Raw genomic sequence first — 55793 nt, 5'->3', positions numbered from 1 at the left:
AGCGCGGCACGATCCGCGACAGGTCCTGCTTGACCGCGACCTTGTCCATGTGGCGCAGCTGGAACAGCACCTCGGACACGCCGAACATGCCGATCATGACGGCGATGAAGGAGATCCCGCTCCACAGCTGGACCATGCCGAAGGTGAAGCGTTCCTCGGCGGTCAGCGGGTCGAGCCCGACGGTGCCGATCAGCATCCCGAAGGCGCCGGCGACGACGCCCTTGGCCAGGCTTTCCCCGGCCAGCGAGCCGACCAGCAGGATGCCCAGGATCGCCAGCAGCATGAAGTCGCGGGGCTGGAAGCCAAGCGCGAAATCCGAGATCGAGGGCGCCGCCAGGGCCAGCGCCAGGATGCCCACGAAGCCGCCGACCACCGACATGACGGTCGAGAGGCCGATCGCCTCGCCCGCCTCGCCTCGCTGCGCCAGCGGATAGCCGTCCAGCGCCGTGGCGATCGAGGATGGCCCGCCGGGGATGTTCAGAAGGATCGCGGTTCGCGCGCCTCCGTAGACACCGCCGACGAAGATGCCGATCATCAGGCAGAGCGCGTCGTTGACCTGCCAGGAAAAGGTGAAGGAGATCAGGATCGACACCGCCATCGTGACCGACAGGCCGGGGATCGCGCCGATATAGATGCCCGCGAAGGTGCCCGCGGCCAGCAGGAAGACCAGCCAGGGATCCAGCCAGGAGATCAGGAAATACTGCAACGCCTCCATCAGCGCGCCCCTCCGAACAGGTTGCCGAGCGCCGCCATGATCTGGCGTTCGGGGATGACCCCCTCGGGCAGGATCACCTGGAAGATCAGCCGGAACACCACATAGATGATCGCCAGCGCCAGCAGCACGATGCCGAGCGTCTTCACGACCCCGCCGCGATAGAGCAGCATCATGCCCGCCATCAGGAACAGGAACGAGGACAGAAGGAAGCCGAGCGGCTCCAGCAGCAGGGCATAGGCCAGGATCAGCGCCATGAAGATCACCCCGGTCAGGGTGATGATCGGCATCCGGTCGCCGGTCGTCGTCGCCTGCCGGTTGCGGCGCACATTGTCGCGCACCACCAGCAGCGATCCCAGCACCATCACGGCCGAACAGGCCATCGGAAAGGAACCGGGCGAGCTGAGCGCCGAGAAGCCGGAAATTTCATATGATTGCCACAGCAGCACGATGCTGACCGCCAGCGTGGCGAGGCCGAAGATATCCTCGCCCGGCCGTTTGGACCGTGTCGTATGCATTCTGAAGGCCTCCTCCCACAGGTCGGTGACGAAGGCCCGGCCGGTCTGGCCGGGCCGTCCGGTTTCAGGGGCGCGCGATCCCGAAATCCTCGGGCGAGTTCTTCGCGACCCCGGCGTCATAGACCAGCCAGGACGTGACCGACTGGAACCGGGTCAGGAAGTCCTCGGCCTCCTCGCCGGTGATGTTCATGTGCACGAAGCCGCGGTCGTCCATCAGCTGGCGGAAGCCCTCCTGCTCGGCCGAGGTGCCGAAGGCCTCGCGCAGTTTCGCCACCGCCTCCTCGGGGGTGTCCTTGGCGACGAAGATGCCGAAGAACGGGCCCCAGGGCAGGAATTTCTCCAGCTCGGGATGGGTCTCGGTGACGGCCGGGACGTCGGGCAGCAGGTCGTTGCGCTGGTTGTCGATCAGCACGATGGGCTTCACGCGGCCGGCGCGGATGTTCTCGATCGCGGCGCCCATCACGGCGGGCAGGACCTGCACGGCGCCGCCCATCAGCGCGGTCTGCGCCGGGCCGTCGCCGTCATAGGGAACCGCGGTCATCGGCAGCTCGACCGCGCTTTCCAGCATCGCTGTCACCACCGAGGGCACGCCGCCCGGCCCGGTCGAGCCGACCCGGATCTGGCCCGGATTGGCCTGCACATATTCGATCATGCCGGCGAAATCGTCGAAGGGCGCGTCGGTGTTGGCGACGATCACCGGCACCCCGCGCGCCAGGATCGTGATCGGGGTGAAGTCGCTGTAATCCATGTCGCCCAGGCCCATGACCTTGTAGGTCTGCGGGTTCTCGGCGCCCATCAGCAGGGTATAGCCGTCGGCCCTCTGGCTGGCGACGAAGCGGGTCGCGATCGCGCCGGCGCCGCCGGTGCGGTTGGTCATGACGACGCTGCGGCCCAGGATCTCCTCGGCATGGGGCGTGACCGCCCGCATCACCACATCGGTCGAACCGCCTGCGCCCCATTGGATGATCCCCTGCAGGTCGCGCTCGGGGAATTCCGCGACTGCGGCGCCGGCGCTGACAACGACCGCGCTGACGACCGCGATGAACGTGGCTTTCATAGTGCCTCCCATGAGTTCCGGTCGATGCCCGCCATGGCATCGGCTCCTCCGAGTTGCCAGATTAATGACGGACGGCTTAACGTCAAAGATATGTTTGTCTCTGCAATTAACATGAAGTTAATCCTGATCGGTATGCGTGCCGAATCCTGCTGGTGATTCAAGGCCGGACGCCCGAAAGCCGGCGGGCGTTCATCCCGGCCGGTCGGGCGTCGGCAGCCCCGCGGCATGGCGGGCGATGCGCCAGCCGAAGACCAGCGCCGGGCCGATGGTGGTGCCGGGCCCCGGATAGGTGCCGCGGAAGATCGAGGCCAAGTCGTTGCCCACCGCATAGAGGCCCTCGATGGGCTGGCCGGCATGGTCCAGGACCCGGCCGTGAATATCGCCCGCCAGCCCGGCGCTGGCGGCAAGGTCGGCCGGCCGGACGGCCAGCGCGTAGAAGGGCGCGTCGCCGACCGGGCCCAGGCAGGGATTGGCGCCGCCCGCGTCCTTGTCGCCGTTGAAGCGGTTCATCGCGCTGCCGCCGCGCCCGAATTCCGCATCCTGCCCCGACGCGGCAAAGCGGTTGTAGTCCCGCACCGTCCCCTGCAGCGCCGCCGCGTCGACGCCGATCCTTCCGGCCAGCGCGGCAAGGTCGGGGGCCTGCACCAGGTATCCCGCCTTCAGCAGCCGCCTCAGCCCGCGCCCGCCCGGCAGGACCAGCCCCAGCCCATAGCGGCGGATGAACCCCGCGTCGCAGATCAGCCAGGCCGGGACCGAGGGCGCCTGCGCCCGGATCTGCCCCATGCTGAAATCGTGATAGCTGTCGCTTTCGTTCACGAAGCGCCGCCCCGCGGCATTCACCGCCAGCAGCCCCGGTTTCGCCCGGTCCAGCAGGATATGCGGCCAGACCGCCAGATGGCCGTCGGCGCGGCGATAGCTGGAACAGGGCATCCACAGCGCCGGGCTGTCGCCGCCATCGTCCAGCCGCGCGCCGATGCGCATCGCGGCCTCGGCGCCGTCGCCGCTGTTCGTGCTGGGCGCCAGCGACAGATCGCGCGCGGGTTCGGGAAACAGCCGCTGGCGCAGCGCCCGGTTCCAGCCGATCCCGCCGGTGGCCAGCACCACGCCGCGCCGGGCGCGGATGGTGCGTTCGCCCTGCGGGGTGCGCAGCCGGGCGCCGGTGACGCGGCCATCCTGGACCAGCAGGTCGGCCAGGGCGGTGTCGAACAGCAGCGGCACATTCCGCCGGCGCAGGCTGAACAGCAGGCGGGCGACCAGCGCATTGCCCATCAGCAGCCGCGTGCCGCGCGGGTGGCGCAGCCGGTCCTTCAGATAGTTCAGCACGATGCCGGTCCCCAGCCGGAAATTCGCCAGCGAGGCGAAAGGGTGCAGCAGCGCGTCGATCTCGGTCCGGCCGACCATCATCCCGCCCAGCCCCATGAATTCGGGCCGGGGCGGGCGGATGCGGCGGAAATCCGCGCCCAGCCTGCGGCCGTCGAAGGGCAGGGGGCCGATGGCCCGCCCGCCATGGGCGCTGCCCGGCCCGTCCAGATAGTCGGGATGGGCGGGTGACGCCGCGAATTGCACCTCGGTCCGCGATTGCAACTCGTCGATGGCCGCCCGGCCCGAGGCCAGGAAGGCCAGCCGCAGATCCTCGCCTCCGCGGTCGCCGACGACATGGCGCAGGAAGGCCGCCGCGTCGCGGGCGTCGTCGGGCGCGCCGACCGAGGCGCCAAGCGAATTGCCCGGCACCCAGGTGGTCCCGCCCGAGGTCGCGGTGATTCCCCCGACCTGGGCGGTCTTTTCGCAGATGACGACCGACAGGCCCTCCAGCGCGGCGACAAGCGCCGTGGTCATGCCCCCGGCGCCCGCGCCGCAGACCAGAAGGTCGACGGTTTCGGGCAGGGTGTCGTCATTGGTCTGCGTCATGCGGGGATCGTCCTTCCGTCAATGCGACATGAGAACCGGCAGCGGCGCCTCGGCCAGCATCAGGTTGGTGACGCCGCCCAGCAGGTCCTCGTGGAACTTGCTGTGCTCGTAGGCGCCGATGACCAGCAGCCCGGCGCCGAAATCCTGCGCGGCGTCCAGCAGCGCGCGGCCGGCGCCGCCGCGCTTCTCGGGCAGGATCTCGGGGCGCGCATTGACCCCGTGGCGCTGCATCAGGTTCAGGATCGTCGCGCCCTCGCGCTCGGGCGGGGGCTTGCCGATGCTGACCAGCAGCACCTCGGCCGCGGCGGTCAGGAAGGGCATCGCGTCCACGACCGCCCGCGCGGCATTGCGCTTGCCGTCCCAGCCGATCAGCACCCGCTGCGGCAGCTCGCCCGCCGCGTGGCGCGGCGGCGTCACGATCACCGGCCGGCCGGCGCGCAAGGCGACCACGTCGGGCCGCGCCGAGAAATGCGAGCGGTCGGGTTCCTCGGAATGCCGGCCCATGATCACCAGGTCGAAGCCGCGCGCGGTTTCCGCCAGCGAAAGGCTGCTGTCGCCCGCGACCGTCAGGAAATCGGCGCGGGCCGGATCGCCGCGCTCGGCCATCACGGCGTCGAACCGCTCGCGGATCTCGGCCACGGTGTCGGCATCGCGTTCGGCCAGGATCTCCTCGATGTCGCGCGGCAGGACCCCGCGCCAGTTGCGCTGCAGCGTGTTCAGCCCGTGCCAGGCCAGGCCGGTCACATGCAGCGGCCAGTGGCGTTGCAGGGTCAGCGCCATCTCGAGGCTGGCGCGGCCGTCCGCCTCGCCGGAATAGGCTGCCAGGATCGACTTGAACGTCATCTTCCTTCCTCCTCTTGCTGATTCGGGCCGGCAGGGATCCGCGCGGCCGCGTCCAGGATAGCGCGGGTCGTCCGGGCGGCGCGTTGAGCCGTGTCAAGTGGCGAAAGCCGGTTGGTCAGGTCCGCGACCTCGACCGAGATCATGCAGCCTTCGGGAATGGCGCGGGCAAGGCCGGTCAGGTCGATCGCGCCCTCGCCGGGCATCAGCCGCCCGCCGCGCGCCACCGCGATCAGCCCCTCGTCGCCGGGATCATAGGGGCGGGGGCCGTCGCAGAACTGCACATAGTTGATCAGCCCGGCGGGCAGGGCGCGGATCTCCTCCAGCGTGGTGGGGGCGCGGTCGAAATGCAGCGCGTCGATCAGGATCGCGCCGTTGGGCTGGGCGGCCGCCTCGACGATGCGCCGGGCGGTGGCCAGGTCGGGCACCGCCGTCCAGGGCATGAATTCCAGGTCGCCGCTGAGCCCGAAGCCCGCCGCCGCCTCGCAGAAGCGGGCATAGCTGCCGGTCAGCCGCGACAGGTCGCGGTCGTCGCCCGCGACCAGCACGTGGCGGGCCTGGAGGCGGGCGGCGCGTTCCAGGAAGGGCAGGCAGGATTCGGGGTCGAAACCGGCGTTCAGGCGGATGATCTCGACATCGGCCACGCCCAGCCCAGTATCGCGCAGCGCGGCAAGCGTGTCGGCCAGCACCCGGTCGTCGGTCAGCAGCGGGTAGGGACCCTCGCCCGACAGGGCGGCGGGCAGCAGGCGCAGGCCGACCGCCGCGAAACCCGCCCCGGCGGCCGCCTCGATCATCCGCGCGGGCGGGATGCCGGGAAGCGTCAGGAAGGCCAGTGACAGGGGATGCGGCATGTCGGTCTCCTTCATCGGGCAGTGTCAGGCTAGGGGCGAGCCGGCGGCGGGAATGGCGATCAGCGATTCCATCTCGGATTTCAGCCAGTCGGGGCCGCCCTTCGGCGGCCAGACGCCCGCCGCGACCGCATCGGCGCGCGCCTTGCCGCGGGCGGCAATGTCGGCATAGGGCCAGATATTGACGAAGCGCGGCGAGCCGTCCAGCGCCCGCATCGCGATCAGGCAGTCCGAGAAATCCCCGCGCGCCGGCAGCGCCTCCTGCCATTTCGCCACCGTCTGCGGATAGCCGCCACCAATGCGGAACGGATAGGTGCGGAATTCGTAGACCCCGCCATACCGGCCGGGCCGGACGGGTTTCATGAAGGGAAAGGGCTCGTAACTGTCCAGCGACAGGTCGGCCAGAACCTCGCCGCAGCCGAAGGGGCTGGTGCTTTCATGGGTGCGCCGGCGCTCGGCCAGCAGGCTTTCGGCATCGTCGAAGCCGCGCAAGACCAGCATCCGGTTCAGCCGGCCGATATCGACCATCCACATGCCCAGCAGCCGGCCCCGGCCCTCGGCGGCGAAGGCGGGCACGCCCTCCAGCGCGCGGGGTGCGCTGCCCATCGGCAGAAACAGCGTGGCAAGTTCGTAATATTTCACGGCAGGGTCTCCTGTTCAGGGGTTCTTGCAGGCAGGCCGGCCAGGTCGCGGCCGGCGATGAAGCCGAATGTCATGCCGGGGCCCAGGTTGATCCCGCCGGCGGGATAGGTGCCGCCCATGAGGCTGGCCGCGTCGGTGCCCACCGCATAGAGCCCCGCGATTGGCGCCCCCGCGCGGTCCAGCACGCGGGCGCGGGCATCCACGGCAAGTCCGGCGAAGGTGCCCAGGCTGCCCGGCACGACCTCGACCGCGTAGAAGGGGCCACTGCCGATCGGCGCGACGCAGGGATTGGGGCGCTGCGCGGGATCGCCGCCGGCACGGTTATAGGGCGTCTCGCCCCGGCCGAATTCCGGGTCGCGGCCATGGCGGGCATGGTCGTTCCAGGCCGCGACCGTCGCCTTGAGCCCCTCGGGGTTGATGCCGCAGGTCCGTGCCAGCTCGCGCAAGGTCCTGCCGCGCTTCAGATAGCCCGACCGCAGCGACGCGCGCAGCGGCACCGGTGCGGGCTTGGCATGGCCCAGCCCGTAGCGGCGGACGAAGCGGTGATCGGCGATCAGCCAGCAGACCGGCCGCTGCCCCGCGGGCGTCACCTCCAGCAGGCTGCCGATGAACTGGTGATAGCCGTCGGCCTCGTTGGCGAAGCGGCGCCCGTCGGCGGTCACGGCGATCAGGCCGGGCTTCGCCCGCTCGATCAGATGCGGGAAATGGCCTGGAGGGCCGTCGCGGCGGGGCACCAGCGAGACGGGCGCCCAGCTGGCCGGATGGGCCAGCCCGTTCGCGACATGGCCGCCGGCGGTCTCGCCAAGGCCGATGCCGTCGCCGGTATTCTGCGGGGTCGCGGCGGTCCAGTGTTCCCGCCCCGTGGGGCAATGCGGGAAGCTGGCCCTGCGCCGCGCGGGATCGGCGGGATAGCCGCCCGCCGCCAGCACCACGCCGCGCCGGGCATGGATGCGCCGCCCGTCGCCCGTCACCACGCCGCCGACGCGCCCGCCCTTCGCCAGCAGCGCCGCGACCGGGGCCAGCGTGCGGATATGAACCCCCTTGGCGAAGGCGATCTCGGCCAGCCGGGCGATCAGCGCGTTGCCGTTGACCAGATGCGTCCCGCGCCCGTGCCGCGCAAGGTCCCACAGGTGGCGCAGGACGCGGCGGGCCACATGGACGAAGGACCGGGCCGAGCGCGCGGCCTGCAGGAAATGGCCCAGATCCTGCCCCGAGGCGATGCCCATGCCGATGAACGCGGTCTCGGCCTTGGGATGGCGCAGCCGGTGCAGGTCGCGGCCCAGACGCCGCCCGTCGAAGGGCGCCACCGTGACCGAGCGCCCGCCGGTCCCCGCGCCGGGCAGATGGCCCAGCATGTCGGGAATGGCATTGCCGTCGCGCCACGCCATGCCCAGATCGCGCAGGAAGCCGACCATTTCCGGCCCCGCCGTCAGGAAGGCCTCGATCCGCGGGGCGTCGTAGCCATTGCCAAGCGCGACGCGCAGATAGGTGCGGATCCTGTCGGCGGGCTCGCGGATCCCGGCCTCGCGCGCCAGCGGGTTCAGCGGGATCCACAGCCAGCCGCCCGACCAGGCGCTGGTGCCGCCGAAACGGGCGTGCTTTTCCAGCACCAGGACCGACAGCCCGTGATGCGCCGCCGTCACCGCCGCCGCCAGCCCCGAGGCGCCGGAGCCGACCACGATCACGTCGACGGTTTCATCAAGGGGTGCTGCTGCGTTCATGACAGGGGCCTGTGGCTGGGGACGGCGATCGGGTCAGGGACGGGGGATGCCGAAATCCTCGGGCGAGTTCTTGGTGACGCCCGCGTCATGCAAGAGCCAGCTGGACACCGATTGCCAGTTCCGCAGGAAGGCATCGGCTTCCGCGCCCGAGATGTTCATCATCAGGTTGCCGCGATTCTCGACCAGCTTGCGGAAATCCTCGCTTTCGGCGGCGGCGGCAAAGGCCGCGACCAGCTTTTCGCGGGCCTCGTCGGGGGCGTCCCTGGCGACGAAGACCCCGTAGAACGGCCCCCAGGGCAGGAAGCGCGCCAGCTCGGGCAGGGTTTCCGTAACCGGGGGCACGCCGGGCAGCTGGTCCAGCGGCTCGGATTCGATCACTGCCAGCGCGCGGGCGCGGCCCGCGTCGATCATCGGCTTGGCGACCGACAGGCTGGTCGGGATGAAGTCCACCGCGCCGCCCAGCATGGCGGTGAAGCCGGGACCCTCGCCGTCGAAGGGCACCGCGTTCACCTGGAAGTCGGTCTCGGCGCTGATCATCGTCTCGACCACATGGGACAGGCTGCCCGGCCCCATGGTGCCCATGCGCAGCTTGCCGGGCTGGGCCTGGGCGGCGTCCAGAAGGTCCTGCAGGCCCTGATAGGGCGAGTCCGCCGGCACCGCGATCACCACCACGCCGCGCGCCGGGATATTGACCGGATAGAAATCGCCATAGTCGGAATCCGCCAGCCCCAGCACCTTGTAGAGCTGCGGGTTCTCGGCGCCGAACAGCAGCGTATAGCCATCGGCGCGCTGCGCCTGGGCGAAGCGCATCCCGATCACGCCGCTGCCGCCGCTGCGGTTGTTCATCACGATGCTGCGGCCGAGCATCTGATCCGCGACGGGTTTCAGCGCCCGGCTGACCGTGTCAGTCGCGCCGCCGACGCCCCACTGGATGATGCCGGTCAGGTCGCGGTCGGGATAGTCCTGCGCCAGCGGTGCGGTCGATGTGAAGGCCAGCGCCGTCGCGGCGCCAAGCATCAGCTTGCGGATCATCTGGGTTCCTCCTCCTTGTTGGTAATGGTCAGGCGGCGCCGGCTTGGCGGGTGAAGAACGCCACCATGCGCGCCGCCACGCCGTCGAACATGCCAAGCCCGGTCATCGTGGCGCAGCCGGCGGCCCGCGCACGGGCGATCAGCGGCGTCACCTCGGGCCGGGTGACGCAATCGGTGACGAACTGGCCGGGATGCAGGGCCCTTGGATCGACGGGGAAGGGATCGTCGGGACCCATCCCCAGGGGCGTGGCATTGGCGATGATGTCATGGCCGGCCGGGTCCGGGCCGCCGGCCTGCGCGCGGCCGGGAAAGCGCGCCGTCAGCCGCTGGACCAGATCGTCGCGGCGCGCGGCATCCGCGTCATGGATGGCGATCGAACCCGCCCCCTGGTCCAGGAATTCATAGGCGATGGCCGATCCCGCCCCGCCCGCGCCGACCAGCAGGACCGAGCGGCCCTCGATCCGCCCGCCCTCGGCCCGGATGCCCGCGACATAGCCCTGGCCGTCGCAGTGATCGCCCAGCCAGGCGCCATCCGCCTGCCGGCGCAGGACATTGGCCGCGCCCAGGAAATCCGCGCGATCGCTCAGCCGGTCGCAGATCGCCGCGGCCGCGAACTTGTGCGGGATGGTGACGATGAAACCGTCCAGATTGCCAATCCGCTTCAGGCCGTCGACGACCGCGGCGAAATCGCCGGGGCGGACATGGGCCGGCGGCACGATGGCGTTCAGCCCGGCCTCGGCCAGCCGACGGCCCAGCAGGGCGGGCGATTTCACCTGCGCGATCGGGTCGCCCAGAATCGGGATGAGCCGCGTTTCTCCGTCCAGTCGCATCGGGCAGAATCTCCTCCTGTTCCGGTGGGAACTTGCCAGAAATCAAATAACAGTCAATAGTTGAATTATGTTCCAATTTTAAGGCGAGCAGCTTCCGATCTCAAGTTCAAGGTCCAATGCACTGGTACAAAATGGAAATCTTCATGGCTTGCCCTGACAAAAAAACTGGAATACTGTTCCACTTCGGAACTGGCAGGTGTGTAAAATGCTGGCGGAGGTGGGATGAGTTCGTCGCTTGAACGTGGTCTGGCGCTTCTGGATCTGCTGTCGAAGCGGCCGGATGGCATGGCGGTGGGGCAGATCGCGTCGGAACTGGACCTGCCGCCAAGCGGGGTCCACCGGATGCTGAAGCAGCTGGTCGAATATGGCTATGTCCACCAGGAGGGCGCGAAGGGCGTCTATGTCCTGGGGATGAAGCTGCCCGCGCTTGGCCTGTCCTATCTGGCGCAAAGCGGGATCACCGATGTCGCGCAGCCGATCCTGGACCGCCTGGCCGCCGAGAGCCGCCACCTTGTCCGGCTGAGCGTCATCGACGGCGACAGCCTGGTCTGGGTCGCGGTGGCGCAGGGGGCGACGACCGGGCTGCGCTATGATCCGGGGCGCGAGCAGGGGGCGACGGCGCATCTGGCAAGCTCGGCCAGCGGGCTGGCCTGGCTGTCGACGATGAGCGACGAGGCCGCGCTGATGAAGGTCGCGCAGCAGGGGTTCACGCAGGAATTCTCGGGACCCGGCGCGCCGGGCTCGGCCGCGGCGCTGATCGCCCGGCTGGAGGAGACGCGCCGCAAGGGGTTCGCGATCACCACCGACAGCTTCATCCCCGGCATGGCGGCCATCGCCGCGCCGATCCTGCGCCGGGACGGCCGCGCGCTGGGGGCGGTCTCGATCGCGGGGCCGTCGATCCTGCTGGACGCGGCGCGGATGGAGGAGCTGGGCCCGCCGCTCCTCGCGGCGGTCGAGGAGATGTCGCACGCGGCGGGCGCCTCGATCTATTTCAGGCGCCGGATCGAGGAGATGGCCTAGGCCGCAGGCCCGCGCGGCGGGTTGTCCCAGCTCTCGCGGGCGATGGCGGCGGCCATTTCGCGGCGGAACCGCTCGATCGCATATTCGGCGAAGCTGGACAGCTGCCGGCCCTTCCGCGACACCACCCAGGCGGTGATGCCGGCGCTTTCGGCCAGCGGGCGCCGGGCGACGCCGGGCATGTAGACCTCGGCCACGGAGAATTCGTCGATGACCGCCACCCCCAGGCCGTGCCGCACCAGGCTGACCACGGTCTGCGCGAAGCGCCCGCGCATCGCATAGCGCAGCGGGATGCCCGCCTCCGCGAAGGGCTGGGCCAGGATCGCGCCATAGGGGTCCCTGGGGTCGACGCCCACGAAATCCTCGCGCGCCAAGTCATGAACCGAAATCGAGCTTTTCGCGGCAAGAGGATGATTTTCCGGCACGATGGCGACAAGACGGCCTCGGGCCAGCAGCACGTTGTCCAGGGCGGGATTGTCGATCGGCGAACTCATCACCACGAATTCGCCGCGGTCCAGCAGAAGGTAGTCGACCGTCTCCTCGATCTTCAGGATGTTCAGGTCGATGAACAGGTCGGGAAAGCGCTTGCGGACCCCGCGGATGGCGCGGGCGGCGATGAACTGCGCGATCGAGGGGGCCGAGGCGAAGGACAGCCGCACATCCTCGCCCTTCTTCAGCGCGGCGACGGCGGTGTTCAGGTTCTCCATCTGCCGATGGACCTGGTGGACGATCTCGAAGATCGTCTCGGCCTCCGAGGAGGGAACGAACAGCCCCGCCTTGCGTTCGAACAGGCGGATGCCAAGCGATTCCTCGGTATGCTTGACCAGCCGCGAAATGCCGGGGGCCGAGACGTTCAGAAGCTTCGCCGCACCCTGGATGGTCCCCGCCATCATCACGGCGCGGATCACTTCCACCTGGCGCAGCGTCAGTTCCTTCATTCCCGGATGGACGCAGAAGCCCCCGCCTGCGTCAAGCCCGCCCGAAAGGCATCGCGTAACTTTGTGTTAATCAAACGGACAACCATATACTTGCCGTTATTTCCGTTCCTGCCATGCTTGAGGGATACCCATCGTCACGGAGGATGCGATGAAAACCTCGATCGCCACGGTCTCGATCTCCGGCAGCTTCCGCGAGAAGCTGGCGGCCATTGCGCAGGCGGGTTTCGACGGGATCGAGATTTTCGAGCAGGATTTCCTGGCCTCGGACCATACGCCGCAAGAGGTCGGGCGGATGGTGCGCGATCACGGGCTGGAAATCACCCTGTTCCAGCCGTTCCGCGATTTCGAGGGCCTGCCCGAACCGCATCGCGGCCGCGCCTTCGCCCGTGCCGAGCGCAAGTTCCAGCTGATGAACGAACTGGGCACCGACCTGGTCCTGGTCTGCTCGACGTTGCATCCGCAGGCGATGGGCGGCATCGACCGCGCCGCCGCCGATTTCCGCGAGCTGGGCGAGCTGGCCGCGACATACGGCATCCGCGTCGGCTATGAGGCGCTGTGCTGGGGGCGCTATGTCAGCGACCACCGCGACGCCTGGGAGATCGTGCGCCGCGCCGATCACCCCAATGTCGGGCTGATCCTGGATAGTTTCCACACGCTGGCCCGCAAGACCGATCCCGACACGATCCGCAGCATTCCCGGCGACCGGATCTTCTTCGTCCAGCTGGCCGATGCGCCGGCGATCGAGATGGACCTGCTCTACTGGTCGCGCCATTTCCGCAACATGCCGGGCGAGGGCGACCTGGATGTCGGCGCCTTCACCCGCGCGGTCCTGGCGACCGGCTATGCGGGGCCGCTGAGCCTGGAGATCTTCAACGACCAGTTCCGGTCCGGCCTGCCCCGGCTGGTGGCGCAGGACGGCATCCGCAGCCTGATCGCGCTGGCCGACCAAGTGCGTCGCGACGAACCGGCGCTGACGCCCGACCTGCCCGACTTTCCCGCCCCGGCCCCGGTCGAGGATTGCGAATTCGTCGAATTCGCGACCAGCGCCGAGGACGCGCCCGCGCTGGAGGCGCTGCTGGCCTCGGCCGGGTTCGAACATGCGGGCCGGCATCGCTCGAAACAGGTCTCATTGTGGCGCCAGAACGGCGTCAACCTGCTGGTGAATGCGGAAACCGAGGGCTTCGCCCACAGCGCCTGGCTGACCCACGGCACCGGCGTGTCCGAGATCGCGCTGCGCGTTCCCGATGCGCAGGACAGCTATGACCGCGCCGTGGCCCTGCGCGCCTTGCCCCATGACCCGGCCCATCAGCCCGACGAGCTGGACATCCCCGGCATCCGCGGCGTCGGCGGCAGCGTCATCCGCTTCGTCGACGGCAAGTCCCGCCTGTCCCGGCTGTGGGAGGTCGATTTCGAGGTCAGCAATCCCGACCCGGCGGGGGCGGGGCTGGTGCGGATCGACCACCTGGCGCAGACCATGGCCTATGAGGAAATGCTGAGCTGGTCGCTGTTCTACACCACGCTGTTCAAGGCCGACAGGACGCCGATGGTCGATGTCGTGGACCCCGACGGGCTGGTGCGCAGCCAGGCGATCCGGGCGGGCGCGCTGCGGGTGACGCTGAACGGCGCCGAGGCCCGCCACACCCTTGCCGGGCGCTTCATCGAGGAGACCTTCGGCTCGGCCGTCCAGCATATCGCCTTCGCCAGCGACGACATCTTCGCGACGGCAAGGGCGATGGCGGCGCGCGGCTTTCCGGTGCTGAAGATCGGCGCCAATTACTTCGACGACATCGAGGCCCGGTTCGGGCTGGACCCCGCGCTGATGGCGCGGCTGCGCGCCCATGACATCATGTATGACGAGGATGGCGCGGGGCGGTTTTTCCAGTTCTATAGCCAGCCGCTGGCAGGCGGGCTGTTCTTCGAGATCGTGCAGCGCTGCGACGGCTATGACGGCTATGGCGCGCCCAATGCGCCCTTCCGCATCGCCGCGCAGAAACGCAGCATGCGCCCGGCCGGCCTGCCGCGCGTCAAGGGCTGAGGCGCCCCGGCGTCAGGCCCCGGCGGGGGCCCGACGAGTTTCAGGCTCAGGCCGCGCGGCGACGCTCGGCGGCGGTGGGCATGCCGGGCTGGTCCCAGTCGCGGCGGCGCCATTGCAACAGCCCGATCAGGCCGATCAGCAGCAGCGCCGGGACATACATCCATTCCGCGGTCATCCGGTCGGTATTGGGCAGCAGCACGCGGCTGACGTTCTGGCCGGCCTCCAGCCCCAGGCGGTCGGCTTGGCTGCGGAAGGCGACGTTCATCACCTGGACCTGGCCGCCGAACTCCATGATCTGGACGCCCGCGGCGTTCAGCCGCTCGGCCCCCGGCCGCCCGGCCTCGCCCATCGGCAGCTGCGCCAGCCGGGTATAGTCCTGGCCCGACAGGTCCATCCCCTCGACCTCGAAGCGCAGGAAGCCGCCCTGCGGCACGGCCTCGGCCAGCGCGACGATCTCGGCGGCGGGCTGGTCGGTATAGGGGTCCTCGATCCGGTCCATGAAGAAGCCGGGGCGGAACATCATGAAGCAGGCGAACAGCAGCACCGCCGATTCCCACAGCCGGCTGCGGGTCACGAAGATGCCCTGCGTGACCGAGACGAAGATCAGCATCCCGATCAGCGATCCGACCACCACGACCACCAGATGCAGCCAACTGCTGATGCCGATCAGCAGAAGCTGCTGGTTGTAGATGAAGATCAGCGGCAGGATCGCGGTGCGCATCTCGTAGCGGAAGGACTGCACCCCGGTCTTCAGCGGATCCGCGCGCGAGATCGCCGAGGCCGCGAAGGAGGCAAGCCCCACCGGCGGCGTCACATCGGCCATCAGCCCGAAATAGAAGACATAGAGGTGAACCGCCACCAGCGCGACCGCCAGGCCGTTCAGCGTGGCGACCTCGACGATGACCGGGGCCAGCAGCGTCGCCACGACGACATAGTTCGCTGTCGTCGGCATCCCCAGCCCGACCACCATGCAGATCAGCGCCGTCATCAGCAGCATGATCAGCAGGTTGCCGCCCGATGCGGTGATGACCAGTTCCGCCAGCACCAGCCCGATGCCGGTCAGCGCCACGGTGCCGACCACGATCCCGGCGGCGGCGGTGGCGATGCCGATGCCGATCATGTTGCGCGCGCCGGTGACCAGCCCCTCGACGACATCGACCGCCCCGGCCTTCAGCGGCGCGATCCAGTCGGCTTCGCCCCGGAACAGCGCGATCAGCGAATGCTGCGTCGCCACCAGGAACAGCAGCGCGCAGGTGCCGTAGAAGGCCGAGAGGCCGGGCGACAGTTCCTCGACCATCAGGCACCAGACCAGGATGAAGACCGGCAGCGCGTAATGGATGCCCGCCGGGGCGATCCTGGCCGCGTCGGGCAGGCCCTGGGCCAGCTTCTCGGGGTCGTCCTCCTCCAGGTCCGGGAAGCGGGCGCGCACCGCGATCAGCGCGACATAGATGGCCAGCGTGCCGATGGCGACGGCCCAGCTGGCGCTGGCGCCAAACAGGCTGCGCGTCCAGCCCAGCCCGTAATAGACCGCCGCGCTGAACAGGATGAAGCCGGAGATGGTCATGCCGCCGATGGCAAGGCTGACCGCCCCCGAGCGGTGCCGCACCCGCGGCAAGCCCGACAGGCGGTATTTGCGCGCCTCGATATCGACGACGTAGAACAGCGACAGATAGGTCAGCAGCGCCGGGATGATCGCGTGCTTGACCACCTCGGCATAGGCGATGCCGACATATTCGGCGATCAGGAAGGCGGCGGCGCCCATGACCGGCGGCAGGATCTGGCCGTTGACCGAGGCCGAGACCTCGATGGCGCCGGCCTTCACCGCCGGATAGCCGGTGCGCTTCATCAGCGGGATGGTGAAGGTGCCGGTGGTGACGACATTGGCCACCGAGGACCCCGAGATCAGTCCGGTCGCGGCCGAACCCAGCACGGCGGCCTTGGCCGGTCCGCCGCGCAGGTGGCCCAGCAGTCCGAAGGCCACCTTGATGAAATAGTTGCCCGCGCCGGCGCGCTCCAGCAGGGCGCCGAACAGCACGAACAGGAAGACGAAGCTGGTCGAGACGCCAAGGGCGACGCCGAAGACGCCCTCGGTCGTCAGCCAGTATTGCGAGGCCGCGCGCGACAGCGAGGCGCCGCGATGCGCCAGAAGCCCCGGCAGATGCGGCCCCAGGAAGGCATAGGCCAGAAACAGGCTGCCCACGATCGGCAGGGCGATCCCCAGCGACCGCCGCGCGGCCTCCAGCAGGAACAGCATCCCGGCCACCGCCACCACCAGGTCCATCGTCGTCGGCAGGCCGGGCCGGCGGGCAAGCTCGGTCTGGTAGAGATACAGGTATCCGGCGCAGAAGGCCCCGGCCAGCGCGAAGACCCAGTCCAGCACCGGGACCCGGTCGCGCGGCGAGCCGACGAAGGCGGGATAGGCCATGAACACCAGGAAGATCGCGAAGGCCAGGTGGATGGCCCGCGCCTCGGTCGCGTTGAAGACCCCGAAGCCAAGCTGGTAGGGCAGCGGCGAGGCATACCACAGCTGGAACAGCGACCAGGCCAGCGGCACCAGCAGCAGCAGAAGGCGCGTCGGGCGGTCGGCGGGGCTGCGCCCGCCGGTATCGGATTCCGCGACCATGCGGGCAAGCTCTTCGGCCTGCCGGTCCCTGTCGGTGCTTGCAGCATTCATGAGCCGGATTCTCCCTGCGGTTCTTGTTATCTTGTCGTGACCGGAGGCCGGGGCGGGCTTCTATCCGCCCCGGCCGGTTTCATGCGCGTCAGAGCCAGCCCTGCTCGCGGTAATAGCGTTCGGCGCCCGGATGCAGCGGCGCCGAGTTGCCATTCTGGACCATCTCCTCGGGCGTCAGGTTGGCGAAGGCCGGGTGCAGGCTGCGGAAGCTGTCGAAATTCTCGAAGACCGAGCGGACCAGGTTGTAGACCGCTTCCTCGGACACGTCGGTCGAGGCGACCAGCGTCGCCAGCACGCCATAGGTCGGGATGTCGTCCGGGTTGCCGGTATAGAGCCCGCCCGGAATGTTCACCTGCGCGTAATAGGGATTTTCCTCGACCAGCTGGTCGATCGCCTCGCCCTCCAGCGGCACGATCTTGGCGCCGCAGGTCGTGGTCGGGTCGGCGATATTGGCGGACGGGTGGCCGACGCCATAGAAGAAGGCGTCGATCTGGTTGTCGCACAGCGCCGGGCCGTGTTCGTCGGCGCGCAGTTCCGCCGCTAGCGAGAAGTCCGAGCGGCTCCAGCCGAGCGTCTCGATCAGCAGATCGGCCGAGGCTTGCGTCCCCGAGCCGGGGTTGCCGATATTGAAGCGCTTGCCGCGCAGGTCGTCGATCCCGGCGATTCCGGCATCGGGCCGGGCGACCACGGTGAAGGGCTCGGGATGGACCGAGAACACCGCGCGCAGGTCTTCCCAGGGGCCGGCATCCTCGAAGCTCGATGTGCCGTTCAGCGCGTGATACTGCCAGTCGGACTGGACCAGGCCCAGGTCGAATTCACCCTGGCGCATGGCGTTGAGGTTGAACACCGACCCGCCCGTCGCCTCGGCCGAGCAGCGGAAGCCGTGTTCCTCGCGCGTCTGGTTCATCAGCCGGCAGATCGCGCCGCCCGCGGCGTAATAGACGCCGGTGACGCCGCCGGTGCCGATGGTGACGAATTGCTGCTGCGCGCTGGCGGCACCCGCCCCCAGGCTGCCGGCCATTGCGGCGGCCAGACCAAGGCCGATCAGTTTCCGGGATGTCATTTCAACTCTCCTTCCATCATACCCCCTGTCGGGGCCGTTTCTTGCCTCTGCGCGCCCCCTCGGGCGCGCGCCTATCGGAGCGCGCGTCACGCGACCGAATTTTGCCGGGCGGCCCGACTACTCTGCCGCCAGCTTGCCCGCAAGCCTGCCGCATCGGCAAGCACCCGTCCGGCATCCGCTGAAGCCGCCGCGGTGGCCGCGACGATAGCCGCATTGTTCGGCGCAAGCGTGCCGTCAGGCAACCAAAGATTGTTCTCGAAGCCCACCCGCGCATGCCCGCCCGCCATCGCCGCGCGGGCCATGAAGCGGGCCTCCTGCGGGCCGAAGGCGCAGAGCATCCACTGATGCCGGTCGATCCCCGCGGCCAGATAGGCATCAAGTTCCGCCATGGTCGCGCCCGTCTCAGTATAGCGCCCGGCCACCGCCAGCACCGCCAGCGGCCCGTCGGGCAGCACGCCGCGCGCCGCCAGCCGGTCCAGCCGCTGCAATTCGGCGGCGTCATAGATGATGATCTGGTGCAGGATGCCGGCCGTCTCCATCCGCTGGAACAGGGCGGCGGCGGCTGATTCGCCGCCATCTTCGGGGCCGTCTTCGGGCAGGATCTCTCGCAGCGCGATGGAAACCGATTCGGGGTGCAGCGCGTCGACCAGCGCGATCTGCTGCGTGGCCGTATATCGGCCCACCGCCTCGGTGGTGATCTGGATGACCAGCCGGTCGCCCACCGCGCGGCGCACCGCCTCGGTCGCCTCGCGATAGAGATCCGCGTCCAGCACATGCCCGCCCGCCGCGTCGCGCACATGCAGGTGGATCATCGCCGCGCCCGCCTCCAGCGCCTCAGTGGCGTCGCGGGCGATCTCGGGCGCGGTCAGGGGCAGGCGGGGATGATCTGCCTGGCCGCGCCGTGCGCCGTTCGGCGCCACGGCGATGGCGAAGGGGGCGCTCATGCCGGGACCGCCTCGGCCAGCGCGCTTGCGATGGCGCGGTCCAGCCGTTCCACGATCAGCCCGACATGGGTTTCGTCGATGATGAACGAGGGCGCGATCAGCACATGGTCGCCCGCGCGCCCGTCCGCCGTGCCGCCCGCCGGATAGACCATCAGCCCCTCGGCCATCGCCGCCGCCTTGATCCTGGCGTGCAGCCGCAGGGCCGGGTCGAAGGGGCGTTTCGTGGCGCGATCCTGGACCAGCTCCAGCCCGATGAACAGCCCCTCGCCGCGCAGATCGCCGAACCACGGCTTGTCCCCGAAGGTCTCGCGCAGCTGCCCGCGCAGGGCCGCGCCCATGTTGCGGCAGTTTTCCAGCAGCCCGTCCTCCTCGATCACCCGCTGCACGGCCAGCGCGCCGGCGCAGGCGGTGGCGTGGCCGATATAGGTGAAGCCGTGCTGGAAGGCGCCCGAGCCCGCGATGATCGTGTCGTGGATGTGGTCCGACATCAGCACCGCGCCGATCGGCTGATAGCCCGCCCCCAGCCCCTTGGCGCAGGTCAGGATGTCGGGCACCACGCCGTAATGGTCGCAGGCGTAAAGCTGGCCGATCCGGCCCATGCCGCTCATCACCTCGTCGAGGATCAACAGCACGCCATGGCGGTCGCAGATCTCGCGGATGCGCTGGAAATAGCCGGGTGCGGGCGTCACCGCCCCGGCGGTCGCGCCGACCACGGTTTCGGCGATGAAGGCGATCACGCTGCCTTCGCCCAGGCGCAGGATCTCGGCCTCCAGCTCGTCGGCGGCGCGGATGGCATATTGCTCGGGCGTCTCGTCCTCGGCGCGGTGGCGGTATTCGAAACAGGGGGCGATATGGCTGGCCGGCAGCAGGATCGGTTCATAGACCGCGCGCCGCCCGGCATTGCCGCCCACCGACAGCGCCGCGATGGTGTTGCCGTGATAGCTTTGGCGCCGGGCGATGAAATGCCGTCGGCCGGTCTCGCCGCGTTCAAAGAAATACTGCCGGGCCAGCTTCATCGCGGTCTCGTTGGCCTCGGAGCCGCCCGAGACGAAATAGACATGGCCCAGTTCCCGCAGATCGTCACGGGGTGCCCGGCTGGTCAGGTGATCGGCCAGCGCCTCGGCCGGTTCGTTGGTGAAGAAGCCGGTATGGGCATAGGGCAGGCGGTCCAGCTGCGCCTTGATCGCCTCGATCACGCGGCGCTCGCTGTGGCCGAGGCAGGACACCGCCGCGCCGCCCGAGGCGTCCAGATAGCGCCGCCCGGCGCTGTCGATGACGAAGGGGCCGTCGCCGCCTGCCGCCATGGGCAGGTCGTGGCGGGGGTCGCGGTGATGGATGCGGGTGCGGTTGGTGGTCATGGGTCAGCCCTGGACTGGAAGGTAAGCGGAAGTGGCCTCGAAAACGGCTTCGCGGTGGCGCATGGTTTCCAGCGCGGCGTCGCCCGCCCGCACCAGGACCAGCATGGCCAGCGCCTGCGACAGGGCCATCAGCCCGATGGGCGAGGCCAGGTGCGAGGGGCTGTCGGTGCGCGCGCTCAGCGCGATGTCGGCGTTGCGGGCGATCGGGCTCAGCGGCCCGTCGGTGATGCCGACGGTCTTCACGCCGGCCTCATGCGCCAGCCGCGCCAGATCGACGGTCTCGCGGCTGTAGGGCGCGATCGAGATGGCGACCAGCGCGTCGCCCGGCCGCAGATGGTGCAATTCGTCCAGCAGCGTGCCGCCGATCCCCGGCATCAGCCGCGTGCCCGGCAGAAACAGCGACAGCGCGTAATGCAGCCCGTAGGCCACCGGAAAGCAGCTGCGCAGCCCCGCCACCGCGACGGTGGGTGCCGCGGCCAGCAGCGCCGCCGCCTGGCGCAGCGCCTCGCGCGCCTGCGGCCCCAGCGCGGCCTCCAGGTTGAAACGCTCGGCATGGGCCATGGAATCCAGCAGCAGGTCCTCGGCCCCCGGCCGGCGGGCATCGGCGATCACCCGGTCGGCGGGACCCGAGAAGACGCCGCGCTGGCCCTCGGTCAGCCATTGCCGGTGGACGGCCTGGAACGCCTCCCAGGTGTCGAAACCCAGCGCCTGCATCAGCCGCGTCATCGTGGCGGGCGACACGCCCACCCGGCCGGCGATGTTGCGCAGGGATTGCAGCGCGACCTCTTGCGGGTTCTCGCGCACGAATTTGGCCGCGCGCTGCAACTGCGGGGAAAAGCCGCCATAGCGGGTCTCGATCAACTGCCAGATCTGCTGCAGGGGCATGACGGGACCGCGAAAGGAAACAGGGGCGAAACAAGTGTCTCTTTATTAGCCTTCATCGAAACAGTTGTGTCAAGCACCTTGGCGCCGGAGGCGGGCAGGGGGCGAGGCGGGAACAAATGGATCGCTTGCTGGTTGAGCCCCGTGCAACGACCGGAGCTGGACAGATGAACCGACACCTATTCGCCCTTCCGTTTCTGCTGATCCCGTCCTTCGCCGCCGCCGAGGACCTTCGCGCCTCGTTCGTCGATGCCGAGGGGAACGAGGCCGGGGAGGCCACGCTGACCTCGACCCAGAACGGCGTGCTGATCTCGGTCGAGGTGGCCGGCCTGCCGCCCGAGCAATGGGTCGCCTTCCACATCCACGAGACCGGGCATTGCGACAGCGACACCCAGCACGAATCGGCGGGCGGGCATTTCAATCCCACCGATGCCGAGCATGGCTTCCTGACCGAGACCGGCCCCCATGCCGGGGACATGCCGAACCTGTGGGTGGATGCCAGCGGCACGGCGCGCGCGCAGGTGTTCAACCCCTTCGTGTCCTTCGAAGGCGAGAATGCCGTCCAGGGCAGGGCGCTGATGATCCATGAAGGTCCCGACGACTATCAGACCCAGCCGACCGGCGATGCCGGCGGCCGCCTGGCCTGCGCCGAGATCGAATAGGCGCATCGGCAGGCAGGAGGGCGGCAGGGGCAGGCGACGACGGTGCAGCGCCACTTTCGCCCGGCCGCGACAGGGTGCATAGTCGCGCCCCGTTGCAGCTGTCGAAAGGCCCGCGATGACCCGACTCTATATCGACGCGGATGCCTGCCCGGTGAAGGCCGAGGCGGAACGGGTCGCGACCCGGCTGCGCCTGCCGATGATCCTTGTCTGCAATGGCGGGCTCAGGCCCTCGGCCAATCCCTTCGTCCAGACGGTCATCGTCGAGGAGGGGCCGGACAAGGCGGACCAGTGGATCGCGGCGCAATGCGGCGCCGGGGATGTCGTCGTCACCGCGGACATCCCGCTGGCCGATCGCTGCATCAAGGCCGGGGCGCAGGTCGTCCAGCCCAATGGCGAGGTGCTGACCCAGGCCAATATCGGCGCGCGCCTTGCGACCCGCGACCTGATGAGCGACATCCGCGCCGCGAACCCCTTCCACCAGGGCAGCGGCGCGGGCTTTTCCAAGGCGGACCGGGCGCGCTTCCTGCAATCGCTCGACCGGCTGCTGACGGGGGCGCGGCGCGTGCCGCGCGCCTGACCCGCCGCTGCCGCGTCAGCCCTGCGGCGTCATCGCCTTGCGCTGGCGGCTGCGCTCGATCCCCAGCTGGCGCTCGCGCTGGATGATCAGGATGCCGGCAAGGATCACCAGCGCCGCGCCGATCAGCACCACCCAGGTGGGCGCCTCGTCGAAGACGAACCAGCCGATCAGCAGGGCGAGGATCATCGAGACATATTCGAAGGGCGCGATCAGCGAGGCGTCGGCGAAGCGGTAAGACGATGTCAGCAGGATCTGCCCCAGGCCGCCCAGGAGGCCGATCGTCACCAAGAGCGCCGCCGTCCGCGCATCCGGCATGACCCAGCCGAAGGGCAGCGTGGTCAGCGCCAGCACCGTCGAGGTGATCGAGAACCAGAAGACGATGGCAGAGGTCCGTTCGTCCTGCACCAGCTTGCGCACGAAGATCTGCGCCAGCGCCGTGAAGACCGCGGCGCCAAGCGCCAGCACCGCGCCCAGGGTGCGGGCCGTGTCGGTCCCGCCCTTGCCGCCCAGCTGCGGCGACAGCACGATCAGCACCCCGGTCAGCCCCAGCCCGACCATGCCCAGCCGGAAGAACCGCACATCCTCGCCCAGGAACATCGCCGCGAAGATCACCACCAGCAGCGGGGCCGCATAGCCGATGGCCGTGACTTCGGGAAAGGGCAGCAGCGCCAGCGCCCAGAAGCCCAGCCCCATCGCGGCCGTGCCGATGATGCCGCGATAGAAATGCCCCATCGGGCGGAAGGTCTTCAGCCCGACCCGCAGCTCGCCCCGCGCCGCCAGCCAGACCAGGATCACCGGCACCGCGAACAGCGACCGGAAGAACACCTGCTGGCCGGGCGGCACGCCCAGCCCGCTCTCGGACGTGGCCTTGATCAGCGCCGCCATGGCCGTGAAGACCGTGACGCTGCAGCATTTCAGCATGATGCCGAAGAGCGGTCTCTGGGCAGGAATCGGCATGTCACCATCCATGGAAAACGCCCCCGCGTTACGCCGGACTTGCAGGATCTGCAAGAAGCGCAAGGGGCGGGGCCGGTCGAAAGCCGCGGCGAATCGCGGCGGGCTTTCCTTGCCATGGGCGAGGGCGCGAAAACCCCGGCGCGCCGTCCGCAGCCTGACCATTTTTCGGGCAGGGCATCGCGCTGGCGAAGCATTTGCGGGCAGCGGCGGCGGGGGCGTCCCGATCCGCCGCCGCCGCGGCGGGCATCGCTTGAAAAACCCCAAGGGCGGCCCATGATGCGGGCATGGCAAGGCGCAACGGCGCGCTGATGCCCGCTCGCAAAGATGCGGCAGGTTCCGCGAGGACGCGGATTTTCCGAAAGCGCAGGATATCGGCGGCCACCGCCTGCGACCGCGCTTTCCGACAGCAACGCATTCGCCAACGGAGCAATCATGTCCGCCACCCCCTCCGCGGCCAGCCGCGCGCTTGGCCTGTCCACCTTCTCATTCACCATCTGCTTCGCGGTCTGGACGATCTTCTCGATCATCGGGCTGCAGATCCACGAGGAATTCCAGCTGAGCGAGACCCAGTTCGGCCTGCTGGTCGGGATGCCGATCCTGACCGGATCGCTGGTGCGGATCGCGCTTGGCGTGATGACCGACCGGCTGGGCGGGCGCCTCGTCTATACGCTGACCATGCTGTCGGCGGCGCTGGCGACCTTCCTTCTGTCCCATGCGCAGACCTATCCGCAGATGCTGGTCGCGGCGCTGGGGGTCGGGCTTGCCGGCGGCTCTTTCGCGGTGGGCGTGGCCTATGTGTCGCGCTTCTTCGACACCGCGCGGCAGGGCACGGCGCTTGGCATCTTCGGGGTCGGCAATGTCGGCGCGGCGCTGACCAAGTTCGCGGCGCCCTTCGTCATGCTGGCTGTCGGCTGGCAGGGCACCGCGCAGATCTGGGCGGCGGTCCTGGCCGCGACGGCGATCCTGTTCTGGCTGTTCAGCCAGGACGATCCCGTCATCGCCGCCCGCAAGGACAAGCCCGCCCCGCTGCGCAGCCTTGCCGCCGAGTTCGCGCCGCTGAGGAACCCGCAGGTCTGGCGCTTCTCGATCTACTACTTCTTCGCGTTCGGGGCCTTCGTCGCGCTGGCGCTGTGGCTGCCGCGCTATCTGATCGGGGTCTATGGCTTCGACATCAGGACGGCGGGCATGATCGGCGCGGCCTATTCGATCCCCGGTTCGATCTTCCGCGCCTATGGCGGCGTGCTGTCGGACCGGATCGGGGCGCGGGCGGTGATGTACTGGATGCTGTCGGTCTCGCTGGTCGCCACGCTGGTCCTGTCCCTGCCGGCCGGCGAATTCGTCCCGGCAGGCATCGACGGTGCCGCCGCCGTCCAGCTGGGCATCGCGCCCGCGCTGTTCATCGCCGTGACCTTCGTGCTGGGTTTCGTGATGAGCCTGGGCAAGGCCGCCGTCTACAAGCATATCCCGGTCTATTACCCGCAGAATGTCGGCGCGGTCGGCGGGCTTGTCGGCATGATCGGGGGGTTGGGCGGCTTCTTCCTGCCGCTGCTGTTCGGCTGGCTGAAGGACGTGACCGGGCTGTGGTCCAGCTGCTTCATGGTGCTGTTCGTGCTGGTCGCCATCTGCCTTGCCTGGATGCACGCCGCGATCCGCCGGATGGAGCGCGCCCCCGCCGCCCCCGACCTTGTGGCGGCAGAGTGAAGCCCGTGTCCGGCAAGACCGCGATCCGCACGACCTGTCCCTATTGCGGCGTGGGCTGCGGGGTGCTGGCCACGCCGCAGCCGGGGGGCGGGCTTGCCGTCACCGGCGATCCCGACCATCCCGCGAACCGCGGCCGCCTCTGCGTCAAGGGCGCCGCCCTGGCCGAGACGCTGGGGCTGCAGGGCCGGCTGCTGGCCCCCCGCATCCACGGCCGGCAGGCGGGCTGGGACGAGGCGCTGGACCTGGTCGCCCGGCGCTTTTCCGAAACCATCGCCCGGCACGGCCCGGATTCGGTCGCCTTCTACGTCTCGGGCCAGTTCCTGACCGAGGATTACTATGTCGCCAACAAGCTGATGAAGGGCTATATCGGCAGCGCGAATATCGACACGAATTCAAGGCTCTGCATGGCGTCCTCGGTGGCGGGCCACCGGCGCGCCTTCGGGTCCGACACGGTGCCCGGCCTCTATGAGGACCTGGAGCAGGCCGACCTGGTGGTCCTGGTCGGCTCGAACCTGGCCTGGTGCCATCCGGTCCTGTATCAGCGGCTGGCGGCGGCGAAGGAGGCGCGGCCGGGGATGCGCGTCGTCGTCGTCGATCCGCGCCGCACCGCCAGCTGCGACATCGCCGACCTGCACCTGGCGCTGGCGCCGGGATCCGACGCGGCGCTGTTCAACGCCCTTCTGGCCGAGATCGACCGGCGCGGCGCGACGGATGGCGGCTTTCTGGAAAATCTCTCCGGTTTCGACGCCGCGCTGCAGGCCGCCCGCCTGACCGACCCCGGTGCCACCGGCCTGCCCGCGCGCCAGCTGGCGGAATTCCTGGATCTGTGGTGTTCGACCCGGCGCGTCGTGACGCTCTATTCGCAGGGGATCAACCAGTCCGACAGCGGCACGGACAAGGTCAACGCGATCCTGAACTGCCACCTGGCGACCGGCCGGATCGGGCGACCGGGCATGGGGCCCTTCAGCCTCACCGGCCAGCCCAACGCCATGGGCGGGCGCGAGGTGGGCGGGCTGGCGAACATGCTGGCCTGCCACCTGGACATCGAGGACCCGGCGCATCGCGAGGCCGTCCAAGGCTTCTGGAATTCGCCCGCGATGGCGCCCGGCCCCGGCCTGAAGGCGGTCGAGATGTTCCGCGCCGTCGAGGAAGGCCGGATCCGCGCGCTGTGGATCATGTGCACCAACCCCGCCGCCTCGATGCCCGATGCCGACCGGGTGGCCCGCGCCATCGGCGGCTGCGATTTCGTGGTGGTCTCGGACATGATGGCCGATACCGACACGACGCGGCTGGCCCATGTGCTGCTGCCCGCCACCGGCTGGGCGGAAAAGGACGGCACCGTCACCAATTCCGAACGCCGCATCAGCCGCCAGCGCCGCCTGCTGCCCGCGCCCGGACAGGCGCGCGACGACTGGCGCATCATCGCCGATGTCGCCGCCCGCATGGGCTGGGCCGAGGGTTTCGCCTGGGATTCCCCGGCCGAGATCTTTGCGGAACATGCGCGCCTGTCGGGTCTGGCCGGGGCGCTTGGCAGCGATTTCGACATCTCGCTTCATGCCGGGATCGGGGGCGCGGAATACGACGCGCTGCGCCCCTTCCTGTGGCCGCAATCGGCGCGCCGGCGGGGCGGGCGTTTTTTCGCGGACGGGGTTTTCCACACGCCCGACGGCAAGGGCCGGATGGTGCCGGTCAACCCGCTTCTGGCCCCGGACCGTCCCTTCCGCCTGAATACCGGCCGGGTCCGCGACCATTGGCACACGATGACCCGCACCGGGTTGTCGCCGCGCCTGTCGCGCCATATCGCGGAACCCTATCTGGAGATCCATCCCGACGACGCGCGCCGGCTGCGGCTGGAGCCGGCGGGCCTTGCGGAACTGTGGAACGACCGGGGCCGGGCGATCCTGCGCGTGCTGGTGACGGACCGGGTCCGGCCGGGCCATCCCTTCGCGCCGATCCACTGGACGGGAACCACCGCGCCCTCGGGCCGGGTCGCGGCGCTGGTGCCGCCGCTGACCGATCCGGTCTCGGGCCAGCCGGCATCGAAATCCGCGCCGGTGTCCATCCGTCCCTTTGCCGCCGCCTGGTATGGCTTCGCGATCTCGACCCGGCCCATGCGGCCAGAATGCCGATACTGGGCGCAGGCGGTGCTGCCGGGCGGCAGCCAGGCCGAACTGGCCGGCGAGGCGCTGCCCGAGGACTGGACCGGCTTCGCCCGCGCGCTGTTCGGCACCACCGCGGAACCGCTGGTCATGCGCGATGCCGGGCGCGGGATCATGCGGCTGGCCTTCCTGGAGGCCGGGCGGCTTCGGGCGGCGCTGTTCGTGGCGCCCCGGCCCGTCGCCCTGTCGCGCAGCCATGTCGCGACGCTGCTGGGGGCCGAGGCCGGGCCCTCGGTGCTGGCCGGCCATCCCGGCAGCGATCTGCCGGATGAGGGCGCGACCATCTGCGCCTGTTTCGGCATCGGCGTGAACAGCATCGCCCGCGCCATCACCGGCCAGGGGCTGGTGACGGTCGAGGCCATCGGCGCAGCCCTGCGCGCGGGCACGAATTGCGGCTCTTGCCGGCCCGAGATCCGGTCGCTGATCGCCAGCAGCCTTGCCGCGAAACAGGCTGCCGAATGACCGGCCGCTATCCGGCGCCCTGCGCGAAGCTGCCGATCGCGGCGAGGATGGCCTGAAAGCTGCGCCTTGCGCGGTCGCTGCCGCGCCGGGCGCGCAGATAGCCGTGGGGCAGCTCCGGCTCGTTGCGATAGCGCACCGGCACGCCCGCCTCGCGCAGCCGTTCGGCATAGAGCCGGGCGTCGTCGCGCAGCGGATCGACATCGGCGCTGGCGATGAAGGCCGGGGCGGCGCCGCGCAGGTCGGCGACCAGAAGCGGCGCGGCCAGCGGATCTTCGGGCGCGTCACCGCCATGCAGGGCGTGGTGATAGGCGGCGATGTCGCTGGCGCGCAGCAGCGGGGCCTCGGCGTTCTGGCTATAGGAGGGCGCGTCGCCCCGGCCGCCCAGCCCCGGATAGACCAGCACCTGCCCAAGAGGCGCGCGCGCCCCGCGCTGGGACAGGCACAGCGCCGCCGCCAGCAGCCCGCCCGCGCTGTCGCCCGCGACGACGCCCGGCCGGTCGATGGCGCGCCAGACCGCCTGCGCGTCCTGAAGCGGCGCCGGCCAGCGATGTTCGGGCGCCAGCCGGTAATCCGCCGCGACCACCTGCAACCCGGTCGCATCGGCGATCTCGGCGCAGATGTCGTCATGGCTGTCCAGGCCCCCGACCACGAAGCCGCCGCCATGCAGGTAGAGCACGAACACCGGCGTGCGGGCGCCGTAGACCCGGCAGGGGATGCCGGCGATGGCCCGGTCCTCGACGGCCAGGCCCGAAGGGCGGGGGGCGCGGAAGGCGGCGCACATCGCGTCGTAATGGCGGCGGTTCTGGGCGGGGCCGGCGTGATTGGCCTCGGCCGGATAGGCGGCCTCGGTCCGGGCGATGAAGTCCAGCACCTGCGGATCGCGGATCATCGGACGCCCTCGGCGATGCGCCGGGTCAGCCAGTCCGGGTCGGGCTGCGGGACCGAGGCCAGAAGCTGCCTTGTATAGTCGTGCCGGGGCGGGTCCATGACCTGCGCCCGCGGCCCGCGATCCATCACCCGGCCGTGGCGCATCACCACCACCTCGTCGGCGATCGCCCGGACGGTCTCGATGTCATGGGTGATGAACATGTAGGACAGCCCCTGTTCGTCCTGCAGCCGGCTGAGCAGCCGCAGGATGCCCTCGGCCACCAGCTGGTCCAGCGCGCTGGTCACCTCGTCGCAGATGATGAAGCGGGGATCGGCGGCCAGCGCGCGGGCGATGCCGATGCGCTGCTTCTGCCCGCCCGACAGCTCGGACGGGCGGCGGTCCAGGAAGCGCCCGGGCTCAAGCTCGATCTGGTCCATCAGCTGGTGCAGGCGTTCCTCGCGCGCGCGGCCCGTCAGGCCCAGGTAGAAGGCCAGCGGGCGCGACAGGATCTGGCGGATGGTCTGGCGCGGGTTCAGCGCCGTGTCGGCCATCTGGTAGATCATCTGCACCATGCGCAGCTGGTCGCGCGACCGATCGGCCAGGCGCGGCGGCAGGGCCTGGCCGTCCAGCTCGACCCGGCCTGCCTGCGGCGGCAGCAACCCGGTGATGACCCGCGCCGTGGTGGACTTGCCCGAGCCGGATTCGCCCACCACCGCCACCGTCGCCCCCTTCGGCACGGCGAAATCCACATCCTCCAGCACGGTCTTCGCGCCATAGCCCGCCGTCACCCCGGCGACGCGGATCAGCGGCGCGCCGCCGGGCAGCTCGCGCGCCGGGCGGCGGAATTCGCGCACCGCCCAGAGCGAGCGGGTGTAATCCTCGCGCGGGGCGGCCATCATCTGGCGGGTGGGCGCCTCCTCGACCTCGCGCCCGTGGCGCATGACCTTGATGCGGTCGGCCATCTGCGCGACCACGGCCAGGTCGTGGGTGATGTAGATCGCCGCCGCCCCGAAGCCTTCCACCGCCTGCCGGATCGCCGCCAGCACGCCGATCTGGGTGGTCACATCCAGCGCCGTCGTCGGTTCGTCGAAGACGATCAGGTCCGGGCGGCAGGCCATCGCCATGGCGACCATCGCCCGCTGCAGCTGCCCGCCCGAGACCTGGTGCGGAAAGCGCAGCCCGAACCGGTCCGGCTCGGGCAGGGACATCTGCGCATAGAGCTGGCGGGCGAAGGCCTCGGCCTCGGCGCGGCTGGCGGTGCGGTGGATTGCGGGTCCCTCGCAGAACTGCTCGATCAGCCGCCAGGCGGGGTTGAAGCTGGCCGCCGCCGATTGCGCGACATAGGCGATGCGGCGCCCGCGAAAGCCGGCGCGGCGGGCTTCGGGCAGCGCCAGCAGGTCGGTGCCGTCGAAGCGGACGCTGCCGCCCGCAAAGCGCAGCCCCGGCGCGGCATAGCCCATCGCGGCCAGCCCCAGCGTGGATTTTCCCGCGCCGGATTCGCCGATCAGCCCGACCACCTCGCCCCTGTCCACGGCCAGGTCGACGCCGTGCAGGATCGGCGTCCAGCCTGCCTCGGCCCTCGCCTCGATCTTCAGGTCGCGGATGTCCAGCAGCATGGCTTACTCCTTCAGGTCCGAGGCGCGGTGCAGAAGCCAGTCGACGACGAAATTGACCGAGACCGTCAGCGCGGCGATGCAGGCGGCGGGCAGCAGCGGCGTCGAATCCCCGAAGGTGATCAGCGCCGCGTTGTCGCGCACCATGCCGCCCCAGTCGGCCATCGGCGGCGGCAGCCCCAGCCCCAGGAAGCTGAGCGCCGAGATGGTCAGGAAGACGAAGCAGAAGCGCAGGCCGAATTCGGCGATCAGGGGCGCGGTGATGTTGGGCAGCACCTCGCGGCGGATGATCCACCAGGTGCCTTCGCCGCGCAGCCGGGCGGCCTCGACATAGTCCATGACCATGACGTTCATCGCGGTGGCGCGGGCCAGCCGGAAGACGCGGGTGGCGTCCAGCACGGCGATCACCAGGATCAGGTTCCAGACCCCAGGCCCCAGCGCGGACAGCGCCAGCAGGGTGAAGATCAGCGAGGGCACGGCCATCAGCACATCGACCACCCGCGACAGGGCCATGTCGATCCAGCCCTGCAGCGCGGCGGCCAGCAGCCCCGTGACCGATCCCAGCAGGAAGGCCAGCAGCGTGGTCAGCAGGGCGATGCCCACGGTGTTGCGGGCGCCCCAGATCAGCCGCGACAGCATGTCCCGGCCAAGGCTGTCGGTGCCCAGCAGATAATCGCCGCCCCAGGGTTCGAACTGGGCGCCGACGATCTGCGCCTCGCCATAGGGGGCGATCAGCGGCGCGAGGATGCCGACCAGCGCATAGGCCAGGATGACGGCCAGCCCGATCAGCGCGGTCGGCGGGATCTGGCGCAGCGAGGCAAGGGTCATGGCGCGGGTCATGGCCTACCTCGGGTGCAGCAGGCGCGGATTGGTGGCGATGGCCAGCACGTCCGCGGTGATGTTCAGCAGGATATAGACCGCCGCGAAGATCAGCGCGCAGGCCTGCACCACCGGCATGTCGCGATTGGTCACGCTGTCGACCATCAGCTGGCCCAGGCCGGGATAGACGAAGACCACCTCGACGATGACCACGCCGGTGATCAGCCAGGCGATGTTCAGCGCGATCACGTTGATGATCGGGGCCAGGGCGTTGGGCAGGGCGTGGCGGGTGACGATCCGCCAGCGCGAGGCGCCCTTCAGCCGTGCCATCGCGACATAGGGCGCGCCCAGCACGTTGACCACCGCCGCCCGCGTCATCCGCATCATGTGCGCCGTCACCACCAGCACCAGCGTCACCGCGGGCAGGAAGGCCCGGCCCAGCATCTCGGCCAGGCTCGGCGCGGCGCCCGGATCGGCCATCGAGGGAAACCAGCCCAGCCGGATCGACAGCCAGAACATCAGGATATAGGCGATGAAGAATTCGGGAAACGAGATCGCCGAGAGGCTGACCACGTTCACGCCGCGGTCGAACCACGATCCGCGCCACAGCGCCGCCAGCAGGCCCAGCAGCACCGACAGCGGCACCGCGATCGCCGCCGCGTAGCCGGCCAGGAACAGCGTATTGCCCAGCCGCGCCGCCAGCAGGTCGGCCACCGGGCGGCCATTGGCCAGCGAATTGCCGAAATCGCCCTGCAGGATGCCCAGGATCCAGCCCAGGTAGCGCTGCGGCAGCGGCTGGTCCAGGCCCAGCTCGCGCCGGAAGGCGGCCACGGTCTCGGGGGTCGCGGACTGGCCCAGGATCTGCTGGGCGATGTCGCCGGGCAGCAGGGCGACGGCCAGGAAGACCAGCACTGAGATCAGAAACAGCGTCAGCAGCCCGATCCCCAGCCGCAGCCCGATCATGCGGCGCAGCGGGCGGCTGCGCGCCGCCCCGCCGCTCATGTCACCGCCTCGCGCGGGCGGAGGACGCGGATGCCGCCGCCCGCGTGATCGGGATGCGGCGCGTCGTCCTGCGCCGCGATCCGGTCCAGCGCCTGCAGCAGCGCGTCGGGCATCGGCGCGGCGCGGCCCTGGTCGGTGCTGACATGCAGCAGCATGTGCTCGGCGGTCGCCGCCGGGCTGCCGTCCTTGCGCAGGATCGCGTGGTGCAGGCGGATGCGCTTGGCGTCATGGCCCAGAAGCCGGGTCTCGACCAAAAGATCCTCGCCCGCGCCGATCTCGGCCAGGTGGCGGATATGGGTCTCGACCGTATAGGCGGAAAAGCCGGTGGCGCGATGGGCCTCGTCAAGGCCGGCATGGATCAGGAAGGCGTCGGTCGCGTCGCCGAAGACCTGGAGATAGCGGAACTCGGTCATGTGGCCGTTATAGTCCAGCCAGGAACCGCCGACCCGCGCCCGGTGCAGGCGCAGGGGATAGCCCGGTGCGGGCTCGATCCGGCGGGCATAGAGGCGGTTCTCGGCCGCGCGCAGGGTCCGGCCCGCGCCCCAGTCATTGGCCTTCAGCGCATGCAGGATGCCGATCAGGTTGTCGTCGCGGATTCGTTCAAGCTCGCGGATCGTGTGCGCGCCGGACTGGGCGTCGGACTGCGCGGCGATGGTGTCGATCAGCGCCTCGTCCAGGTCGGGCACGTCCATCAGCTTGGTCCACGGCCATTTCAGCGCCGGGCCGAACTGCGACAGGAAATGCCGCATCCCGGCCTCGCCCCCGGCGATGCGATAGGTCTCGAACAGGCCCATCTGCGCCCATCTGAGGCCGAAGCCGAAGCGGATGATGTCGTCGATCTCCTGGGTCGTGGCGATGCCGTCGCGGACCAGCCACAGCGCCTCGCGCCAGACGGCCTCCAGCAGGCGGTCGCCGATATGGGCGTCGATCTCGCGCGCGATGGTGACGGGCTTCATGCCGATGGCGGTCAGGAAGTCGCAGGCGCGCCGCGCCGCCGCGCCGCCACCGACCACCTCGATCACAGGCAGCAGATAGACCGGATTGAAGGGATGGACGACGAGGATGCGGTCGGGATGGACCGCGCCCTGCCGCAGTTCCGACGGCTTGAAGCCCGAGGTCGAGGAGCCGATGATCGCATCCGCGGGCGCGGCCGCCTCGATCTCGGCGATGATGCGGTGCTTCAGCTCCAGCCGCTCGGGCACGCTTTCCTGGATATGCTCGGCGCCCCGGACCGCCTCGGCGATGCTGCCGGCCCAGACCAGCCGGCCCGGCCGGGGCAGGGGGGCCTGGAACAGCGCCTCATAGGCGCGGCCGGCATTGGCCAGGACCTCACCGACGATGCGGGCGGCCTCGGGATGGGGGTCGAAGACCTGGACGTCATGGCCGTTCAGGATGAAGCGCGCGATCCAGCCCCCGCCGATGACGCCGCCGCCGATTGCCGCGATCTTCATGCCGCATACCACCTTTCCACCAGTTTCCAGCCGTCGAAGAAGCGGTCGCTGGCGACCTCGCCATGGGCGACCTTGTCGTTATGGGCGTCGACATAATTGACGAAGACCGGGATGATCGTGCCGCCGTCCTGGCTGACCAGGCCCTGCATCTCGTGATACATCTCGGCGCGCAGGCCCTCGTCCAGCTCGGCGCGGGCGGCCAGCAGCAGCTCGTTGAAGCGCTGGTTGTCCCAATGGCTTTCGTTCCATTCGGCGCCGCGCGCATAGACCAGGCTGAACATGTCGTCCTCGGTTGGGCGGCCGTTCCAGTAGCCCATGCAGAAGGGCTTCTTCAGCCAGACATTCGACCAGTAGCCGTCCTCGGGCTCGCGCCGGACATTGACGTTGATGCCGGCCGCCTTGGCCGATTGCTGGAACAGCTGCGCCGCGTCCACCGCGCCGGTAAAGGCCGCGTTCGAGGCCGACAGCTCCAGCGTCAGGCCGTCATGGCCCGCCTGTTTCAGGTAATGCCGCGCCTTGTCGGGGTCATAGCCGTTCTGCGGCAGGTCCGCGGCGTAATAGCGGTTGGCGGGCGCGATCGGGCTGTCATTGGCCACCCGGCCATAGCCGCGCAGGATCTTTTCCAGCAGTTCCTCGCGGTTGATGGCGTGTTTCAGCGCCAGCCGCACGTTCACGTCGTCGAAGGGCGCGGCGTCGCAGAACATCGGCATGGTGTAATGCGCGGTGCCGGTCGCCTCGACCAGGGTGATGCCGGGGCGGCGCTGCAGCAGGTGGATGGTCGACAGGTCCGGGCCGTTGATCGCATCGACCTCGCCGGTCATCAGCGCGTTCTGGCGCGCGGTCGGGTCGCCGATGCTCAGCAGCGTCACGTCGTCGAACCAGGCCCGGTCGGGCTTCCAGTAGTCGTCGCGCCGCTTCAGGGTGATGCGCACGCCGGGTTCGTGATCGACCAGCGTATAGCCGCCGGTGCCCAGACCGGACTGCCAGTCCAGCGTGCCATCTTCCTTCGCCGGCATGATGATGAAGTGATAGTCCGAGGTCAGATAGGCGAAATCGGCATTGCCGCTTTCCAGCTCGAAGACCACCACATTGTCGCCATCCGCGCGGATGTCCCTGACCTGCGCCAGCGCGCCCTTGGCACCCGACACGGTGTCGTCGCCGCGGTGGTGGTTGAACGAGGCGACCACGTCGCGCGCCGTGACCTTGCGCCCGTCGCCGAAATTCGCGTCGCGGATGCGGAAGGTCCAGATGCGGGCCTCGGCATCGGGCTCATAGCTTTCGGCAAGCTCGGGGACGGCCTGGCCCTGGGCGTCGATCTCGACCAGGTTGTTGCAGACCGCCAGCATCGCCGTCACCACCGGCCCGGCCGCGAAGGTCGCCGGGTCGATCGTGTCCGAGGTCGCGCCCCCGAACTGGCCGATGCGGAACGAGCCGCCGCGCTTCGGCCCCGGCTGCGCCCAGGAGGCGCGCGGCAGGATCAGCCCCGCCGCCGTCATGCAAGCGGCCCCCGCAAGCAGGCCGCGGCGCGAGATTCCATTGCGGATGGTCATGTCTTCAGTCTCCCTGTTGTGCGCCCGGCCGTTCTAGCGGCGGGTCAGCTTCAGCTTCTGACGGACCTCGGCCGGGCCGAGGATGCGGCTGCCCATGTTGGTCAGGATCGTCGCCGCGCGTTCCACCAGATCGCCGTTGCGCGCCGGCACGCCGCGATCCAGCCAGATGTTGTCCTCCAGCCCCACCCGGACATTGCCCCCGGCAAGGACGGCCTGGGCGACATAGGGCATCTGCATCCGCCCGATCGAGAACATGGAATAGACCCAGCCCGGCGGGATGTTGTTCACCATCGCCAGCAGGCTGTTGGGGTCACTGGGCGCGCCATAGGGGATGCCCATGCACAGCTGGACCATCACCGGGTCGTCGATCAGCCCTTCGTCGACCAGCGCCTTGGCCAGCCACAGGTGGCCGGTGTCGAAGACCTCGATTTCCGGGCGCACGCCCGCCGCCTGGATGCGCGCCGCCATGGCCCGCAGCGTGCCGGGCGTGTTGGTCATGATGTAATCGGCTTCGGCGAAGTTCATCGTGCCGCAATCCAGCGTGCAGATCTCGGGCAGCAGTTCCTCGACATGGACCAGCCGCTCGGTCGCGCCGATGATGTCGGATTGCGGCGACAGCGGCAGCGGCGCCTCGGCCGAGCCCAGCACGATGTCGCCGCCCATCCCCGCCGTCAGGTTCAAGACCACGTCCACGTCCGAGGACCGCACCCGCTCCACCACCTCGCGATAGAGCGCCGGATCGCGCGAGGGCGTGCCGGTTTCGGGGTCGCGGACATGGACATGGGCGATGGCGGCGCCGGCTTGCGCGGCCTCGATGCAGGCATCGGCGATCTGGCGGGGGGTGATCGGCACAAGATCGGATTTCCTGTGGCTCTGCCCCGATCCGGTGACCGCGCAGGTGACGAAGACGTCGTGATTCATCCAAAAGCTCCGGGAATGGTGTTGACCCAACGTGACCCAGCGCCGCTTGGCATGATATGCGGATCGTGCCATAAAATTTGCCGATGCAGCCAATTTCCGCCTTCAACCTGACCTTCCTGCTGCTGGACGGCTTTTCGAACATGGTGCTGGCCAGCGCCATCGAGCCGCTGCGCGCGGCCCGCGACCTCAGCGGCAAGCGGCTGTTCTCGTGGCAGGTCGCCTCGGTCCGGGGCGGCGCGGTGGCCAGCTCGTCGCGCCTGTCGCTGGGGGTGGATGTCGCCCTGCCGCGCGTGGGCGCGACGGATGCGCTGATCGTGGTCGCGGGCTATGGCGTGCGCGACCATTCGCGGCGCGACACGCTGCAGCTGGTGCTGTCGAAGGGGCGCGGCCTGCCGCTGGTCGGCGGCATCGATACCGGCGCCTGGATCCTGGCCGAGGCGGGGCTGCTGGCCGGTCGCCGCGCCACGATCCACTGGATGGAGCTGCAAGCCATGGCCGAGGCCTTCCCCGAGGTCGACGTGGTTCCCGCGCCCTATGTCGCCGACGGCAATACCGTCACCTGCGGGGGCGCGCAGGGGGTGCTGTCCTGGTCGCTGGACCTGATCGGCCAGCATGCCGACGAGGCCTTGCGTTTCGACGTCGCCAACATGTTCGGCCGCACCCACATGCACCCGCCCGAGGCCGGCGCGAGCCGCATGGTCGACCGGGCGCTGCCCGCCAGCCTGCAGCGCGCGATCCTGGCCATGCGGGAAAGCGCCGAGACCCCGCTGCCGCTGGCCGGGATCGCGGCGCGGGCGGCGCTGTCGCCGCGCACCATGGACCGGCTGTTCCACAAGCATCTGGGCATGGCCTCGGGCGGCTATTACCGGACGATCCGCCTGTCGCACGCCCGCGCGCTGGCCATCGAGACCGGCCTGCCCCTGGACGAGATCGCGGCCCGGACCGGCTTTTCCTCGGCTTCGACGCTGGCGCGGGCCTATCGCGCCCAGTTCGGCCAGACCCTGCGGCGGACCCGGCGCGGCTGAAAGCCGCCGCCGCGCGCCGCCCGCCCCTTGCCGGGACCCTTTCTCCGGGGCAGGTATCCGGGGAACGGCGTTGCCGAATGGGGGGACGAGGGTGATGAACTGGGACGATCTGCGTATCGTTGCGGCGGTCAGCAGGACCAATTCCTATTCCAAGGCGGCGCGCAGCCTGCATATCGACGAAACCACCGTCAGCCGCCGCCTTGCCCGGCTGGAAAGCACCTTCGGCGTCACCCTGTTCGAGGCCGCGGATGGCCGGCGCAACCCGACCGATGTCTGCCGCGCCATCCTGCGCCAGCTGGACAGCATCGAGCAGGCGGCCGAGGATATCGAGCGGATGCTGCATGGCCACGACTATTCGCTGCGCAAGCTGCGCCTGACCACCATCGCGGTGATCGCCGAGCATTACCTTGCGCCGAACCTGCCCCGGCTGCTGGAGGAGCTGCCGGAACTGTCGCTCGGCATCGATACCTCGGACCACAATGCCGACATGTCGCGATGGGAGGCGGATTTCGCGCTGCGGCTGGGGCGTCCCCGGCAGGGGGCGTTCCTGATGCGGCGCATCGGGCAGATGGGGCTGTGCATGGTGACGGGCCGGTCCCCCGCCACGCTGCTGGCCGCCTATCCCGCCAGCCTGTCGGACACGCCCGAGATGCGGCATCTGCAGCAGGTCCACGGCCTGGGCGCGGTGCGGGTGGAAACCACCAATCTGAACGTCATCCGCTCGGTCCTGGAAAGCGGGCGGGCCGTCGGCGTCATCCCCGATTTCCTGGCGAAAACCCTGGATCCCGCCGCCCCGGTCGAGGTCACGCCCTTGCCCGAGGGGCGGGAAATCTGGCTGCTCTCGCAGCCGCATCTGCGCAATGACAGCCTTGCGCGGCACATCTCGGACTGGTGCGCGAATCTGTTTTCCTAGGGGATCCGCCGGGGCAACTCATACCAAAATACGAGTTTTTCGCGCGCAGGCCCCCGACCGGCACCGGGCGTTTTTCGCAGGGGAATCAATTTCCTGACAGGAAATAATGATTCCCCTGCATATTTGCAGCGGGGCACTGCCGAAATACCGGCTTATCCTCTGCGACACCACGTCGCACTGTCGTTGCAATCAGGCCGGATCCCCTGCGGACCCGGCTCGACCCAAGCGAGAGGAGGCGTGAGGTGTCGACGATCGACGAGTTTCCGATGGCCGCGAAAATGGCCGCAGAACAGCCCGAAGGCGTGCCCGACTGCATCGCCTTTCCGCAGCGATTCTCGCGGGGAACGCGCCTGGCGCTGCTGGCGGGCGGCCTTGTCGCCGGGGCCGCCGGCGGGCTGGCGCTGAAGGGCGCGGCCGATCCGGGGGCGCTTTGGATCGTCGTCGGATTGGCGGCCGTGGCCGGGGGGCTGCTGTCCACCTGGTCGCCCTGCGGCTGGTCCTCGATCTCGCTGCTGCGCCAGACGGGCAGGGGGACGAGGGCGGTGGCGGGCTTCCTGCCGACCTTCGCGATGCACGGGCTGGGTTATGCGCTGGGGGCGGTGATCCTGGGCACGCTGCTGGGGGCGCTGGGGGGCATCGCCGGCTTCACGGGCTTCGCGACCACGCTGGGGCTGGGCGTCCTGGCGGCGATCGGGCTGCTTTACGGCGCGCATCAGCTGGACCTGTTGCGGCTGCCCTATCCGCAACGGCGGGCGCAGGTGCCCCATGACGCGCGCCAGCGCTTTCCGAAATGGGTGGTCGGCGGGCTTTACGGCTTGTCGCTGGGGCTGGATTACCTGACCTATGTGCAGACCCCGCTGCTCTACATGATGACCGCCGCGGCGATCCTGACCGGCAACATCCCCGAGGCCATCGGCATCATCGCCCTGTTCAACCTGGGCCGTTTCCTGCCCGTCGCGGTGAACCTGCTGCCGCTGACGGATTACCGGATCCAGTCCTGGCTGGGCCGCAACCAGGAACGCGCCGCCATCGCCGACGGGGCCATCCTGACCATGCTGGGCGCCGCCTTCGCCGTGCTGGCGCTGGCCTGACGCAATCGCCCCCAGGGGGCATCCCGCAAGTTCGACCGTTCTGCCCGACCCGCAAGGCGTCGCCTGGGTCAGGCTGCCATCTCAGGGAGGAAACGATGGCTTATCCACCGAAATCGACCCCGAAATACCTGACGCTGATCGGGGCCGGCGTGACCTGCTCGGTCCTTGCCCTTGGCGCGGCATGGGCGCAGACGGACGAGGGTGCCGACGCCCCCGCCGAAACGGCAGAAGCGGCCGAAACCGCCGACATGACCGAGGGCCAGCGCGCCGCCGCCGAGGCCGCCGCGCAACTGGCCGCCGGAGAGGCGGACGAGCCCGTCATCCTGAACGCGCCCGAACCCGATACGCGCCGCGTCTATATCCAGGACCCGGCGCATTTCGCGGCGGTGACGCAGCAATTCGTCATCGACGGCGATACCGGGCGGGTGATCGGCATGACCGATGGCGGCTTCCTGCCCCATCCGGTCGCGGCCGAGGACGGGTCCTTCTTCGCCCAGGCGAGCACCGTCTTCGAGCGCATCGCGCGCGGCAAGCGCACCGATTACGTCGAGGTCTTCGATCCCGTCACCTTCCTGCCCATCGCCGATATCGAGCTGCCGGATGCGCCGCGCTTCCTGGTCGGCACCTATCAGTGGATGAACGCGCTGACGCCCGACAACAAGAACCTGCTGTTCTACCAGTTCTCGCCCGCGCCCGCCGTCGGCGTCGTCGACCTGGAAAACCAGCAGTTCGACCGGATGCTGGACGTGCCGGACTGCTATCACATCTTCCCGGCCTCGCCGACGGTCTTCTACATGAACTGCCGCGACGGCAGCCTGGCGCGCGTCGATTTCGCCGATGGCGAGACCGACGTGACCAATACCGAGGTCTTCCATGCCGAGAACGAGCTGCTGATCAACCACCCGGCCTTCTCGCTGCGGGCGGGTCGGCTGGTCTGGCCGACCTATACCGGCAAGATCTTCCAGGCGGACCTGACCGAGGACGCCGCCAGCTTCCGCGAGCCCTTCGAGGCGCTGACCGAGCAGGAGCGCGCCGATGGCTGGCGTCCGGGCGGCTGGCAGCAGACCGCCTATCACCGCCCCTCGGACCGGATCTTCCTGCTGGTCGATCAGCGCGACGAATGGCGCCACAAGACCGCCAGCCGCTTCGTCGTGGTCATCGACGCCGCCACCGGCGAACGCATCGCCAAGCTGGAGATGGGCCACGAGATCGACTCGATCAATGTCAGCCAGGACGCCGAGCCGCTGCTGTATGGTCTCTCGGCCGGGGACAAGACGCTGTACATCTATGACGCCGAAAGCGGCGAGGAGCTGCGCAGCGTCGACCAGCTGGGCCACGGTCCGCAGATCATCACCACCCATGACATGGATGCGTGACATGCAGGACCTGCTTCACGAGCCGCTTCTGACCTGGGGGTTGCGCTGCTTTCTGGCGCTGCTCTTTGCGACGGCGGCGATCTCGAAACTGACCGCGATCGAGGAATTCCACGGCGTGGTCCGCAATTTCCGCCTGCTGCCCGACGGGCTTGCCCGGCCCGTCGCGCTGGCGCTGCCGGTGGTGGAGCTGGCGGTGGCGGCGGGGCTGATGGTCACGGCGCTTGCCGCGCCCGCGGCCATCCTTGCCGCCCTGCTGCTGGCGGGCTTCGGCCTGGCCATCGCGATCAACGTCGCGCGGGGACGCAGGCAGATCGATTGCGGCTGTTTCCGCGACGGCATGAAGCAGCGCATCAGCTGGCTGATGGTCGCCCGCAATGCCGGGCTGGCCGGGCTGGCGCTGCTGATCGCCGCGCTGCTGCCCGCCACGCGGGCCGGCGGCGCGCTGGACCTGCTGGTCGGGCTGATGGCCGGGACCCTCTTCATGCTGCTCTATTTCACCGTCTCGATGCTGGGCGGGCTCTCTGCCCGGCAAGGCGCAACCCCGTCACCGAAAGGCCGCTGACATGACGTTTCTGATTGCCTCCAACATCCTGCTGTGGATCGCGTTCCTGGGCGTGACGGTGGCGCTTCTGGGCCTGATGCGCCAGGTCGGGCTGCTGCACGAGCGGTCCTCGCCCATGGGCGCGATGATCACCGACCATGGCCCCGACATCGGCGACGCCGCCCCGGAATTCGAGCTGCCGGACTATTTCGGGCAGGGCGTGAAGATCGGCGGCGCCTCCGGGGGCCGGCCCACGCTTCTGATGTTCACCGCGCCGACCTGCCCGGTCTGCGACAAGCTGTTCCCGATCATCAAGTCGATCGCGCGGGCGGAAAAGATCGGCGTGGTGATGATCAGCGACGGCGCCCCCGAGGAACATGCCCGCTTCCTGGAAAGCCACGAGCTGGGCCAGATCCGCTATGTCGTCTCGGCCGAGATCGGCATGGCCTTCCAGGTCGGCAAGATCCCTTACGGCGTGCTTCTGGACGCCGAGGGCGTGATCAAGGCCAAGGGCCTGACCAATACGCGCGAACATCTGGAAAGCCTGCTGGAGGCCGACAAGACCGGCTTCGCCTCGCTGCAGCAGTTCATCGCCAGCCGCAAGCAGAACGCGGCCTGATCCGGCCGTTCAGTCTCAACCCCAAGCAGAGGGAGGAAAACGATGCTGGGGAATTTCAGGTTCGACGACATGGTCGAGAAACTGTCCCGCCGGGTGGCGGGCCGGACCAGCCGCCGGGGCGTCATCGGCCGCCTGGGCACGGTGATGGCGGGCGTGGCGCTGGTGCCGCTGCTGCCGGTCGACCGTCGGGGGCGGGTCAGCCGCGCCCATGCCGCCGGTCCCGCCGATGGCAGCGATCCGCGCGCCAAGTGGCAGCCGCAGGACACCGACATCCAGTCCTGCGACTATTGGCGCCACTGTTCCATCGACGGCAATATCTGCGACTGCTCGGGCGGGTCGCTGACCAACTGCCCGCCGGGCACCAAGCTGGCGACGGCATCCTGGGTGGCCAGCTGCTATAACCCGACCGACGGCGAAAGCTACCTGATCGCCTATCGCGATTGCTGCGGCGCGAACATGCCCGGCCGCTGCCCCTGCCTGAACACCGAGGGCGAGCTGCCGGTCTATCGCCCGGAATTCGCCAACGACATCATCTGGTGCTTCGGCGCCGAGGATGACGCGATGACCTATCACTGCACCATCTCGCCCATCGTCGGCAAGGCAAGCTGACGGGCGGGTGCGAACCGGCCGGATGCGGGCGCGCCGCCTCCGGCACCCTCATTTTCAGGAGAAAGACATGCCCTTTCCGACGAAGGCGCGGACCCTGCTGGCCGCGGTCGCCATGGCGCTGGCCACAGCTTCCGGCGCGCTTGCCGATAAGATCGAGCTTCTGGACGCCGCGCCCGAGGATGCGCTGGTCGTGAACATCGACAAGATGAAATACGAGACGCCCGAGATCACCATCAAGGCCGGCGATGCCGTCACCTGGACCAATCAGGAGGTGATGCCCCACAACGTCCATTTCCTGGCCGGCGTGGTCGCCGACGAGGCGGTGAAGGGCACCATGCTGAAGAAGGACGAAAGCTGGTCGGCGCGGTTCAACGAGCCGGGCACCTATGACTATCACTGCACCCCGCATCCCTTCATGCGCGGCAAGGTCGTGGTCGAATAGGGCAGAGGCGGAAGGAACCCGGCCATGTGGATCCCTTATGACATCCGTTCCTCGCTGAAGGCGGAAAGCAATCCCGAGGCCGTGCGGCTGTCGCGGGCCGATGGCCGGCGCCGGGATTTCGTGGTCGGCTTCTGCCTGCGCAACCCGATCACGCAATCATGGGAGCTGGACATGGTCGCCGATGCCGAGCCCCAGCAGATCCCCGCCGGCCCGGACCTGCCCGAGGCGCGGATCAGCATCTATGGCAACGAGGCGGGCAAGCTGGGCGAGGTGATCTATCAGCTGCCCGCAAGCTCGGCCGAGGAGGCGCTGGACCGCTCGCATGCGGATTTCCAGCTGCGCCTGATGCGTTATCTGGCCGAGATCGGGCGGGGCATGGCGATCGGCGGCTGGCGCATCGCCGACATGGCCCATGGCGCGCGCTGGCGCTGCACCCCGTTCCGCCCCAGCGCGATGAAGGTGGATTTCCAGGCGCTGGCCCCGGCCGACCGCGACCTTGCCCCTTTCATCGAGCTGTTCCAGCGCGCCCGCAACGCCTTCGACGCGGCCAGCCGCCTGCTGGCGGGCTATGCGGTGCTTCATGCCGCGCATGGCGGGCATCCGGCGCTGCGCCGCTCGGGCGCGGAAACGCTGCGCGTCACCCAGGAAATGCTGGTCCATTCCGGCGCGCTGGCCTGGCCCCAGCCGCTGCTGGACCTGGAGCTGGGCCAGCTGCTGTCGCTGATGCGGCCCCATCACGACCGGCTGATCCAGGGCGGCGTGCTGGCCCCGGTCCTCGACGATCTGGCCGGGCAGAGGCGGCTGGCGCAGCTTGCCAACCTGTCGGACCTGATCGCCCATCGCCTGATCTGCGCCGAGATCCGGGCGCGCGGACGCGATCCCTCGCGGGCCGAGGCGCTGGCCGTCATGGCGCGGGGCCTGCGGGCGGCGGGGCCGGCCGAAGCGGGGTTGGGGGCATGAGGCGATGCGGGGCGGGCTGAACATCCTTCTGCTGCTGTCGCCGGTGCTGCTGGCCGGATCGGTGATCGCCGGCGTCGCCGCCTCGGGCCACGGCCTGCCCCCGGCGGACCGGCTGGAAGCGCTGGAGGAGCTGGGCCGCCAGCTGTTCCACGAACCGCTGCTGTCGCGCAATGGCAGCCAGTCCTGCGCGACCTGCCACGATCCCGACCATGCCTTCACCGATCCGCGCGAAACCGCGGCGGGGCGGGCGGTCTCGCTTGGCGATGACGGAACATCCCATGGCGACCGCAACACGCCGACGCTGAGCTATGCCTTTCTCAGCCCCGCCTTCCACCGCGACGACAAGGGCCGCTACAAGGGCGGCCAGTTCTGGGACGGGCGCGCCGACGACCTGAAGGACCAGGCGGGCCAGCCGATGCTGAACCCGGTCGAGATGGGAATGCCCGACAAGGCCGCCGTCATCGGGCGCCTGCGCGGCGAACCCGGCTATGTGGCAGAGTTCGAGGCGGTCTTCGGCCCCGGCGCGCTGGAGGACATCGACCGCGCCTTCGACCATGCCGCCGAGGCGCTGGCCGCCTATCAGTCGACCCCCGAATTCGCGCCCTTCGATTCGAAATACGACCGTTACCTGCGCGGCGAGGCCGAGCTGACCCCGCAGGAGGAATTCGGCCATACGGTCTTCATCACCTGGAACTGCCGCCTGTGCCACCAGCTGCGCAAGCAGGGCCTGACCCAGCACGAGACCTTCACCAGCTTCGAGTATCACAATATCGGCGTGCCGGCGAACCATGCCGTGCGGGCGCTGAACGGTCTGGGGCCGGACCATGTGGACCGGGGCCTGGCCGAACGGCCGGGGATCGACGATCCGGCGCAGGCCGGGCGCGTCAAGGTGCCGACGCTGCGCAATGTCGCCGTGACCGGCCCCTACATGCGCAATGGCGTCTTCGAGGATCTGCGCACGGCGGTGCTGTTCTACAACAAATATCCCAGCCGCCGGCCGATCCACCAGATCAACCCGGAAACCGGAGCGGACTGGGGCCCGCCGGAAGTGGCCCAGAACCTCTCGCTGCCCGAACTGCAATCGGGGCTGATGGTCGATGACGCCCGGATCGATGCGCTGGTGGCCTTTCTGGAGACGCTGACGGACCGGCGCTACGAGCCCCTGCTGGAGGAACGGCGCCGGGAAAGGGCCGCGGCGGGGGACTGAGCTGCAAACCCGGCAAGGGAGGTGAAGATGGCATCCAGCAAGCGCAAGATGAACCGTCGCACGGCGATCACCGAGACCGCGCGCGCGGCCGGCGCCGTGTGCCTGGGCGGGTTCTCGCTGGCGGCGCTGGTCCATATGGCCCGGCAGGCCGACGCCCGCGCCCTGCGCCCGCCCGGCGCGCAGCCCGAGGCGGATTTCCTGTCGGCCTGCGTGCGCTGCGGGCTGTGCGTGCAGGCCTGTCCCTATGGCACGCTGTCGCTGGCCGAATGGGGGCAGGAGCCCGCCGTCGGCACGCCCTTCTTCACCCCGCGCGAGGTGCCCTGCTACATGTGCCGCGACGTGCCCTGCGCGCGGGCCTGCCCGACCGGGGCGCTGGACGGCGACATTGCCATCCGCGATGCGAACATGGGCGTTGCGGTGCTGGTCGGGCACGAGGATTGCCTGAACTACAAGGGCATGAATTGCAGCATCTGCGTGCGGGTCTGCCCGATCCGCGGCGACGCGATCACGCTGGAGCCGGGCGAATACAACGGCCGCAGGATCATGATCCCGACCGTGCATTCGCGCCATTGCACCGGCTGCGGCACATGCGAGAAGCATTGCGTGACCGGCCATGCCTCGATCCGGGTCCTGCCGCGCGACCTGGGCCTTGGCGGATCCGGTCGCAACCGCGCGGGGCGCAAGGCATGAACGCGCGCTGGCTGATCGCCGACAGCCGCCGGCTGGGGGTTCAGGCCCATGGCGTGCTGCGCGCGCATAAATGGTGGCTGCTGCGGCGGATCTGCCAGATCTCGGTCCTGGGCCTGTTCATGCTGGGGCCGATGGCGGGGATCTGGATCGCGCGGGGCAATTTCGCGGCCAGCCAGATCGGCGGAGTGGTGCCGCTGGCCGATCCCTATATCCTGATCCAGGGCCTTTTCGGCGGCGCCTCGCCGGCCATCCCCGTCGTGACCGGGGCGATCATCATCGCGCTGGCCTATCTGATCGTCGGCGGGCGGGTCTATTGCGGCTGGGTCTGCCCGGTCAACATCGTCACCGACGCCGCCTTCTGGCTGCGCGAGAAGACCGGCCTGACCCGCGACCGCAAGCTGGACCGCCGCAGCCGGCTGGGCATCCTGGCCGCGACCCTGCTGGCCTCGGCCCTGACCGGCACGGTTGCGTGGGAATTCGTCAATCCGGTCAGCCTGATGCAGCGCGCCTTCATCTCGGGCATCGGCTTCGGCTGGGCGATCATCCTGGCGGTGTTCCTGCTGGACCTGTTCGTCTCGCGCAGGGCGTGGTGCGGCCATCTGTGCCCGGTGGGGGCGTTCTACGGGCTGATCGGGCGCGGTTCGCTGGTGCGTGTCGCGGCGGTGAACCGCGACGCCTGCACCGATTGCGGCGCCTGCTTCACCATCTGCCCCGAGCCGCATGTGATCGTGCCGGGGCTGAAGGGAACGGGCAGCCCGCTGATCCTGTCGGGCGATTGCCAGAATTGCGGCGGCTGCATCGATGCCTGCCCGGTCGACGTGTTCAGGATGACCACACGACTGACCGTGCCGCAGGCCCGCGAGGGCGGCTGAGGCCCGCGCTGTCGGATTCCGCGCCGTCAGATATGGATGGCGCGGTAGTCGGCTTCGCTGATGCCCAGCCGGCGCAGGTCCGAGGCGGCCGGCATCCGGTGGCCTTCGGCCGAGGCGGCGACGGCGATCGCGGCGCGCATCGTGGCAAGGATCGTGGCGAATTGGCGGATGAGGCGGAGCATGATCGTCTCCCTTCTGACGGATCGTGGCGGATGCCATACAGATGGGAGCATCGGGCGTTTTCTGCAACGCAGCATTGGTCATGGCTGCCATGACCGCAGGGTATGGCGGCCCCGCCCCGAACCGGGGCGGGGGTCTCTGGTTCAGTCCTCGTCGGCGGCCATCTGCGACAGCACCTCGCCCTTGCCGCGCGCGCGCAGGATCAGCGGCACGATGAAGGCCAGCGCCGCCAGGCCCAGCAGGACCGCCGCGATGGGCGATTGCAGCAGCGTCGTCCAGTCGCCCTGGCTGATCGACAGCGCCCGGCGCAGCTGCTGCTCGGCCATCGGCCCGAGGATCAGGCCGACCACGATGGGCGCGATGGGATAGCCGAACAGCCGCATCACATAACCCAGCACGCCGAAGGCCAGCAGCATCCCCAGCTCGAAGCTGGAGGGGTTGGCGCCGATCGTGCCGAGCGTGGCGAACAGCAGGATCCCCGCATAGAGCCAGTGGCGCGGGATGGTCAGCAGCTTCACCCACAGCCCGATCAGCGGCAGGTTCAGCACCAGCAGCATCGCATTGGCGATCAGCAGGCTGGCGATCAGCCCCCAGACCAGCGTCGGATTGGTCGCGAACAGCAGCGGGCCGGGCTGCAGCCCGAACTGCTGGAACCCCGCCAGCATGATCGCCGCCGTGGCCGAGGTCGGCAGGCCGAGCGTCAACAGCGGCACCAGCGTGCCGGCGGCGCTGGCATTGTTGGCGGCCTCGGGTCCCGCCACGCCCTCGATGGCGCCGTTGCCGAATTCCTCGGGGTGCTTGGTCAGCTTCTTTTCGGCCGCATAGGACAGGAAGGTGCCGATCTCGGCCCCGCCGGCGGGCATGGCGCCGATGGGAAAGCCGATGGCGGTGCCGCGCAGCCAGGGCTTCCAGGACCGCCGCCAGTCCTGCAGGCTCATCCAGACCGAGCCCTTGACGGCGGTGACCTCGTCATCCTGCCGCACGCGCTGGCCGGCGATAAAGAGCGCCTCGCCCACGGCGAACATGGCGACGGCCATGGTCGTGACCTCGATCCCGTCCAGCAGGTCGGGCACGCCGAAGGACAGCCGCGCCTGGCCGGTCAGCTGGTCGATGCCGATGCAGGCCAGCGCCAGGCCCAGGAACAGCGATGTCAGCCCGCGCAGCGCGGAATCGCCGAAGGCGGCCGAGACGGTGACGAAGGCCAGCACCATCAGCGCGAAATATTCCCGCGGCCCGAAGACCAGCGCGATCTTGACGATCGAGGGCGCCAGGAAGGCCAGAAGCAGCGTCGCGATCAGCCCGGCGATGAAGGACCCGATGGCGGCGGTGGCCAGCGCCGGTCCGCCGCGCCCCTTGCGGGCCATCTTGTTGCCCTCCAGCGCGGTGATGATCGAGGCGCTTTCGCCCGGCGTGTTCAGCAGGATCGAGGTGGTCGAGCCGCCATACATGCCGCCGTAATAGATGCCCGCGAACATGATCAGCGATCCGGCCGGGTCCAGCCGGTAGGTCACCGGCAGCAGCAGCGCCACGGTCAGCGCCGGGCCGATGCCGGGCAGCACGCCCACCGCCGTCCCGAGCGTCACCCCGATCAGCGCGTAAAGCAGCATCGCCGGTTCCGAGGCGGTGGCCAGCCCCTGCAGAAGGAAGGTATATGCGTCCATGTGCTAGCCCCGTCGGAAGATCAGCTGCTCGATCGGGCCGGCGGGCAGATGCAGCATCAGCAGTTGCGAGAAGACGCACCAGACCGCGAAGGACAGCGCGATGCCCACCGACAGCGACAGCGCCATGTTGCGCTTGCCGAAGCCGCGCGCGGTGAAGGCGAACAGGATCCCGGTCGCGATCGAGAACCCCGCCGCGTGCAGCAGCATCAGCTGCGCGGCAAGGCCGGCCACGATCCACAGCACCGGCGCCGGGTTCTGGGCGGGACGTTCGGGAAACTCGCCGCGCAGGGCCGCGATCACCGTCCACAGCGCCAGCCCCAGCAGGCCGAAGCCCACGACGCGGGGCACGCTGGCCGGTCCCAGCCCGGAATAGCCGCCCAGATCCGCCAGCCGGGCGCTGTCCCACAGCACCACGGCCCCGACGACGGCCAGCCCGGCGGCGATGAAAAGCGCAGCCGTGTCCCGGCCGCGCTTCATGTCCTGCAACTCCCGGCTCATTTGACCAGACCGATATCCCTGAGCACCGCCTCGGTCGCGGCAATGTCGCTTTCCAGCTGGGCGTCGAATTCGGCCCCGGCCAGATAGGTGTCGGCCCAGCCCTTGTCGGCCAGCTGCTTCTGCCAGTTCTCGGAAGTCACCATCGCCTCGATATCGGCCGAGATCTTCGCCTTCTGCTCGTCCGTCAGGTCCGGCGCGGCGGCGACCATGCGCCAGTTCTCCAGCACCACGTCCAGCCCGGCCTCCTTCAGGGTCGTCGCGTCCACGCCCTCGATGGGTTCGGGGGCCGAGGTCGCCAGCAGCCGCAGCGTGCCCGCCTGGATCTGCGCCTCGAATTCACCCAGCGACGAGATCCCCGCCGTCACCTGGTTGCCCAGGATCGCGGCCAGCGCCTCGCCGCCGCCGGAATAGGCGATATAGTTGATGGTGGTCGGATCGACGCCCGCGGCCTTGGCGATCAGCCCCACCGCGATATGGTCGGTCCCCCCGGCCGAGCCGCCGGCCCAGCTGACCGAGCCGGGATCGGCCTTCAGCTGCTCGATCAGCCCGTCGATCGATTCGATGGGCGAGGCGGCGGGGACGACGATCGCCTCGTATTCCCCGGTCAGCCGGGCGATCGGCGTGACATCGGCCAGCGAGACGGGCGAATTGTTGGTCAGGATCGCGCCGACCATGACATAGCCGCCGACGATCAGCGCATCGGGATTGCCGCGGTTCTGGCTGGCGAATTGCGCCAGCCCGATGGTGCCGCCCGCGCCGGGCACGTTCTGGACCTGCGCCGAGCGCGAGATGCCTTCCTCCTGCATCACCGTCTGCATGGTGCGCGCGGTCTGGTCCCAGCCGCCGCCGGGATTGGCGGGGGCGATGATGGTGTAATCGGCCGCCGCCGGCAGCGCCATCGCGCCCGCGAACAGGCCGGCCAGCACAAAATTCCTCATGGTGTTCCTCCGCTGATGCCGGGCCCGCCTCGGCGGCCCGGACTTGGGTTCGTCTGTCGGTTGGAATGCCGCGCCTCTCCCAAAGCGCGGCAGCCTTGCGGAAGGGCGTCACCCGTTCCGCGATCCGTTCCAGCACAGAAAGCTGTCATCCACCTGACATCGCGGCGGGTTTTTTGCGCGGCGGATCAGCGGGGATCGGCAGGGGATCAGCGGCCCGCCAGGGCCTCGTTCCAGCGCGCCAGCAGGCGGTCCCGCGTCGCGCGGTCCAGATAGGCCAGCAGGCCGGGGCTGACCGGCACGGGCTTCAGCCGCAGCCCGGCCAGGTCCTGCATCCCGCCGGCCGGGCTGTCGCGCCCCGCCACCTCCAGGCTGACGGCCGACAGCCGCAGCGTGCGCGACAGCAGCGTCTGGCCCTCGGGCGACATCAGGAAGGCCAGGAAATCCGCCCCCGCGCCGGGGGACCGCGCCGCCTCGGGCACCAGCCCCACGCGCGAGACGACGACGGTGAAGTCGCGCGGCAGGATCAGCCCGACCCGGTCGGGATGGCGGCGCGCATATTCGGCGGCATAGGATCCCAGCAGGTTGTAGCCCAGCACCAGCTCGCCCTCGGCAATCCGCTCCAGGATCTCGGCCGAGGTCGGGTATTGCTGCACCCTCGCCCGGCCCATGGCGGCCACGACCGACCAGATGCCGGGATAAAGCTCCTGGTCGCGGGCCAGGAACAGATAGCCCACGCCCGAGCGCGCGACGTCATAGGTGCCGATCCGGCCCCGCGCCCGGTCGGGATGTTCCGCCATCCAGCGCATCAGGTCGGCGCGGGTCGAGGGCGGCGGTTGCCCGGCGAAGCTGGGCCTGTGATAGGCGAAGACCGCGGGCTCGAAGGTCAGCGCATAGGCGGTGTCGCGCCAGTTCGCCCAGCCGGGCCAGTCCTCGCTGTCGGGGGTCAGCACCGGCCGGGCGAAGCCGTCATTGGCCAGCTTCACCTGCAGGTCCATGGCCGAGGAAAAGGCGAAATCCGCCGTGCCCCCGCCGGCTTCGCTTTCCGCGACGATGCGGTCGTGCAGCTCCTGGGTCAGCAGGGTCTCGTATCGCACCGCCAGGTCCGGGTTCCGGGCCTGATGGGCCTCGATCAGCGGCCGGGCCAGCGGGATGTCCAGCGAGGAATAGATGCGCAGCTCGCCCTCGGCCCGGCCCGAGGGGGCGGGGAATTCCGCAAGCTCTGCCCGCGCCGCCCCGACCAGCGACAGCAGGGCGAGGGCGATGGCCGGAAGGTGCAGGCGTGAAGCGGTCAGGCGCATGGGCCGGGATCTTGAAACAGCCGAAGCCCGTTCACAAGCCTTTCGCGCGGCGCTAGGTTCCGCTTCGGGGGAGGGATCGATGCGCATCCTGCTGGTCGAGGACAACCTGTCTCTGGCAGAGGGGCTGACGGCGCTGCTGCGCCAGTCGGGCTATGCCGTGGACGTGGTCCATGACGGCGCCTCGGCCGAGGCCCTGGCGGCGGCGGTCGGCTTCGACCTGGTGATCCTGGACCTGAACCTGCCGCAGATGGACGGGCTGGACGTGCTGCGGGCGATGCGGGCGCGGCGCAATCCCGCGCCGGTGATGATCCTGACCGCGCGCGGCAGCCCCGAGGAGCGCGTGCGCGGGCTGGACCTGGGCGCCGACGACTACCTGATAAAGCCCTTCGACATCGGCGAATTCGAGGCCCGCATCCGCTCGCTTCTGCGCCGGCAGGCGGGGCTGCGCAGCTCCACCGCCAGTTTCGGGGCGCTGGAATTCGACCTGATTGCGCGCAGCTTCTCGGCCTCGGGCCAGCCGCTGGAGCTGCCCACCCGCGAGCGCGACCTGCTGGAGCTGCTGATCCTGCGCGCCGGCAAGGTGGTGGCGCGCGAATCGATCATGGCCTCGTTGACGACGCTGGATGCCGACCTGTCGCCCAACGCGGTCGAGCAATATGTCAGCCGGCTGCGCAAGCGGCTGGCGGGTCTGGGGCTGACCGTCAGGACGGCGCGGGGCATCGGCTATTTCCTCGACCGGATACAGGCATGAAACTCCGCCCGCCGCGGGGCCAGTCCTTCTCGCTTCGGCGCAGGCTGCTGGCCTGGCTGCTGGTCGCGACCGCCGTCCTGGGCACCGGCGCGCTGATCGACACCTGGCGCGAGGCGGTGCGCATGGCGAATGCGCTGGCCGACCGGATGCTGGCGGGATCGGCGATGATCATCGCCGAACGCGCCTCGCTGGACGAGGATGCGCTGATCGCGATCGACATCCCCTATGGCGCGCTGGAGATGCTCAGCTCGGCGGCGCAGGATCGGGTATTCTATCGCGTCGACGGCCCGCCGGGCCACCTGGTCACGGGTTACGGCGACCTGCCGGTGGCGCCCGCGGTCCAGGGCCAGGACGCGGCCTTCGCGGATGCCACCTTCCGCGGCGTGCCGGTGCGGGTGGCCAGCCTTGCGCGCGCGGCCTCGACCGGCATCGACGAGGTGCCGGTCATCGTCACCGTGGCCGAAACCACCATCGCCCGGCAGGAACTGACGCGGGCGATCCTGATGCGCTCGGCGCTGCGGCTGCTGGTCATGATCCTGGGCGCCGCCGCCATCGTCTGGATCGCGGTCACCGTCTCGCTGCGCCCGCTGGACCGGCTGGGCGAGGCCATCGCCGAACGCAGCCCCGACGACATGAGCCCGGTGAAAACCCATGTCCCGCAAGAGGTGCGCGGCTTGGTCGAGACGATCAATTCCTTCATGCGGCGGCTGAAATCGGCGCTGGACGGGCTGCGCAACTTCACCGGCAATGCCGGCCATCAGCTGCGCACGCCCTTGGCTGTGGTGCGCACCCAGCTGGCGCTGGCGGCGCGGGCGCCGACCCTGGCCGAGGCGCAGCAGGCCGCGCAGAAGGGCGATGCCGCCGTCGCCCATGCCGAGCGCGTGCTGGCCCAGCTGCTGCTGCTGGCCAGGGTCGAGGCGGCGGGCGGGGCAGGGCAGGCGGCCAGCGTCCTGGACCTGAGCGCGCTGGCGCGCGAGCTGACCGCCGACCACATCCCCGCCGCCGCCGAAGCCGGCATCGACCTGGGCTTCGAGGGGGACGGGCCGCTGCCGGTCCGCGCCGCCCCGGTGCTGCTGGGCGAGGCGCTGAGCAACCTGATCTCGAACGCGCTGCTGCATGGCGGGCGGGGCGGCGTCGTCACCGTGCGGGTGCGCCGCGACGGCGACCGGGCGCTGCTGGAGGTCGAGGATGACGGCCCCGGCATCCCGCCCGAGGCCCGCCCCGCCGCCGTCAGCCGCTTCGCCCGTGGAGAGGCCGCCGGGCCGGGCATGGGGCTGGGCCTGCCGGTGGTCGAGGAGATCGCCACCCTGTTCGGCGGCCGGCTGACGCTGTCCGACGGCGCGGCGGGGCGCGGGCTGCTGGCCCAGGTCGCGCTTCCGGCCCTGCCGCGCGGCTGATCCCCGCCGAAGGGTCACGCAATCGTCATGAGGACGCTTGCCGAATCACGCGCGCTTCGGCATTTTCAGCGCGTTCGCGCTTTCGTGAACGCAATCTGATGGCCGGGCCCCTCTGGCGGACGTGGCGGCACGTCCGTGATGTCGGCATCGATCTTTGACCAGCCGCCTGGATTTTTTCGAATGAGCCACGGAAACGAACCTCTCATGGGGGGTGGCCTGAATGGCCAGCCTGTTCGTCCGACCCTGAAATATTTCACCTGGGCCTTCATCGTCACCGCGATCGGCCTGGCACTGGGGGTGGTGCTGGGCTGGCAGATGACCGGTACCATCGGCGGCACGCTGTCGATCTTCTTCATCTGCGCCGTGCTGGCGGTGCTGGAGATCTCGCTGTCCTTCGACAATGCCATCGTCAACGCCAACAAGCTGAAGGAGATGACGCCGGTCTGGCAGCGCCGCTTCCTGACCTGGGGCATCCTGATCGCGGTCTTCGGGATGCGGATCGTCTTCCCGCTGCTGATCGTGGTGATCGCCGCCAATATCGGCCCCTGGCAGGCCATCGTGCTGGCCGCCGCGCGGCCCGAGGAATATTCGCGGATCATGCACGACGCCCATCTGCCCATCGCGGCCTTCGGCGGCACCTTCCTGATGATGGTCGGGCTCAGCTTCTTCTTCGACCATGAAAAGGACGTCCACTGGGTCCGCTGGCTGGAACGCCGGATGCAGCGCTATGCGACCATCCGCGGCATCGAGGTGGCCATCGTGCTGGTCACGGTGCTAATCTTCTCCAGCTTCCTGGACACCTATGATTCAGAGGTCTTCTTCGGCGCGGCCATCTGGGGCCTGCTGACCTTCCTGCTGGTCGAGGTCGTGGGCGGGCTTCTGGACAGCTCGCAAGAGATGCTGCACGCGGGGGCGAAGGGCGGCCTGGGCGCCTTCCTGTATCTGGAGGTGCTGGACGCGTCCTTCAGCTTCGACGGGGTGATCGGCGCCTTCGCGCTGACGCAGAACCTGTTCATCATCGCCATCGGGCTGGGGATCGGCGCGATGTATGTGCGCTCGATGACCATCATGCTGGTCGAGAAGGGCACGCTGGCGCAGTATCGCTATCTGGAACATGGCGCCTTCTATGCCATCATCGCGCTGTCGGTGATCATGTTCTGCCAGTCGCTGGTCCATATCCCCGAGGTCATCACCGGCCTGGGCGGCGCGGCGCTGATCGGCGTCTCGCTGTGGTCCTCGATCCGCTGGAACCGCCACAACCCCGCGGCCGAAGGCTGATCCATCCCCCAGGCCCTGCAAGCCGCCGTTTCCCGGAACGGCGGCTTCTTCATGCCGCGCCGGCGGGTTCCGGCCGCCGCCCTCCGCCTCATCCCAAAGTGTGAACCGGCGCGCAATCGCTGGCCCGCCGCCACAAAGCCTGTCAGTCTGCCGCCGGAACACGTTCTTCGGGGAGGAGCAGCGTGGCGAAGGATTCAGCGAAGGATCTGTCGGGGCCGCTTGCCCCGGTCATCGGGCTTGCGGCGCAGGTCGGGCAGGGCCTGATCGGGCACGAATTGCTGGTCGAGCGGCTGATGGTCGCGCTGCTGACCGGCGGGCATGTGCTGATCGAGGGCCCGCCGGGACTGGCCAAGACGCGCGCCGTCAAGCGGCTGGCGGCCGGGCTGGCGGGCAGCTTCGCCCGCATCCAGTGCACGCCCGACCTGATGCCCTCGGACATCACCGGCACGCAGGTCTTCCGGCCCGACAGCGGGCGGTTCGACTTTCTGCCCGGCCCGCTGTTCCACGAGCTGGTGCTGGTGGACGAGATCAACCGCGCGCCCCCCAAGGTGCAATCCGCGCTGCTGGAGGCGATGGCGGAATCGCAGGTGACGGCGGGCGGCGTGACCCGCGCGCTGCCCGATCCGTTCATGGTGGTGGCGACGCAGAACTCGATCGAGCACGAGGGGACCTTTCCGCTGCCCGAGGCGCAGCTGGACCGTTTCCTTCTGCACCTGAACCTGACCCTGCCGGGGGCCGAGGCCGAGCGCGCGATCCTGGATCTGGTCGAGGACGAGGGCCGCGCCGATCCGCGCCCGCCCGCGCGGCGGCTGGAGGCCGGGGCGATCCATGCGGCGCGCGATGCGGTGGCGGCGGTGCATCTGGCCCCGGCGCTGAAGGATTTCATCGTGCGGCTGGTGGTGGCCACGCGGGAAACCGAGGGCGGGCCGCTGGCCGGGCTGGTGGAACATGCCGTCTCGCCGCGCGGTTCGCTGGCGCTTGCGGCCTCGGTCCGGGCGCGGGCGGCGCTGCTGGGCCGCGACCACGGCCTGCCCGAGGATGTCGAGGCGCTGGCCGCCGATGCGCTGTCGCACCGGCTGATCCCAAGCTGGCGGGCAAGCTCGGAAGGGCTGTCGCCGCGGGACCTGATCGCGCGGCTGCTGACCCATGTCCGGCCATGGTGAGGGCCTTACCGGAGGGGGCCGGGCAGGGGGCCGCCGATCCCGCCGGCGTCAGCACCGCATCGCTGATGGCGCTGGAGCCGCTGGCCGCCCGCGACGGGCGCGAGGCCGTGGCGCTGGCCGAACGGCCCGGCACGACCGCCACGCGGCGGCGCGGGCAGGGCCATGAGATCCGCGAGATCCGGCCCTTCGCCGATGGCGACGATCCCCGCCATATCGACGCCGCCGCGACCGCCCGCTCCGGCAGCCCGCAGGTGCGCAGCTTCCACGAGGACCGCGAGCGCAGCCTGCTGCTGATCGCCGATTTCCGCCGCCCGATGCTGTGGGGCACCGCGTCCCGGCTGCGCTCGGTCGCGGTGGCCGAGATGCTGGCGCTGGCCGGCTGGCGGGCGGCGCTGCAGGGGGGCGCGGTGGGCGTGGTGGCGCTGACCGATGCGGGTCCCGATGCGCAGCCGCCGCGGCCCCGGCACCGGGGCATGGCGCTGGCGGCCGCCTGCCTGGCCCGCGCCCATGCCGCCGCGCTGGCC

The 55793-nt window shown here is 69.6% G+C and carries 52 protein-coding genes (1 of these 52 running past the window's edge); 23 read left to right on the top strand and 29 right to left on the bottom strand.

What is annotated here, in order from left to right; all coding sequences use genetic code 11:
* From C9E82_RS03130 to C9E82_RS03085, 10 genes are all read right to left on the bottom strand, one after another.
* Positions 1-715, bottom strand: the beginning of a protein-coding gene (locus C9E82_RS03130; RefSeq protein ID WP_119898039.1) for a tripartite tricarboxylate transporter permease. It extends 788 nt beyond the left edge of the window; the window shows 715 of its 1503 coding nt (coding positions 1-715); it begins with the start codon at positions 713-715; its stop codon lies beyond the left edge, outside the window.
* Entirely contained in the window at positions 715-1230 is a 516-nt protein-coding gene (locus C9E82_RS03125) for a tripartite tricarboxylate transporter TctB family protein (RefSeq protein ID WP_119898038.1), read from the bottom strand. Before C9E82_RS03125 ends, C9E82_RS03130 begins: the two co-directional genes overlap by 1 nt.
* Before the next feature lie 64 nt (positions 1231-1294).
* Positions 1295-2287, bottom strand: a complete 993-nt coding sequence (locus C9E82_RS03120) for a tripartite tricarboxylate transporter substrate binding protein (RefSeq protein WP_119898037.1) — start codon at positions 2285-2287, stop codon at positions 1295-1297.
* A gap of 189 nt (positions 2288-2476) precedes the next feature.
* A complete protein-coding gene (locus C9E82_RS03115; protein ID WP_119898036.1) occupies positions 2477-4195 on the bottom strand; it encodes an FAD-binding protein in 1719 nt (572 codons plus the stop codon).
* Positions 4196-4213: 18 nt separating this feature from the next.
* Complete coding sequence (locus C9E82_RS03110; protein ID WP_119898035.1) at positions 4214-5038, bottom strand: universal stress protein; 825 nt, start codon at positions 5036-5038, stop codon at positions 4214-4216.
* On the bottom strand, positions 5035-5886 hold the full coding sequence (locus C9E82_RS03105) for a sugar phosphate isomerase/epimerase family protein (RefSeq protein WP_119898069.1): 852 nt from the start codon (positions 5884-5886) through the stop codon (positions 5035-5037). Before C9E82_RS03105 ends, C9E82_RS03110 begins: the two co-directional genes overlap by 4 nt.
* Positions 5887-5910: 24 nt before the next feature.
* A complete protein-coding gene (locus tag C9E82_RS03100) occupies positions 5911-6525 on the bottom strand; it encodes an NIPSNAP family protein (RefSeq protein WP_119898034.1) in 615 nt (204 codons plus the stop codon).
* Positions 6522-8246, bottom strand: a complete 1725-nt coding sequence (locus C9E82_RS03095; protein ID WP_119898033.1) for an FAD-dependent oxidoreductase — start codon at positions 8244-8246, stop codon at positions 6522-6524. Before C9E82_RS03095 ends, C9E82_RS03100 begins: the two co-directional genes overlap by 4 nt.
* A gap of 33 nt (positions 8247-8279) precedes the next feature.
* On the bottom strand, positions 8280-9278 hold the full coding sequence (locus tag C9E82_RS03090) for a Bug family tripartite tricarboxylate transporter substrate binding protein (RefSeq protein ID WP_119898032.1): 999 nt from the start codon (positions 9276-9278) through the stop codon (positions 8280-8282).
* A 28-nt stretch (positions 9279-9306) separates the two neighbouring features.
* The gene (locus C9E82_RS03085) at positions 9307-10107 is read right to left on the bottom strand and encodes a shikimate dehydrogenase family protein (protein WP_122449195.1); all 801 of its coding nucleotides are present in this window, start codon (positions 10105-10107) and stop codon (positions 9307-9309) included.
* A gap of 222 nt (positions 10108-10329) precedes the next feature.
* On the opposite strand from C9E82_RS03085, the gene C9E82_RS03080 reads away from it, so the two are divergent.
* On the top strand, positions 10330-11127 hold the full coding sequence (locus C9E82_RS03080; RefSeq protein ID WP_119898872.1) for an IclR family transcriptional regulator: 798 nt from the start codon (positions 10330-10332) through the stop codon (positions 11125-11127).
* Here C9E82_RS03080 and C9E82_RS03075 read toward each other — a convergent pair.
* Positions 11124-12062: a LysR family transcriptional regulator gene (locus C9E82_RS03075; protein ID WP_119898871.1), complete on the bottom strand. Its 939-nt coding sequence runs from the start codon at positions 12060-12062 to the stop codon at positions 11124-11126. The two genes, C9E82_RS03080 and C9E82_RS03075, sit on opposite strands and share 4 nt — an antisense overlap.
* A gap of 148 nt (positions 12063-12210) precedes the next feature.
* On the opposite strand from C9E82_RS03075, the gene C9E82_RS03070 reads away from it, so the two are divergent.
* Positions 12211-14097 (top strand): bifunctional sugar phosphate isomerase/epimerase/4-hydroxyphenylpyruvate dioxygenase family protein, encoded by a 1887-nt coding sequence (locus tag C9E82_RS03070; RefSeq protein WP_119898870.1) that lies wholly within the window; start codon positions 12211-12213, stop codon positions 14095-14097.
* Between the two features lie 46 nt (positions 14098-14143).
* Here C9E82_RS03070 and C9E82_RS03065 read toward each other — a convergent pair whose 3' ends face one another.
* The 5 genes from C9E82_RS03065 to C9E82_RS03045 all read right to left on the bottom strand — a co-directional run bounded on the left by C9E82_RS03065 (position 14144) and on the right by C9E82_RS03045 (position 21021).
* Complete coding sequence (locus C9E82_RS03065) at positions 14144-16771, bottom strand: TRAP transporter permease (RefSeq protein WP_205962189.1); 2628 nt, start codon at positions 16769-16771, stop codon at positions 14144-14146.
* Positions 16772-16859: 88 nt separating this feature from the next.
* Positions 16860-17834, bottom strand: coding sequence for a TAXI family TRAP transporter solute-binding subunit (locus tag C9E82_RS03060; protein WP_119898869.1), 975 nt, complete (start codon positions 17832-17834; stop codon positions 16860-16862).
* 86 nt (positions 17835-17920) lie between these two features.
* Positions 17921-18778, bottom strand: coding sequence for a beta-keto acid cleavage family enzyme (locus C9E82_RS03055; RefSeq protein ID WP_119898868.1), 858 nt, complete (start codon positions 18776-18778; stop codon positions 17921-17923).
* A complete protein-coding gene (locus C9E82_RS03050) occupies positions 18775-20136 on the bottom strand; it encodes an aspartate aminotransferase family protein (protein ID WP_119898867.1) in 1362 nt (453 codons plus the stop codon). Before C9E82_RS03050 ends, C9E82_RS03055 begins: the two co-directional genes overlap by 4 nt.
* A gap of 3 nt (positions 20137-20139) precedes the next feature.
* The gene (locus C9E82_RS03045) at positions 20140-21021 is read right to left on the bottom strand and encodes a MurR/RpiR family transcriptional regulator (RefSeq protein ID WP_119898866.1); all 882 of its coding nucleotides are present in this window, start codon (positions 21019-21021) and stop codon (positions 20140-20142) included.
* A 164-nt stretch (positions 21022-21185) separates the two neighbouring features.
* Here C9E82_RS03045 and C9E82_RS03040 point away from each other — a divergent pair, with 164 nt between their 5' ends.
* On the top strand, positions 21186-21680 hold the full coding sequence (locus C9E82_RS03040; protein WP_119898865.1) for a superoxide dismutase family protein: 495 nt from the start codon (positions 21186-21188) through the stop codon (positions 21678-21680).
* A gap of 115 nt (positions 21681-21795) precedes the next feature.
* The gene (locus C9E82_RS03035; protein WP_119898864.1) at positions 21796-22257 is read left to right on the top strand and encodes a YaiI/YqxD family protein; all 462 of its coding nucleotides are present in this window, start codon (positions 21796-21798) and stop codon (positions 22255-22257) included.
* A 15-nt stretch (positions 22258-22272) separates the two neighbouring features.
* Here the strand turns inward: C9E82_RS03035 and C9E82_RS03030 are convergent, their stop codons facing one another.
* Positions 22273-23214: a DMT family transporter gene (locus tag C9E82_RS03030; RefSeq protein ID WP_119898863.1), complete on the bottom strand. Its 942-nt coding sequence runs from the start codon at positions 23212-23214 to the stop codon at positions 22273-22275.
* A gap of 432 nt (positions 23215-23646) precedes the next feature.
* Between C9E82_RS03030 and C9E82_RS03025 the strand changes: the two genes are divergently transcribed.
* Entirely contained in the window at positions 23647-24915 is a 1269-nt protein-coding gene (locus tag C9E82_RS03025) for an MFS transporter (RefSeq protein ID WP_119898862.1), read from the top strand.
* Positions 24912-27536 carry a nitrate reductase gene (locus C9E82_RS03020; protein ID WP_119898861.1) on the top strand — a complete coding sequence of 875 codons (2625 nt, stop codon included), beginning with the start codon at positions 24912-24914 and terminating at the stop codon, positions 27534-27536. Before C9E82_RS03025 ends, C9E82_RS03020 begins: the two co-directional genes overlap by 4 nt.
* Before the next feature lie 7 nt (positions 27537-27543).
* Here C9E82_RS03020 and C9E82_RS03015 read toward each other — a convergent pair whose 3' ends face one another.
* The 7 genes from C9E82_RS03015 to C9E82_RS02985 are packed head-to-tail and all read right to left on the bottom strand — an operon-like array spanning position 27544 to position 35760.
* Entirely contained in the window at positions 27544-28425 is an 882-nt protein-coding gene (locus tag C9E82_RS03015; RefSeq protein ID WP_119898860.1) for an alpha/beta hydrolase, read from the bottom strand.
* Positions 28422-30020: an ABC transporter ATP-binding protein gene (locus tag C9E82_RS03010; protein ID WP_119898859.1), complete on the bottom strand. Its 1599-nt coding sequence runs from the start codon at positions 30018-30020 to the stop codon at positions 28422-28424. Before C9E82_RS03010 ends, C9E82_RS03015 begins: the two co-directional genes overlap by 4 nt.
* 3 nt (positions 30021-30023) lie before the next feature.
* Positions 30024-30845 (bottom strand): ABC transporter permease, encoded by an 822-nt coding sequence (locus C9E82_RS03005; RefSeq protein ID WP_119898858.1) that lies wholly within the window; start codon positions 30843-30845, stop codon positions 30024-30026.
* A gap of 15 nt (positions 30846-30860) precedes the next feature.
* Positions 30861-31838, bottom strand: coding sequence for an ABC transporter permease (locus tag C9E82_RS03000; protein ID WP_119898857.1), 978 nt, complete (start codon positions 31836-31838; stop codon positions 30861-30863).
* Complete coding sequence (locus C9E82_RS02995; protein ID WP_119898856.1) at positions 31835-33289, bottom strand: carnitine 3-dehydrogenase; 1455 nt, start codon at positions 33287-33289, stop codon at positions 31835-31837. The genes C9E82_RS03000 and C9E82_RS02995 overlap by 4 nt, the downstream gene beginning before the upstream one ends.
* Positions 33286-34839 (bottom strand): ABC transporter substrate-binding protein, encoded by a 1554-nt coding sequence (locus C9E82_RS02990; RefSeq protein WP_119898855.1) that lies wholly within the window; start codon positions 34837-34839, stop codon positions 33286-33288. Before C9E82_RS02990 ends, C9E82_RS02995 begins: the two co-directional genes overlap by 4 nt.
* Before the next feature lie 33 nt (positions 34840-34872).
* A complete protein-coding gene (locus C9E82_RS02985; RefSeq protein WP_119898854.1) occupies positions 34873-35760 on the bottom strand; it encodes a beta-keto acid cleavage family enzyme in 888 nt (295 codons plus the stop codon).
* 83 nt (positions 35761-35843) lie between these two features.
* Here C9E82_RS02985 and C9E82_RS02980 point away from each other — a divergent pair, with 83 nt between their 5' ends.
* From C9E82_RS02980 to napH, 12 genes are all read left to right on the top strand, one after another.
* On the top strand, positions 35844-36785 hold the full coding sequence (locus C9E82_RS02980) for a GlxA family transcriptional regulator (RefSeq protein WP_119898853.1): 942 nt from the start codon (positions 35844-35846) through the stop codon (positions 36783-36785).
* Positions 36786-36879: 94 nt separating this feature from the next.
* A complete protein-coding gene (locus C9E82_RS02975; RefSeq protein WP_119898852.1) occupies positions 36880-37698 on the top strand; it encodes a LysR family transcriptional regulator in 819 nt (272 codons plus the stop codon).
* 242 nt (positions 37699-37940) lie between these two features.
* Positions 37941-38789 carry a methylamine utilization protein MauF gene (locus C9E82_RS02970; RefSeq protein WP_122449194.1) on the top strand — a complete coding sequence of 283 codons (849 nt, stop codon included), beginning with the start codon at positions 37941-37943 and terminating at the stop codon, positions 38787-38789.
* A gap of 95 nt (positions 38790-38884) precedes the next feature.
* Positions 38885-40165, top strand: coding sequence for a methylamine dehydrogenase (amicyanin) large subunit (gene mauB, locus C9E82_RS02965; RefSeq protein ID WP_205962251.1), 1281 nt, complete (start codon positions 38885-38887; stop codon positions 40163-40165).
* A gap of 1 nt (position 40166) precedes the next feature.
* Positions 40167-40727, top strand: a complete 561-nt coding sequence (locus C9E82_RS02960; RefSeq protein WP_119901084.1) for a MauE/DoxX family redox-associated membrane protein — start codon at positions 40167-40169, stop codon at positions 40725-40727.
* A 1-nt stretch (position 40728) separates the two neighbouring features.
* Entirely contained in the window at positions 40729-41325 is a 597-nt protein-coding gene (gene mauD / locus C9E82_RS02955) for a methylamine dehydrogenase accessory protein MauD (protein WP_119901085.1), read from the top strand.
* 42 nt (positions 41326-41367) lie between these two features.
* Positions 41368-41934 (top strand): methylamine dehydrogenase (amicyanin) small subunit, encoded by a 567-nt coding sequence (gene mauA / locus C9E82_RS02950; RefSeq protein WP_119901086.1) that lies wholly within the window; start codon positions 41368-41370, stop codon positions 41932-41934.
* Positions 41935-42001: 67 nt separating this feature from the next.
* A complete protein-coding gene (locus C9E82_RS02945) occupies positions 42002-42376 on the top strand; it encodes an amicyanin (RefSeq protein ID WP_119901087.1) in 375 nt (124 codons plus the stop codon).
* A 24-nt stretch (positions 42377-42400) separates the two neighbouring features.
* Positions 42401-43336 carry a methylamine utilization protein MauJ gene (gene mauJ, locus C9E82_RS02940; RefSeq protein WP_122449193.1) on the top strand — a complete coding sequence of 312 codons (936 nt, stop codon included), beginning with the start codon at positions 42401-42403 and terminating at the stop codon, positions 43334-43336.
* A 4-nt stretch (positions 43337-43340) separates the two neighbouring features.
* Positions 43341-44543, top strand: coding sequence for a cytochrome-c peroxidase (locus C9E82_RS02935; protein WP_119900874.1), 1203 nt, complete (start codon positions 43341-43343; stop codon positions 44541-44543).
* Positions 44544-44570: 27 nt separating this feature from the next.
* A complete protein-coding gene (gene napG / locus C9E82_RS02930) occupies positions 44571-45233 on the top strand; it encodes a ferredoxin-type protein NapG (RefSeq protein WP_119900875.1) in 663 nt (220 codons plus the stop codon).
* Positions 45230-46105 (top strand): quinol dehydrogenase ferredoxin subunit NapH, encoded by an 876-nt coding sequence (napH, locus tag C9E82_RS02925; RefSeq protein ID WP_119900876.1) that lies wholly within the window; start codon positions 45230-45232, stop codon positions 46103-46105. The genes napG and napH overlap by 4 nt, the downstream gene beginning before the upstream one ends.
* Before the next feature lie 26 nt (positions 46106-46131).
* On the opposite strand, the gene C9E82_RS24350 is transcribed toward napH, so the two are convergent.
* From C9E82_RS24350 to C9E82_RS02905, 5 genes are all read right to left on the bottom strand, one after another.
* On the bottom strand, positions 46132-46287 hold the full coding sequence (locus C9E82_RS24350) for a hypothetical protein (RefSeq protein WP_170162181.1): 156 nt from the start codon (positions 46285-46287) through the stop codon (positions 46132-46134).
* Positions 46288-46428: 141 nt separating this feature from the next.
* Positions 46429-47946, bottom strand: a complete 1518-nt coding sequence (locus C9E82_RS02920) for a tripartite tricarboxylate transporter permease (protein WP_119900877.1) — start codon at positions 47944-47946, stop codon at positions 46429-46431.
* Positions 47947-47949: 3 nt separating this feature from the next.
* Complete coding sequence (locus tag C9E82_RS02915; protein WP_240643694.1) at positions 47950-48423, bottom strand: tripartite tricarboxylate transporter TctB family protein; 474 nt, start codon at positions 48421-48423, stop codon at positions 47950-47952.
* Between the two features lie 17 nt (positions 48424-48440).
* The gene (locus C9E82_RS02910; RefSeq protein WP_119900879.1) at positions 48441-49382 is read right to left on the bottom strand and encodes a Bug family tripartite tricarboxylate transporter substrate binding protein; all 942 of its coding nucleotides are present in this window, start codon (positions 49380-49382) and stop codon (positions 48441-48443) included.
* A gap of 206 nt (positions 49383-49588) precedes the next feature.
* Entirely contained in the window at positions 49589-50680 is a 1092-nt protein-coding gene (locus C9E82_RS02905; RefSeq protein WP_119900880.1) for an ABC transporter substrate-binding protein, read from the bottom strand.
* Positions 50681-50759: 79 nt separating this feature from the next.
* On the opposite strand from C9E82_RS02905, the gene C9E82_RS02900 reads away from it, so the two are divergent.
* From C9E82_RS02900 to C9E82_RS02880, 5 genes are all read left to right on the top strand, one after another.
* Complete coding sequence (locus C9E82_RS02900; protein WP_119900881.1) at positions 50760-51431, top strand: response regulator transcription factor; 672 nt, start codon at positions 50760-50762, stop codon at positions 51429-51431.
* Positions 51428-52828, top strand: coding sequence for a sensor histidine kinase (locus C9E82_RS25225; protein WP_122449192.1), 1401 nt, complete (start codon positions 51428-51430; stop codon positions 52826-52828). Before C9E82_RS02900 ends, C9E82_RS25225 begins: the two co-directional genes overlap by 4 nt.
* 180 nt (positions 52829-53008) lie before the next feature.
* Positions 53009-54106 carry a DUF475 domain-containing protein gene (locus C9E82_RS02890; RefSeq protein ID WP_425325174.1) on the top strand — a complete coding sequence of 366 codons (1098 nt, stop codon included), beginning with the start codon at positions 53009-53011 and terminating at the stop codon, positions 54104-54106.
* A gap of 206 nt (positions 54107-54312) precedes the next feature.
* Positions 54313-55269, top strand: a complete 957-nt coding sequence (locus C9E82_RS02885) for an AAA family ATPase (protein WP_240643469.1) — start codon at positions 54313-54315, stop codon at positions 55267-55269.
* Positions 55266-55793: DUF58 domain-containing protein (locus tag C9E82_RS02880; protein ID WP_244935990.1), on the top strand; the 528-nt coding region annotated here is incomplete at its 3' end. The genes C9E82_RS02885 and C9E82_RS02880, both read left to right, overlap by 4 nt.

Origin of the sequence: Paracoccus sigandri (genome assembly GCF_003709565.1) — a bacterium.
Lineage (GTDB): Bacteria > Pseudomonadota > Alphaproteobacteria > Rhodobacterales > Rhodobacteraceae > Paracoccus > Paracoccus siganidrum.
Note: the sequence above shows the minus strand (reverse complement) of the source record. Positions and strands in the feature narration are given on the sequence as shown.

Excerpts from the sequence above, each read along its gene's own strand:
- C9E82_RS03125 (WP_119898038.1), bottom strand. The coding sequence starts at position 1,230 with ATGCATACGACACGGTCCAAACGGCCGGGCGAGGATATCTTCGGCCTC.
- C9E82_RS03120 (WP_119898037.1), bottom strand. The coding sequence starts at position 2,287 with ATGAAAGCCACGTTCATCGCGGTCGTCAGCGCGGTCGTTGTCAGCGCC.
- C9E82_RS03115 (WP_119898036.1), bottom strand. The coding sequence starts at position 4,195 with ATGACGCAGACCAATGACGACACCCTGCCCGAAACCGTCGACCTTCTG.
- C9E82_RS03110 (WP_119898035.1), bottom strand. The coding sequence starts at position 5,038 with ATGACGTTCAAGTCGATCCTGGCAGCCTATTCCGGCGAGGCGGACGGC.
- C9E82_RS03105 (WP_119898069.1), bottom strand. The coding sequence starts at position 5,886 with ATGCCGCATCCCCTGTCACTGGCCTTCCTGACGCTTCCCGGCATCCCG.
- C9E82_RS03095 (WP_119898033.1), bottom strand. The coding sequence starts at position 8,246 with ATGAACGCAGCAGCACCCCTTGATGAAACCGTCGACGTGATCGTGGTC.
- C9E82_RS03090 (WP_119898032.1), bottom strand. The coding sequence starts at position 9,278 with ATGATCCGCAAGCTGATGCTTGGCGCCGCGACGGCGCTGGCCTTCACA.
- C9E82_RS03085 (WP_122449195.1), bottom strand. The coding sequence starts at position 10,107 with ATGCGACTGGACGGAGAAACGCGGCTCATCCCGATTCTGGGCGACCCG.
- C9E82_RS03080 (WP_119898872.1), top strand. The coding sequence starts at position 10,330 with ATGAGTTCGTCGCTTGAACGTGGTCTGGCGCTTCTGGATCTGCTGTCG.
- C9E82_RS03075 (WP_119898871.1), bottom strand. The coding sequence starts at position 12,062 with ATGAAGGAACTGACGCTGCGCCAGGTGGAAGTGATCCGCGCCGTGATG.
- C9E82_RS03070 (WP_119898870.1), top strand. The coding sequence starts at position 12,211 with ATGAAAACCTCGATCGCCACGGTCTCGATCTCCGGCAGCTTCCGCGAG.
- C9E82_RS03065 (WP_205962189.1), bottom strand. The coding sequence starts at position 16,771 with ATGAATGCTGCAAGCACCGACAGGGACCGGCAGGCCGAAGAGCTTGCC.
- C9E82_RS03060 (WP_119898869.1), bottom strand. The coding sequence starts at position 17,834 with ATGACATCCCGGAAACTGATCGGCCTTGGTCTGGCCGCCGCAATGGCC.
- C9E82_RS03055 (WP_119898868.1), bottom strand. The coding sequence starts at position 18,778 with ATGAGCGCCCCCTTCGCCATCGCCGTGGCGCCGAACGGCGCACGGCGC.
- C9E82_RS03050 (WP_119898867.1), bottom strand. The coding sequence starts at position 20,136 with ATGACCACCAACCGCACCCGCATCCATCACCGCGACCCCCGCCACGAC.
- C9E82_RS03045 (WP_119898866.1), bottom strand. The coding sequence starts at position 21,021 with ATGCCCCTGCAGCAGATCTGGCAGTTGATCGAGACCCGCTATGGCGGC.
- C9E82_RS03040 (WP_119898865.1), top strand. The coding sequence starts at position 21,186 with ATGAACCGACACCTATTCGCCCTTCCGTTTCTGCTGATCCCGTCCTTC.
- C9E82_RS03035 (WP_119898864.1), top strand. The coding sequence starts at position 21,796 with ATGACCCGACTCTATATCGACGCGGATGCCTGCCCGGTGAAGGCCGAG.
- C9E82_RS03030 (WP_119898863.1), bottom strand. The coding sequence starts at position 23,214 with ATGCCGATTCCTGCCCAGAGACCGCTCTTCGGCATCATGCTGAAATGC.
- C9E82_RS03025 (WP_119898862.1), top strand. The coding sequence starts at position 23,647 with ATGTCCGCCACCCCCTCCGCGGCCAGCCGCGCGCTTGGCCTGTCCACC.
- C9E82_RS03015 (WP_119898860.1), bottom strand. The coding sequence starts at position 28,425 with ATGATCCGCGATCCGCAGGTGCTGGACTTCATCGCCCGGACCGAGGCC.
- C9E82_RS03010 (WP_119898859.1), bottom strand. The coding sequence starts at position 30,020 with ATGCTGCTGGACATCCGCGACCTGAAGATCGAGGCGAGGGCCGAGGCA.
- C9E82_RS03005 (WP_119898858.1), bottom strand. The coding sequence starts at position 30,845 with ATGACCCTTGCCTCGCTGCGCCAGATCCCGCCGACCGCGCTGATCGGG.
- C9E82_RS03000 (WP_119898857.1), bottom strand. The coding sequence starts at position 31,838 with ATGAGCGGCGGGGCGGCGCGCAGCCGCCCGCTGCGCCGCATGATCGGG.
- C9E82_RS02995 (WP_119898856.1), bottom strand. The coding sequence starts at position 33,289 with ATGAAGATCGCGGCAATCGGCGGCGGCGTCATCGGCGGGGGCTGGATC.
- C9E82_RS02990 (WP_119898855.1), bottom strand. The coding sequence starts at position 34,839 with ATGACCATCCGCAATGGAATCTCGCGCCGCGGCCTGCTTGCGGGGGCC.
- C9E82_RS02985 (WP_119898854.1), bottom strand. The coding sequence starts at position 35,760 with ATGAATCACGACGTCTTCGTCACCTGCGCGGTCACCGGATCGGGGCAG.
- C9E82_RS02980 (WP_119898853.1), top strand. The coding sequence starts at position 35,844 with ATGCAGCCAATTTCCGCCTTCAACCTGACCTTCCTGCTGCTGGACGGC.
- C9E82_RS02975 (WP_119898852.1), top strand. The coding sequence starts at position 36,880 with ATGAACTGGGACGATCTGCGTATCGTTGCGGCGGTCAGCAGGACCAAT.
- mauB (WP_205962251.1), top strand. The coding sequence starts at position 38,885 with ATGGCTTATCCACCGAAATCGACCCCGAAATACCTGACGCTGATCGGG.
- C9E82_RS02960 (WP_119901084.1), top strand. The coding sequence starts at position 40,167 with ATGCAGGACCTGCTTCACGAGCCGCTTCTGACCTGGGGGTTGCGCTGC.
- mauD (WP_119901085.1), top strand. The coding sequence starts at position 40,729 with ATGACGTTTCTGATTGCCTCCAACATCCTGCTGTGGATCGCGTTCCTG.
- mauA (WP_119901086.1), top strand. The coding sequence starts at position 41,368 with ATGCTGGGGAATTTCAGGTTCGACGACATGGTCGAGAAACTGTCCCGC.
- C9E82_RS02945 (WP_119901087.1), top strand. The coding sequence starts at position 42,002 with ATGCCCTTTCCGACGAAGGCGCGGACCCTGCTGGCCGCGGTCGCCATG.
- mauJ (WP_122449193.1), top strand. The coding sequence starts at position 42,401 with ATGTGGATCCCTTATGACATCCGTTCCTCGCTGAAGGCGGAAAGCAAT.
- C9E82_RS02935 (WP_119900874.1), top strand. The coding sequence starts at position 43,341 with ATGCGGGGCGGGCTGAACATCCTTCTGCTGCTGTCGCCGGTGCTGCTG.
- napG (WP_119900875.1), top strand. The coding sequence starts at position 44,571 with ATGGCATCCAGCAAGCGCAAGATGAACCGTCGCACGGCGATCACCGAG.
- napH (WP_119900876.1), top strand. The coding sequence starts at position 45,230 with ATGAACGCGCGCTGGCTGATCGCCGACAGCCGCCGGCTGGGGGTTCAG.
- C9E82_RS24350 (WP_170162181.1), bottom strand. The coding sequence starts at position 46,287 with ATGCTCCGCCTCATCCGCCAATTCGCCACGATCCTTGCCACGATGCGC.
- C9E82_RS02920 (WP_119900877.1), bottom strand. The coding sequence starts at position 47,946 with ATGGACGCATATACCTTCCTTCTGCAGGGGCTGGCCACCGCCTCGGAA.
- C9E82_RS02915 (WP_240643694.1), bottom strand. The coding sequence starts at position 48,423 with ATGAAGCGCGGCCGGGACACGGCTGCGCTTTTCATCGCCGCCGGGCTG.
- C9E82_RS02910 (WP_119900879.1), bottom strand. The coding sequence starts at position 49,382 with ATGAGGAATTTTGTGCTGGCCGGCCTGTTCGCGGGCGCGATGGCGCTG.
- C9E82_RS02905 (WP_119900880.1), bottom strand. The coding sequence starts at position 50,680 with ATGCGCCTGACCGCTTCACGCCTGCACCTTCCGGCCATCGCCCTCGCC.
- C9E82_RS02900 (WP_119900881.1), top strand. The coding sequence starts at position 50,760 with ATGCGCATCCTGCTGGTCGAGGACAACCTGTCTCTGGCAGAGGGGCTG.
- C9E82_RS25225 (WP_122449192.1), top strand. The coding sequence starts at position 51,428 with ATGAAACTCCGCCCGCCGCGGGGCCAGTCCTTCTCGCTTCGGCGCAGG.
- C9E82_RS02890 (WP_425325174.1), top strand. The coding sequence starts at position 53,009 with ATGAGCCACGGAAACGAACCTCTCATGGGGGGTGGCCTGAATGGCCAG.